This window comes from Haliscomenobacter sp. (genome assembly GCF_041740695.1).
GTDB lineage: Bacteria > Bacteroidota > Bacteroidia > Chitinophagales > Saprospiraceae > Haliscomenobacter.
In genome coordinates, this window is sequence record NZ_JBGSLK010000058.1 from 1 (window position 1) to 57,522 (window position 57,522).

Annotated in this window: 52 protein-coding genes and 1 pseudogene (1 of these 53 only partly in view); 21 read left to right on the forward strand and 32 right to left on the reverse strand. The window is 48.4% G+C overall.

All coding sequences use genetic code 11. The annotated features are described in order from the left end of the window. Nucleotides 1-126: 126 nt before the first annotated feature. Entirely contained in the window at nt 127-2,040 is a 1,914-nt protein-coding gene (locus ACEW9O_RS12565) for a DNA topoisomerase IV subunit B (protein WP_373550515.1), read from the reverse strand. Between the two features lie 139 nt (nt 2,041-2,179). Here ACEW9O_RS12565 and ACEW9O_RS12570 point away from each other — a divergent pair, with 139 nt between their 5' ends. Then, nucleotides 2,180-2,722, forward strand: coding sequence for a hypothetical protein (locus tag ACEW9O_RS12570; RefSeq protein WP_373550516.1), 543 nt, complete (start codon nt 2,180-2,182; stop codon nt 2,720-2,722). Here ACEW9O_RS12570 and ACEW9O_RS12575 read toward each other — a convergent pair. Together ACEW9O_RS12575 and ACEW9O_RS12580 are read right to left on the reverse strand one after the other, a co-directional pair. After that, entirely contained in the window at nt 2,712-3,239 is a 528-nt protein-coding gene (locus tag ACEW9O_RS12575) for a hypothetical protein (RefSeq protein WP_373550517.1), read from the reverse strand. The genes ACEW9O_RS12570 and ACEW9O_RS12575 overlap by 11 nt on opposite strands. Before the next feature lie 52 nt (nt 3,240-3,291). Further along, nucleotides 3,292-3,882 (reverse strand): NfeD family protein, encoded by a 591-nt coding sequence (locus ACEW9O_RS12580; RefSeq protein WP_373550518.1) that lies wholly within the window; start codon nt 3,880-3,882, stop codon nt 3,292-3,294. A gap of 261 nt (nt 3,883-4,143) precedes the next feature. On the opposite strand from ACEW9O_RS12580, the gene ACEW9O_RS12585 reads away from it, so the two are divergent. The 4 genes from ACEW9O_RS12585 to ACEW9O_RS12600 all read left to right on the forward strand — a co-directional run bounded on the left by ACEW9O_RS12585 (nt 4,144) and on the right by ACEW9O_RS12600 (nt 7,469). After that, a complete protein-coding gene (locus ACEW9O_RS12585; RefSeq protein ID WP_373550519.1) occupies nt 4,144-4,788 on the forward strand; it encodes a pyridoxamine 5'-phosphate oxidase family protein in 645 nt (214 codons plus the stop codon). A gap of 159 nt (nt 4,789-4,947) precedes the next feature. Beyond that, the gene (locus ACEW9O_RS12590) at nt 4,948-5,592 is read left to right on the forward strand and encodes a hypothetical protein (RefSeq protein ID WP_373550520.1); all 645 of its coding nucleotides are present in this window, start codon (nt 4,948-4,950) and stop codon (nt 5,590-5,592) included. Between the two features lie 2 nt (nt 5,593-5,594). Continuing rightward, on the forward strand, nt 5,595-6,212 hold the full coding sequence (locus ACEW9O_RS12595; RefSeq protein WP_373550521.1) for a hypothetical protein: 618 nt from the start codon (nt 5,595-5,597) through the stop codon (nt 6,210-6,212). A 30-nt stretch (nt 6,213-6,242) separates the two neighbouring features. Further along, complete coding sequence (locus ACEW9O_RS12600; protein WP_373550522.1) at nt 6,243-7,469, forward strand: cytochrome-c peroxidase; 1,227 nt, start codon at nt 6,243-6,245, stop codon at nt 7,467-7,469. Here ACEW9O_RS12600 and ACEW9O_RS12605 read toward each other — a convergent pair. The 7 genes and pseudogenes from ACEW9O_RS12605 to ACEW9O_RS12635 all read right to left on the reverse strand — a co-directional run bounded on the left by ACEW9O_RS12605 (nt 7,462) and on the right by ACEW9O_RS12635 (nt 13,185). After that, nucleotides 7,462-8,220: a hypothetical protein gene (locus ACEW9O_RS12605; protein ID WP_373550523.1), complete on the reverse strand. Its 759-nt coding sequence runs from the start codon at nt 8,218-8,220 to the stop codon at nt 7,462-7,464. The two genes, ACEW9O_RS12600 and ACEW9O_RS12605, sit on opposite strands and share 8 nt — an antisense overlap. Continuing rightward, nucleotides 8,217-8,912, reverse strand: coding sequence for an ion channel (locus ACEW9O_RS12610; protein ID WP_373550524.1), 696 nt, complete (start codon nt 8,910-8,912; stop codon nt 8,217-8,219). The genes ACEW9O_RS12605 and ACEW9O_RS12610 overlap by 4 nt, the downstream gene beginning before the upstream one ends. Before the next feature lie 133 nt (nt 8,913-9,045). Beyond that, nucleotides 9,046-9,249 (reverse strand): annotated as a pseudogene (locus ACEW9O_RS12615) (DUF6855 family protein); the annotation flags it as partial. Further along, nucleotides 9,250-9,708: an SRPBCC domain-containing protein gene (locus ACEW9O_RS12620; protein WP_373550525.1), complete on the reverse strand. Its 459-nt coding sequence runs from the start codon at nt 9,706-9,708 to the stop codon at nt 9,250-9,252. Between the two features lie 201 nt (nt 9,709-9,909). Further along, nucleotides 9,910-10,713: an RNA polymerase sigma factor gene (locus ACEW9O_RS12625; protein ID WP_373550526.1), complete on the reverse strand. Its 804-nt coding sequence runs from the start codon at nt 10,711-10,713 to the stop codon at nt 9,910-9,912. A gap of 74 nt (nt 10,714-10,787) precedes the next feature. Then, entirely contained in the window at nt 10,788-11,771 is a 984-nt protein-coding gene (locus tag ACEW9O_RS12630; protein WP_373550527.1) for a Gfo/Idh/MocA family protein, read from the reverse strand. 184 nt (nt 11,772-11,955) lie between these two features. Next, nucleotides 11,956-13,185, reverse strand: coding sequence for an MFS transporter (locus ACEW9O_RS12635; protein ID WP_373550528.1), 1,230 nt, complete (start codon nt 13,183-13,185; stop codon nt 11,956-11,958). 362 nt (nt 13,186-13,547) lie between these two features. On the opposite strand from ACEW9O_RS12635, the gene ACEW9O_RS12640 reads away from it, so the two are divergent. Both ACEW9O_RS12640 and ACEW9O_RS12645 read left to right on the forward strand, forming a co-directional pair. After that, entirely contained in the window at nt 13,548-16,148 is a 2,601-nt protein-coding gene (locus ACEW9O_RS12640; RefSeq protein WP_373550529.1) for an adenosylcobalamin-dependent ribonucleoside-diphosphate reductase, read from the forward strand. Between the two features lie 79 nt (nt 16,149-16,227). Then, a complete protein-coding gene (locus tag ACEW9O_RS12645) occupies nt 16,228-16,713 on the forward strand; it encodes a hypothetical protein (RefSeq protein WP_373550530.1) in 486 nt (161 codons plus the stop codon). A gap of 1,096 nt (nt 16,714-17,809) precedes the next feature. Here the strand turns inward: ACEW9O_RS12645 and tnpA are convergent. After that, nucleotides 17,810-18,256, reverse strand: coding sequence for an IS200/IS605 family transposase (tnpA, locus tag ACEW9O_RS12650; protein ID WP_373550531.1), 447 nt, complete (start codon nt 18,254-18,256; stop codon nt 17,810-17,812). A 393-nt stretch (nt 18,257-18,649) separates the two neighbouring features. Here tnpA and ACEW9O_RS12655 point away from each other — a divergent pair, with 393 nt between their 5' ends. From ACEW9O_RS12655 to moaC, 4 genes are all read left to right on the forward strand, one after another. Beyond that, nucleotides 18,650-20,395: an alpha/beta hydrolase-fold protein gene (locus ACEW9O_RS12655; protein WP_373550532.1), complete on the forward strand. Its 1,746-nt coding sequence runs from the start codon at nt 18,650-18,652 to the stop codon at nt 20,393-20,395. Between the two features lie 3 nt (nt 20,396-20,398). Then, on the forward strand, nt 20,399-21,388 hold the full coding sequence (gene moaA / locus ACEW9O_RS12660) for a GTP 3',8-cyclase MoaA (protein WP_373550533.1): 990 nt from the start codon (nt 20,399-20,401) through the stop codon (nt 21,386-21,388). A gap of 45 nt (nt 21,389-21,433) precedes the next feature. Continuing rightward, the gene (locus tag ACEW9O_RS12665; RefSeq protein ID WP_373550534.1) at nt 21,434-23,836 is read left to right on the forward strand and encodes an FdhF/YdeP family oxidoreductase; all 2,403 of its coding nucleotides are present in this window, start codon (nt 21,434-21,436) and stop codon (nt 23,834-23,836) included. A 123-nt stretch (nt 23,837-23,959) separates the two neighbouring features. Continuing rightward, nucleotides 23,960-24,436, forward strand: a complete 477-nt coding sequence (gene moaC, locus ACEW9O_RS12670) for a cyclic pyranopterin monophosphate synthase MoaC (protein ID WP_373550535.1) — start codon at nt 23,960-23,962, stop codon at nt 24,434-24,436. Nucleotides 24,437-24,537: 101 nt separating this feature from the next. Here moaC and ACEW9O_RS12675 read toward each other — a convergent pair whose 3' ends face one another. From ACEW9O_RS12675 to ACEW9O_RS12685, 3 genes are all read right to left on the reverse strand, one after another. Continuing rightward, entirely contained in the window at nt 24,538-25,875 is a 1,338-nt protein-coding gene (locus ACEW9O_RS12675) for an Nramp family divalent metal transporter (RefSeq protein ID WP_373550536.1), read from the reverse strand. 103 nt (nt 25,876-25,978) lie between these two features. Next, the gene (locus ACEW9O_RS12680) at nt 25,979-26,917 is read right to left on the reverse strand and encodes a glycosyltransferase family 2 protein (RefSeq protein WP_373550537.1); all 939 of its coding nucleotides are present in this window, start codon (nt 26,915-26,917) and stop codon (nt 25,979-25,981) included. A 16-nt stretch (nt 26,918-26,933) separates the two neighbouring features. After that, entirely contained in the window at nt 26,934-28,517 is a 1,584-nt protein-coding gene (locus tag ACEW9O_RS12685; RefSeq protein ID WP_373550538.1) for an ArnT family glycosyltransferase, read from the reverse strand. Between the two features lie 64 nt (nt 28,518-28,581). On the opposite strand from ACEW9O_RS12685, the gene ACEW9O_RS12690 reads away from it, so the two are divergent. Next, complete coding sequence (locus ACEW9O_RS12690) at nt 28,582-29,214, forward strand: M15 family metallopeptidase (protein ID WP_373550539.1); 633 nt, start codon at nt 28,582-28,584, stop codon at nt 29,212-29,214. Between the two features lie 341 nt (nt 29,215-29,555). Here the strand turns inward: ACEW9O_RS12690 and ACEW9O_RS12695 are convergent, their stop codons facing one another. Beyond that, on the reverse strand, nt 29,556-30,050 hold the full coding sequence (locus tag ACEW9O_RS12695) for a Uma2 family endonuclease (protein ID WP_373550540.1): 495 nt from the start codon (nt 30,048-30,050) through the stop codon (nt 29,556-29,558). Nucleotides 30,051-30,090: 40 nt separating this feature from the next. Further along, nucleotides 30,091-30,897 (reverse strand): tetratricopeptide repeat protein, encoded by an 807-nt coding sequence (locus ACEW9O_RS12700; protein ID WP_373550541.1) that lies wholly within the window; start codon nt 30,895-30,897, stop codon nt 30,091-30,093. A 136-nt stretch (nt 30,898-31,033) separates the two neighbouring features. On the opposite strand from ACEW9O_RS12700, the gene ACEW9O_RS12705 reads away from it, so the two are divergent. The 3 genes from ACEW9O_RS12705 to ACEW9O_RS12715 all read left to right on the forward strand — a co-directional run bounded on the left by ACEW9O_RS12705 (nt 31,034) and on the right by ACEW9O_RS12715 (nt 33,835). Further along, complete coding sequence (locus ACEW9O_RS12705; RefSeq protein ID WP_373550542.1) at nt 31,034-31,582, forward strand: CopD family protein; 549 nt, start codon at nt 31,034-31,036, stop codon at nt 31,580-31,582. A 67-nt stretch (nt 31,583-31,649) separates the two neighbouring features. After that, complete coding sequence (locus ACEW9O_RS12710) at nt 31,650-32,486, forward strand: alpha/beta hydrolase (RefSeq protein WP_373550543.1); 837 nt, start codon at nt 31,650-31,652, stop codon at nt 32,484-32,486. Between the two features lie 47 nt (nt 32,487-32,533). Next, on the forward strand, nt 32,534-33,835 hold the full coding sequence (locus tag ACEW9O_RS12715) for a F390 synthetase-related protein (protein ID WP_373550544.1): 1,302 nt from the start codon (nt 32,534-32,536) through the stop codon (nt 33,833-33,835). On the opposite strand, the gene ACEW9O_RS12720 is transcribed toward ACEW9O_RS12715, so the two are convergent. Next, on the reverse strand, nt 33,822-34,271 hold the full coding sequence (locus tag ACEW9O_RS12720) for a hypothetical protein (protein ID WP_373550545.1): 450 nt from the start codon (nt 34,269-34,271) through the stop codon (nt 33,822-33,824). The two genes, ACEW9O_RS12715 and ACEW9O_RS12720, sit on opposite strands and share 14 nt — an antisense overlap. A gap of 294 nt (nt 34,272-34,565) precedes the next feature. On the opposite strand from ACEW9O_RS12720, the gene ACEW9O_RS12725 reads away from it, so the two are divergent. The 3 genes from ACEW9O_RS12725 (at nt 34,566) to ACEW9O_RS12735 (ending at nt 37,084) form a co-directional block, all read left to right on the forward strand. Next, a complete protein-coding gene (locus ACEW9O_RS12725; RefSeq protein ID WP_373550546.1) occupies nt 34,566-35,264 on the forward strand; it encodes a hypothetical protein in 699 nt (232 codons plus the stop codon). 213 nt (nt 35,265-35,477) lie between these two features. After that, a complete protein-coding gene (locus ACEW9O_RS12730) occupies nt 35,478-36,617 on the forward strand; it encodes a helix-turn-helix domain-containing protein (protein WP_373550547.1) in 1,140 nt (379 codons plus the stop codon). A gap of 77 nt (nt 36,618-36,694) precedes the next feature. Continuing rightward, nucleotides 36,695-37,084 (forward strand): VOC family protein, encoded by a 390-nt coding sequence (locus ACEW9O_RS12735; protein WP_373550548.1) that lies wholly within the window; start codon nt 36,695-36,697, stop codon nt 37,082-37,084. 59 nt (nt 37,085-37,143) lie between these two features. Here ACEW9O_RS12735 and ACEW9O_RS12740 read toward each other — a convergent pair whose 3' ends face one another. The 4 genes from ACEW9O_RS12740 to ACEW9O_RS12755 form a co-directional block, all read right to left on the reverse strand. Next, nucleotides 37,144-37,893, reverse strand: a complete 750-nt coding sequence (locus ACEW9O_RS12740) for a DUF4097 family beta strand repeat-containing protein (RefSeq protein ID WP_373550549.1) — start codon at nt 37,891-37,893, stop codon at nt 37,144-37,146. Nucleotides 37,894-37,925: 32 nt separating this feature from the next. Beyond that, on the reverse strand, nt 37,926-38,705 hold the full coding sequence (locus ACEW9O_RS12745) for a DUF4097 family beta strand repeat-containing protein (RefSeq protein WP_373550550.1): 780 nt from the start codon (nt 38,703-38,705) through the stop codon (nt 37,926-37,928). A 152-nt stretch (nt 38,706-38,857) separates the two neighbouring features. Continuing rightward, on the reverse strand, nt 38,858-39,655 hold the full coding sequence (locus tag ACEW9O_RS12750; RefSeq protein WP_373550551.1) for a HEAT repeat domain-containing protein: 798 nt from the start codon (nt 39,653-39,655) through the stop codon (nt 38,858-38,860). Beyond that, nucleotides 39,652-40,203 carry an RNA polymerase sigma factor gene (locus tag ACEW9O_RS12755; protein WP_373550552.1) on the reverse strand — a complete coding sequence of 184 codons (552 nt, stop codon included), beginning with the start codon at nt 40,201-40,203 and terminating at the stop codon, nt 39,652-39,654. Before ACEW9O_RS12755 ends, ACEW9O_RS12750 begins: the two co-directional genes overlap by 4 nt. Before the next feature lie 158 nt (nt 40,204-40,361). Here ACEW9O_RS12755 and ACEW9O_RS12760 point away from each other — a divergent pair, with 158 nt between their 5' ends. After that, a complete protein-coding gene (locus ACEW9O_RS12760; RefSeq protein ID WP_373550553.1) occupies nt 40,362-41,363 on the forward strand; it encodes an RNA ligase (ATP) in 1,002 nt (333 codons plus the stop codon). A gap of 137 nt (nt 41,364-41,500) precedes the next feature. Here ACEW9O_RS12760 and ACEW9O_RS12765 read toward each other — a convergent pair whose 3' ends face one another. The 8 genes from ACEW9O_RS12765 to hemN form a co-directional block, all read right to left on the reverse strand. Further along, the gene (locus ACEW9O_RS12765) at nt 41,501-43,249 is read right to left on the reverse strand and encodes an MBOAT family protein (RefSeq protein ID WP_373550554.1); all 1,749 of its coding nucleotides are present in this window, start codon (nt 43,247-43,249) and stop codon (nt 41,501-41,503) included. Continuing rightward, nucleotides 43,236-44,834: a GDSL-type esterase/lipase family protein gene (locus ACEW9O_RS12770; RefSeq protein ID WP_373550555.1), complete on the reverse strand. Its 1,599-nt coding sequence runs from the start codon at nt 44,832-44,834 to the stop codon at nt 43,236-43,238. The genes ACEW9O_RS12765 and ACEW9O_RS12770 overlap by 14 nt, the downstream gene beginning before the upstream one ends. Before the next feature lie 232 nt (nt 44,835-45,066). After that, on the reverse strand, nt 45,067-45,204 hold the full coding sequence (locus ACEW9O_RS12775) for a hypothetical protein (protein WP_373550556.1): 138 nt from the start codon (nt 45,202-45,204) through the stop codon (nt 45,067-45,069). A gap of 93 nt (nt 45,205-45,297) precedes the next feature. Continuing rightward, the gene (locus ACEW9O_RS12780; protein WP_373550557.1) at nt 45,298-46,086 is read right to left on the reverse strand and encodes a DUF1963 domain-containing protein; all 789 of its coding nucleotides are present in this window, start codon (nt 46,084-46,086) and stop codon (nt 45,298-45,300) included. Between the two features lie 32 nt (nt 46,087-46,118). Beyond that, on the reverse strand, nt 46,119-47,915 hold the full coding sequence (locus ACEW9O_RS12785; protein ID WP_373550558.1) for a family 10 glycosylhydrolase: 1,797 nt from the start codon (nt 47,913-47,915) through the stop codon (nt 46,119-46,121). A gap of 190 nt (nt 47,916-48,105) precedes the next feature. Next, nucleotides 48,106-48,522 (reverse strand): Rrf2 family transcriptional regulator, encoded by a 417-nt coding sequence (locus tag ACEW9O_RS12790; protein ID WP_373550559.1) that lies wholly within the window; start codon nt 48,520-48,522, stop codon nt 48,106-48,108. Then, nucleotides 48,522-49,226, reverse strand: a complete 705-nt coding sequence (locus ACEW9O_RS12795; protein WP_373550560.1) for a methyltransferase domain-containing protein — start codon at nt 49,224-49,226, stop codon at nt 48,522-48,524. Before ACEW9O_RS12795 ends, ACEW9O_RS12790 begins: the two co-directional genes overlap by 1 nt. 100 nt (nt 49,227-49,326) lie before the next feature. Next, nucleotides 49,327-50,682 (reverse strand): oxygen-independent coproporphyrinogen III oxidase, encoded by a 1,356-nt coding sequence (gene hemN, locus ACEW9O_RS12800; RefSeq protein WP_373550561.1) that lies wholly within the window; start codon nt 50,680-50,682, stop codon nt 49,327-49,329. Between the two features lie 226 nt (nt 50,683-50,908). Here hemN and ACEW9O_RS12805 point away from each other — a divergent pair, with 226 nt between their 5' ends. Continuing rightward, nucleotides 50,909-51,415, forward strand: coding sequence for a hypothetical protein (locus ACEW9O_RS12805; RefSeq protein WP_373550562.1), 507 nt, complete (start codon nt 50,909-50,911; stop codon nt 51,413-51,415). Between the two features lie 53 nt (nt 51,416-51,468). Here the strand turns inward: ACEW9O_RS12805 and smpB are convergent, their stop codons facing one another. From smpB to ACEW9O_RS12820, 3 genes are all read right to left on the reverse strand, one after another. Continuing rightward, nucleotides 51,469-51,930, reverse strand: coding sequence for an SsrA-binding protein SmpB (gene smpB, locus ACEW9O_RS12810; RefSeq protein ID WP_373550563.1), 462 nt, complete (start codon nt 51,928-51,930; stop codon nt 51,469-51,471). Nucleotides 51,931-52,034: 104 nt separating this feature from the next. After that, the gene (locus tag ACEW9O_RS12815) at nt 52,035-54,311 is read right to left on the reverse strand and encodes a S9 family peptidase (RefSeq protein WP_373550564.1); all 2,277 of its coding nucleotides are present in this window, start codon (nt 54,309-54,311) and stop codon (nt 52,035-52,037) included. A gap of 47 nt (nt 54,312-54,358) precedes the next feature. After that, nucleotides 54,359-55,846, reverse strand: a complete 1,488-nt coding sequence (locus ACEW9O_RS12820; protein ID WP_373550565.1) for a helix-turn-helix domain-containing protein — start codon at nt 55,844-55,846, stop codon at nt 54,359-54,361. A gap of 40 nt (nt 55,847-55,886) precedes the next feature. Between ACEW9O_RS12820 and ACEW9O_RS12825 the strand changes: the two genes are divergently transcribed. Further along, nucleotides 55,887-57,522 carry the 5' portion of a hypothetical protein gene (locus ACEW9O_RS12825; protein ID WP_373550566.1) on the forward strand. It continues 155 nt past the right edge of the window, so 1,636 of the gene's 1,791 nt are visible here — the first part of the coding sequence; it begins with the start codon at nt 55,887-55,889; its stop codon lies beyond the right edge, outside the window.

Below are 57,522 nucleotides of genomic sequence, written 5' to 3' on the forward strand. Positions count from 1 at the left end.
GTGAATCCTTAGGTGTCTTAGGTTCCTTAGGTGGTGAAAGAATGTTTTTTTTACCACCTAAGGAACCTAAGACACCTAAGGATTCACCTCAGCAGTTAAGGCACGAAGGCTATCAATAATAAAGCTTTAATCCTCCACATCCGCCGTTTCCAGCGCCGGAGCATCCACCGCCTCTGTCTCGATCTCATTCAACTCCACCCGCAAATTGCCAATGATAAAATCCTGGCGTTCCGGCGTGTTTTTGCCCATGTAGTAAGACAATACATCATCGATGTCGGTATTTTCGGTGATGATGACGGGTTCAAGGCGAATATCGGTGCCAATGAAGGCCGAAAACTCGTCTGGAGAAATTTCACCTAAGCCCTTAAAGCGGGTGATCTCCGGCTTTCCCCGCAGTTTTTTGATGGCAGCCTGCTTTTCCGACTCAGAGTAGCAATAAAAACGCTGCTGCTTGTCGCGCACCCTGAAAAGTGGCGTCTCTAGGATGTACAAGTGATTGCCACGTACCAGTTCAGGGAAAAATTGCAGGAAAAAAGTCAACATCAAGAGGCGGATGTGCATGCCATCCACGTCGGCATCGGTGGCAATGACCACGCGGTTGTAACGCAGGTCGTCCATGCCATCTTCGATGCTTAAGGCATGCTGAAGGAGGTTAAATTCTTCGTTTTCGTAGACCGTTTTTTTGGTCAAACCATAACAGTTGAGCGGTTTTCCCCGCAAACTAAACACCGCTTGCGTTTGTACATCTCGCGCTTTGGTGATGGACCCACTGGCCGAGTCCCCCTCGGTGATGAACAAGGTGGTGGCCAGGCGCATGTCTTCCGCGACTTTTTTGGTCGAATCGCTGAAATGCAGGCGGCAATCGCGCAGCTTTTTGTTGTGCAGATTGGCCTTTTTGGCGCGTTGGTTGGCCAGTTTTTTGATGTCGGCAATCTCCTTCCGTTCCCGTTCCGATTGCAGGATGCGTTTTTTCAGGGCATCCGCTATTTCGGGGTGTTTGCGCAGGTGATTGTCGAGGTGTTCTTTGATGAAATTGCCGACGAAGGTGCGGATGCTTTGTCCTCCTTCTGGGGCAGTATTGACCGAACCCAGTTTGGTTTTGGTTTGGGATTCAAACACTGGTTCTTCGATCCGAACGCTCACTGCTGCTACAATGGACCCCAGAATATCGGTGCGATCGTAGTTGGCATTGTAAAATTTCTTCACGGTTTCTACCACTGCTTCCTTGAAGGCATTGAGGTGACTGCCACCTTGGGTGGTATTTTGACCATTGACAAAGGAGTAGTACTGCTCGCCGTAATGGTTGCCGTGGCTCATGGCCACTTCCATGTCTTCGCCCTTGAGGTGGATCAAGGGGTAACGCAGGTCTTCGTTTTTGGTTTTGCGCCCCAGGAGGTCAAAGAGGCCATTTTTGGAAACGATGATCTGCCCGTTGTAGTTGAGTTTTAAACCTGCATTGAGGTAAGCGTAATTCCACAACTGGTTTTCGAGGTGATCGCGATGAAAACGGTAATTGCGGAAAATACCACTGTCGGGTTTGAAAGAAACCAAAGTCCCGTTGGGTTCGTTGGTTTTTGCGACCTGGTGTTCTTTGAGCAGTTCACCTTGTTGAAACTCGGCGACTTTCATCTGCCCTTCGCGCACAGCTTTGACCAGAAAATAATCTGAAAGGGCGTTGACAGCTTTGGTACCTACCCCGTTAAGGCCTACCGATTTTTTAAATGCTTTGGAATCGTATTTGCCACCAGTATTGATTTTGGACACGCAGTCGATGACCTTGCCCAAGGGAATACCCCGCCCGTAGTCGCGGACTTCGGCGGAGTTTTCCTCTATCTTAATTTGGATCTCCTTACCGTGTCCCATGACGTATTCGTCGATACAGTTGTCCAACACTTCTTTGAGCAAAATGTAGATGCCATCATCCGAAGAAGCCCCGTCACCCAGCTTGCCAATGTACATCCCCGGACGTAACCGGATGTGCTCTTTCCAGTCTAAAGAACGGATGTTATCCTCGTTGTAACTCACTTGCTGTTCTGCCATGTGCTCCGATGTTAAAAAAATATTAAAAACTACTGCAAATCAGTTCAAAAGAACGAAAAGAGTGGTATTTTTGCGTTAAATATACAGCAAAAAAACTTTTTCTAGCAACAATTTGTTGTTTATTTTTAATTTCACTAGCTTGAACCGAGAAAATTTATACCGTCACCCTGCCATGCGCAACCTGCGCAATGCCATCCTTCGGGAGCTGCGATTGCAGTTCGCCATGAGTTTGGTCTTGCTGGCTTTTGGTTCGGGATTGTGCGTGTTGACCTTTAAAATCAGCATTGTTTTTTCCATTATTGGTTTAGGCTTAAGTATGGTGGGCGGCAAATTGGTCGTAGATACCACCACTAACCTACGCATCGACAACCACCTTTTGCTCAATTACCTCCGCTATCAGCCCCAACATATTGTGTGGGTTTATTCCGTCATTACCGAAGGTGCGCCCTTTGGCATTCACCTGTTCCGCAAGGGCACCTTGCACTTCAAGCTAGCTGATGGAAGTGATTATACGGTTGGCATGCAAGCTAGCAAATTAAAACTGGTTAGCAAATTCCTCATGCGCCTGCTGCCCCATGCTACTTTTGGTTACACTGTAGATCGGGATTACACATTCCGGGTGAGCCCCGAGCGCCTCCGCAAGGAAGAGAGCAAAGAGGATGACAGTGATTTTAATTTCTAGTTCTTGAATACCCTCTTCCAAAAAACTGGCGATAACCAAAACTCAACGCCAGCAGCAATCCAGCAAAAATCAAGACCACCACTGAAAAGGGCATGCTGATGATGGCAAAGATTCGGGTGCGATCTACCAACCACATCAAACCTATTGTAGCGGCAATCAGCATGAGCAAGCCCGACAATTTGTCAAATCCGGGGATATAGCTCAAATCCACATTGCGCCGCACGATGCTCAAGGTTAAAATCATGGATACGATGGGCAAAACCTGGGTATAGATGTCCATGTTTAAAATGCTGCTGCGTTCGAACAAAAATATATACACATTTAGGGACAGCGCAAAAATACCTGGTACTGCACTCAAATAAATGAGGGCAGAATACAGGAATTTCCAGGGGGCATCGCGGCCTTCCACTCCGGCTATCCAAGCCAAGAGCAAAGCCGCCACAGGCAAAATAGCAAAGTACAATACTACTGATTCGGGATGATTGCTCAGGTACGTAAGCAGGTCATTCAAGGTCATGTTGCAATGATTTTGATCTGGAATAAACCCAAAGATATAAAATAGGCGATAATTAAAATGGGGACTGCGGCCCGATGTGTTGTAAAGGCTCTACAACCAAGATGTGGTTGTCAACAATATCGACTACCCGCACCGAGTCGCCCGGGCGAATTTCGACTCCAATGGAAATGGCATCGAGGGCATAAGGTGCTTTGCGCAAGTTGAGGTGCACGCGTCCCAGTCCCTCTTGATGGGGCGGAATGTATTGCAAGACTTCACCAGTACTCGTAAGGGCTTCCAGGTAATTGAATTTGGGTCGATTGGAGGGAACGATCTTCTTTACGGGCTTGCGCAAACGCAGAATTAAGTAAGGAAACAGTGCAGCAAGAATACCAAAAGGCAGCCCGTCCAATAAAGAGATCAACAAGCCAGGTTCCCAGATGTGGGCCAACAAACTCGTCCAGGCCCAAAAGGTGAAAAAAGTCAGGATAAAACGGGCTCCAGTAATTTTAGGGCGGATATCGCCGTGATCAGGTTCATCGTTGAAAAACTGCATGATCAAAAAAATACTCAGCAGGATCGTAAATACCACCGCAGCCACCCACAGCAGTTGCTCTGCCCAGGTGAGTTGAAGGAATGCGGGAATAAATAACCAAATCTGCATAGTCTTCTCAATCTTAAAGCACGTGCACAAATTTTTTCCTTGCTTTTCGACAAAAGTAGATTACTTATGCCATATCGCTCCCTTAGTATCGACCAATGGGCAAGGATTTTCGCTAAAATGGAGTTCTTGTACCTTTTTCAACCGATTCAAGTTTTTTAACAACGTTGAGTCAAGGTGTGTTATATCTGGTCTATCTTTTTTCTCAAAACTGGCTGTTTCCACTAGTCCTTATTGTCGGTAGTTTTGTAGAAAAATAAACACATGAAGCCGAAAACCTCCCGCATTGAACCCAGTCGTTTAGCCAAGCGGATGCGCAACGACGAAGGGACCATTCATACGATTCTGGATGAGTCGCTAGTCTGCCATGTATCCTATGTATTGGATAGACAGCCATTCATCATCCCAACGTCCTATTGCCGAGTAGACAACATCATTTATTTGCATGGCTCCGTAGGCAGTCATTTTTTCATGCAAATGGCCAAGGGCATTCCTGTTTGTATTGCGGTTACTTTGATCGATGCATTGGTGTTGGCGCGTTCCGTTTTTCACCATTCGCTCAATTATCGCTCCGTAGTCGCTTTTGGAACCACCCGCTTGGTGGCTGATCCGGCGGAAAGATGGATGGCCGCCGAACGTTTCACCGAACACGTCATCCCGGGGCGTTGGAACGATGCCCGACAACCTTCGGAGAGTGAATTCAAAAAAACGATGTTCATTGCCGTTGAAATGGAGGAAGTTTCGGCCAAAGTACGCGACATGGGCGTTGGGGACGATCCCGAAGACATGGAAGCCCCGGTTTGGGCTGGTTTGTTGCCTTTAAAGCTAAGTGTTGGTATCCCACAACAAGACGAGCAACAGCAGCCTAACATCCCGGTGCCCGACTACATTAGTCAATACACACGTTGAAAAAACACCAACGCTTTTCCCATTGCCACCGTCTTGTGTTAAAGTAACTTCCTATTCCCACTTTACCTTGTTTAAATGCTTGGTATTATAGCGAATTGCGGTATTTTTACCTTAAAGTACCAGATTACCATTATATGGTGCTTATTACAACTACACAGGATGTTGCGACAGGTGTTTTTACTGCTGATAGTGACGATGGTATGGGGAAAGCTCTCTGCTCAAGATACCCTATTGTATTGGCCAAGGGTGGAATTGGGCATGAACATTACTCAAACCCTCTCAGGTTTTTTTAATTCTGGAGGCCAGGGCTTGCCCACCGATCCATATCTATTCAGCATCAAATTTCCTGGCGCACGGAGCACTTTCCGCACGGGTTTTAATGCCCGTTTGCGCAATCGGGAAGAAGCCTCCAATACAGGCCAACGCCTGATCAATGAGCGGGATTTTCACCTACGTGCAGGACTGGAATGGCGCAGGACTTTGACTAAAAAATTCAGCTTTTACTACGGCCTTGATGCCATCATGCGCTATCAACAGGAAGATGTTGATTTCAATACCAACGGCGGAACGATTGAATTGGGCAGCAACAGCACAGGTTTTGGCGGAGGCCCTTTGATGGGTTTGATGTTTCACCTGACATCCAAAATAATGCTGAGTACCGAAAGTAGTTTGTATGGAATGGCAAGTTCGGGGAAAGAAAGGGATCAAAACGATCCCAATGTTCCTCCGACCGAGCAGAAGATCCGGCAGTTTGAAATCCTGCCTTCGATACCGAATTCTTTGTACGTGTTTTTCCGCTTTTGACCATGCGCTACCTGACGATACTTACCGCAAGCCTGTTCATTGGCCTACTGATGGCAAATGTGTTGAGTGCTCAAAACGAGCAAGATCGCTTTTTGCCCGCTGGAGGGTACAAGGTAATGGGATTCAACACCACCCCCTTATTGGTGCAGCTGATTCCCTTTAACCGTTCTGATCCACGAGTAGTGGGGCCTTATCATGTGAACTGGCGCAGTTATGTGGAGCAAAAAGGGAAGCTCAAGGGTTTTAAAATAAGCCTAGGCGTTGATCTTTCTGATGCTAACGAAGAGGCAATTCAGGCTTTTTTCAATTTTCGCCTGGGTTTTGAGGGGTATCGTCGCCTCAGTCCACGTTGGGGGTATACCCGAGGCTTTAATGGCTTTTTTAGTGCTGGTGATTTTAATACGCCTGGGACCAAACAAGGGGATGAAGTTTTTTTGGGCATCGGGCCACATTGGGGAGTCGATTTTTTCGTTTCTCCTAAAGTGAGTATTTCACTGGAAACTGCACTGGTATTTGGAACCACTGATTTTGGCCCCAAATTCGAGTTCATTCCACCAGTAGCATTAAACCTCAATTTTTGGTCGCCGAAAAAAGAGCGACGCATCATTTCAAATGAATAATTCTTTTATAGCTCAATAACCACCTGTCTTATGAAGAAAATTACGCTACTCTCTTTACTCACCATTGGCTTGCTCATCGGCCTGACTGCGTGTTACGAAGAAATGGAATTTGAGGACGCCTTGGGGGAGCCTAATTTGCCTGAGCAGGCCATGGATTATGCTTCGCTGCAATTGCCCGAGCATATGAAGAATACCTTCTTGAGCTTTAGCAACAACATTTTTGGTCAGCCTGGGGTAAAACCCAATCCAGGGCTCATGAACAGTCCCAATTTTATCGATCCTAATCTGATCAACAATACCAATATCACTTTGGGCCCTGCCAACCCGGTCGTCAGCAACCACGGTGCGACCTTGGGTCGGGTACTGTTTTACGATACCCGTTTGTCCATCAACAATTCGATCTCTTGCGCTTCTTGTCACAAGCAGGAGTTGGCGTTTTCGGACAATGCCCAATTCAGTAAAGGTTTTGGGGGTAAAACCACCCCACGCAACTCGATGGCCATCATCAATTCAGGTTTGAATCACAACCTGTTTTGGGATTCCCGGGTACATTCCGTGACCCAACTGGCGCTGGAGCCCGTGCAGAACCACATCGAAATGGGCATGGAATCGATGGAGGTGTTGCAGAAAAAACTAGCAGCAACCAACTTTTATCCCGAGCTTTTTGCCAAAGCGTATGGCAAATCAGAAATCAATAGCCAGAAAATTGCCGATGCCATGGCGCAGTTTGTCTGTTCCATCATTTCCAGCAACTCCAAATTCGACAAAGGGGTAGCCAGCAATTTTAGCAATTACACCGAATTGGAAAAAATGGGCCGCGCCCTGTTCTTTGGTTCCAAAGCCAAATGTTCCGAATGCCACGCGGGCAGCAATTTTTCTGCGCCCGACAATCCTCATTCCAATGATCCTTACGGTTCTCCTGAAATTGGTGGGACTGCGGTGATTGGTCTGGAGCTTTCGGCCAAAGACAAAGGCAAGAACAATGGGAGTTTCCGCATTCCCAGCTTGCGCAACGTGGGCCTAACCGGGCCTTACATGCACGATGGTCGTTTTGTTAGCTTGGATCAAGTAGTAGATCACTACAACAGTGGCATTCAGGCTCATCCTGAGCTCGACCCCAAATTCATCGACAAGGATGGTAAGCCGCTGAAAATGAACCTGAATGCGATTGAAAAGAAGGCCTTGGTGGCTTTTCTCAAGACATTGACCGACGAATCGATCACTAAAGATCCTCGGTACGCCAATCCTTTCAATTGATCAGGTTTGGCTTCATTAGATGGAGTAAACTCTGGCGTTCGTTCGTTTTTAGATTGATGACATCAAACTTGCGGGCACAGTTGAACGAGCCCATATCCGAGTCACTGTTGATCAGAATAGCGCCCATCAAAATAACGTAGCGGCAATTGTAATGGGTTGCCGCTACCAATTCTTCTATCCGACGGTCGATGGCTTCATAAATGACCTCGGTAGCCTCCTTCAGCGGGATCGCTGCGCCCAGAACTCGCTCGTTTTCTTCCCACAAAATCTGCTCAATGGTATTCATCTGGTAGTCCATGTCGGTTACATTCCCGGCAGTGATCTGGCCATTGATCAGTTTATTCAACGCACCTTTGGCCGCGCCACAACATCCAGAGTTTTTGCTTTGTCCCATGCGATGGATTTCCCCAAAGGCACCATTTTTGGATACCCCCACATGGGGTCCGTAGTACACAAATACCGCACCATCATCGGGTACATGGCTGGCAAAAGCGCCCATTCCGGTAAGTCCGGTGAAGGGAAATCCATCCAGGCCACCCATTTTAAACGGGCCCAAAAACTCGTAGGCGCGGGCAGGGTACTGAATGCTATTGACATCGTCGCTACAAATGCTATCGGCCAGCATGACTTGCCCTGGCTCCAGATCTAATTTTTCCTCCACAAAATCGATCAAGCGGTTGACCCCATCAATGGTGGTGATGGCATCGTGGTAGTATTGGCGGATGATGGCCAGTTTTTCGCGTTTTTTCATAATTGGCGTTTATGGTCAGTTACGGATGAAAATTTGCTAATCAAAATCCCCATCAACACGACGAGGTAAAACTGTCCGGCGATGCCAAACAAGGCAGTGATCAGTTTGGTATGATGGGTGTTGGGGGTAATGTCTCCAAAACCAATACTGGTCAAAGTGATGCTGCAAAAATAAACCAGATCCATGTACGTAGCAGCAGTGCCGTCGGTACTTATCCCTTTGAACGATGCTGGGTTGGCGTAGACAAAAATTTGCAAAAGAAATACTGCCAATTCAATGAGTAGCAAATAGCCACAGGCGGAGGCAGAAATAACGTCCACATTGATGTAACTAGGGCGGATCAAAAACTTGATGATTTCCCAAAATATAAAGGCAAAATAAATCACATAGGTCACATTCAGGGCAAGCATAAAATTGGGAATCCCAGAGGCAAAAGTCAGCGCAATGGGAAAACCAAACACCAGAATGAACAGGAAATTCCGCACCACATTTTTCCATTTGCCTTTTTCAACAAAAACGCCCACACTGGCAACGCCCAGGATCAACATGTTGATGGGCCAAATGACCTGGGTATACATGGGTAGATTTTGTAAAAAAACACCAATAAAAAGGTGTTGAAGCAGCGCAAAGAGCAGCAGCTCGTATTTGCGGGCCTGTAGGAAGTGGGTGAAATTAGACCTGGTGTTGAGCATTGAGAGAAATTTTTCGGGGATCTAGCCGCAAGATAATCATCTTAGAATTTTCTTACCCAATCAAAGTCGACTGCTCCACATTGATCATCTGCCCGTACAAAATCTATCAATTTTCAATTGCCGCTCCGTTGGCTTAAATCGCCCGCATTTTGTTTCCTTTCGCATCATGCGTAACTTCAGCCAGTCCCAGTGCCTCCATCAGCGGCGGGATATACATACCAAAGCGGCCTCGGTAGCCTTTTTTTAAACCATACCAACCTCCTACGGGGTTATTTTCGGCGCGACCCCAGGCTTCTACGGTACCTTCTTTGGCGGGCTTTTGCTCACCGGCAGATCCTTACATGATGCTTTCGGCTTCCTTTTTCAGATCAGCGGCAAACTGTTCAAAAGAGGCATCAAAAGGAGGAATAAAGCGAGCGAAAAGTGGGAACATCAGACCACCAATTTTTTCCGCCATGGAAAAAACAGTATGGCCCTGGTCATTTTTGCTCAGGCTGTATACTCGATTGCCCATTGCATCGCCCCAAACCAATCTTTTATCCGTCTCAAATTCCTTTACTTTTAGTTTGAAGGTTCTTTTGGGGTCAAGGGTGGAGATGAGTTGGATGGTTTCACCCAGGGCTATATTTCCGTTAATGGAAATCACAGTTGAGTTCCAACGTGAGAAATCACTGGCAGTGGTCAACAAAGACCAGATGATGGAGGCGTCAGCCTGGATTGCGATGCTCACTGCGGTTTCGCGGCTGAAAGTGGTTTTGGTTGTTGCGGCTTTTCCGTTTGATGTTGTAGCACTCATGATGGCTGTTTTTTGATACAAAGTTTGTTTGTAAGGGGCGACAAAAAATAAATGCTCATTTTGCCAGAGGACTAGATAAGTAAACGTTTCATTTCAAGTGTCTTATCTAATCCTCTGGCTCAGGAAAAATGAGCACTTATTTTTGCCCCACTACTAATGCTTGTTTGCGTTTCTGACGAACGAGCGAATTAAAACGATAGGCTAAACTTCATTTTTTTTCAAAAAACTTTCCATCACTTTTCTATTGTGCTCTAAATGATGCAATTGCAACTCCGAAGCGCCAGAAGTAAAAGGATCAATGCCTTGTAAAATTTGCATACGGAGGTCAAAAAGATGCTCTTTATCCCCTTTTTCGGCTGCTTTGATCATGTCAATTTTAACCGCCTCTTCCTGAAATTTTTGTTGGGGATTAAAAACTGTGTTCAACTCCGAACACTGATGGCAGGTACCTTCCTTGTTGATCAATGCACAACGCCCTTCAAATATGCTGACCATTTTGGCCCTGGCAGTATGCAGGTAATATTTGACCATGGCCTCGCTGGTGTCCACAATTTGCAGGATTTCGGCGACCTTAAAATCGTACACTTCCTTGAGTAAAAGGCAGATTTGCTGCTCTAGCGGGAGTGATTTGGCGATACAGGTAAAACAAAACGCGATGTGTTCTTTGATTTCAAAAGCTCCATGAGTGGAGGCGTGGCGAATCTGCATGGCTTCCTGGAAAAATTGAGGGTTGGACAGTGCAGCCGATTTACAAACATCGGTTACATCTTCCGTCCAGCGCTTTTTTGCCCTCAGGTTGTCTTTGGCCAGATTGGAGGCAATCGAAAATATCCAGGTTTTGAGCGAAGACTCTCCACGAAAGCTTTCAATTTTTTCAGCAGCCTTGAGGTAGGTGTCCTGGACAATGTCTTCAGCATCGGCCACACTGGCCGTGATCCGGAGGATAAAGGATTTGAGTTGACCCTGAATTTGTTCAAATTCGGTGTTTAAATGGGCGGTGGACATTAGGTGTGTCGGTTTTTAGCAAAATATAGAATAAGCTTGGAAATGATTCACTAAAAAGCAGATTTAATCCATTGTTAACCTACAATCTGATCCAGCCACCAATTCGCCCTAGCACCACTGATGCCAGCACTTGGACAAGTCCCCTCCCCTCGCAACTCCCGCACGATGCTTTCAATCAAAGGTTGTTGTACATGCTCCGGGTACGGAATCGGGTATTCCACCAAACCCTCCGCCGTTTCTACCCGAATCGGTGAATCGTTGAAAAAAGCAAAGCTAATTTTGCCTTTCGAGCCGATGATTTGGGTTTCATCGGTGCGTTGTTCAGGGTTGACGGTGAAGCACCAGGTGCCCGAGCCCAATATCCCCGAAGCAAACTCAAAATTGGCCACCACCATATCGTCCGCTGTATAAAGTCCACCCTGATTGCGTGCCATCCCCTGTACCTGATGAATATCGCCTAACAAATACTCCAAGAAGTCGACTTGGTGAGAAGCCAGATCGTGAAAATGTCCACCGCCAGAAATGTCGGGATTGACCCGCCAGCGAGGTTGAGGGTTTTCAGCAATTTCCTCCGCTTGAGGAGGATTGTGAACACGCAGGTGCACAAAACGGACATCACCAATGACCCCAGATTGTACCAATTCCTGGATTTTCATGAAATTCGGCAAAGAACGGCGATAGTAGGCGACAAAAAGCGGCATGCCCGTTTCCTGACTAACCTGATTCATTACCGCACACTCGGCGCTGTTCATGGCCATGGGTTTTTCGACGTACACCGCCTTGCCCGCGCGCATGGCCCGAATGGCGAAATCAGCGTGTACATTGGGAGGAGTAGCGATATAGATGGCGTTGACTTCCGGGTCTTGCAGCAGGGCATTCACATCGTCGTACCAACGGGGTACCTGATGCCGCTGCGCGTAATCGGCGGCTTTAGCGCCATCGCGGGCCATCACGGCTACCAGTGTAGAATGAGGCGTTTTGCTGAATGCCGGGCCGCTTTTTTTCTCGGTTACGTTGCCGCAGCCGATCATGCCCCAATAGACGTGGGATAAAGACATGGTAATTGTGAAGGCGCAACCCTTTGTGGTTGCCCACCGCTAAAATAGCAAAGATTTATCGTAGGGGCAACCCTTCGTGGTTGCCCAACAGTAGCTGCAACCCTTCGTGGTTGCCCAACAGTAGGTGCAACCCTTGGTGGTTGCCCATCACCAAAATCGTAGGGGCAACCACCAAGGGTTGCACCTACGATTTAACCACCGCCAGTTTCCCTTTTTCCAAATAGCGGAAATTGGTGTAACCCAAATATACACAAATCAAAAGTGTCACGATGCTCATGTACCCTACCCAGTTGTAGTGGACCAATTTACCAGAGTCCGGGTCTTTGGTTACAATAAACCCGGCCACCAAAGCCGCCAGACCACTGCCCAACTGCTGCAAGCTGCTGTTGAAACTCTGAAAACTCCCCCTTTGCTCCGGATTGACTACACTGGTGATCATCGCACTGGAAGTTACGCCCCGGCCAGTTGCCACCGAAAACCAGAGCCCAAACAGAATCAAAACCGGAATATACGCCTGTAAGGGTGGCAAGTTGGTGATGACAAAAACCATGGGCAGTGCCGAAAAGGTGCAAATCATAAAAATGAGCACCTTTCCATGTACATCCGAAAGCCTGCCCAAAATGTTCGAAGCAAAAAAGGCCGCAACTCCTCCGACGAGATATATTAAAGGTGTGAAGTTTTTGGAAAAACCAACATTAAACTCCATGTAGGGATTGATAAACGGAATGATGGAAAAATGTCCAAACATGATCAATCCACTAAAAAGCAATGCAGTGTATTGGCGACGATCCGCAAAAACGCTGGTGATGACGTTCCATTTGCTCTGCGGTATTGCACCTTCCGGTTGAATGTGCCCCGTCATACTTGGCAAGTAACGGATCAGCAATGGAATCAACACAATCCCCAAGGTGCCCACCAACAAAAATGGCGCATGCCAGGAAATCAAATTGGCCAAATACAAGGCAAAAGGCACCCCAAAAGTAGAAGCCAGCGCAAAAGCCGACATGATGGCTCCCATCGCCGCACCCCGCCGCTCGTAAGGGAAACTATCCGCGACAATGGACAAAACCTGCGCCCCAATCAGACCGCCAAACAACCCGGCAAGGGTCCGGGCAATAAACAAGGTCATAAATGTAGGGGCGAGGCCACAAGCAATGGTGCCAACCAAAAAGCCAATGTAGGCGTAAATCAATACTTTTTTGCGGTCGTAATGATCAACAAAAAAAGCAGCACCAAAGCCCGACACCGCGGCGCTAATGGTGTAAGCCGAAACCAGAATGGAAAATTGCTTGGGTGACAAGTCAAAATAAGGCATCAGGTAGTTCCCCAAGGGCATCAAGATCATAAAATCAAGGATGTGGGTAAAGTTTAAGGCAGCTAAAAGGATCAGCATAATCCGCTCTTTCCAGTTCATAATGTAGTAGTTGTGTTCGGGTATGAAAAATCAGATAAGGATAGGAACACGAAAAATCCAGCTTGGGTTTCATAAGGGGCGATAAAAAATAAATGTTCATTTTGTCAAATGATTAGATGAGTCAACGGTTCATTTCAAGTGTCTTATCTAATCCTTTGACTTAAAAAAAATGAACATTTATTTTTGCCCCACTGCTAAGAACTTAAGTCTTTACTTTTTTCCATCTTTTCTTACACTTTTTTTTGAATCAGTCAAATATTTTTTATCAGAGTGTGGAAAAGATGTTAGTCTTTTCCACAGTTTTGTTTTGGTTTAGTGTGAAAAAAGAAGGAAATTGGACTCCTGATTAAACCAAAAGTTTTATGATAGTTAAAGACCAAGAGCACATCGCGCAACTACAAACCTATTCTTTCGAAGAGGCAGTTACGGCAAGCACCGAGTATTTTAAAGGCGACAACCTCGCCGCCAACGTATGGGTAAACAAGTATGCCTTAAAGGATTCCTTTGGCAATATTTATGAAAGAACCCCAGAGGACATGCACCGTCGCATCGCTAGTGAAATCGCGCGCATCGAGTCCAAGTACCCCAACCCACTGAGTGAAGAAGCAGCCTACGATTTGTTGAAAGATTTTGCCTACATCGTGCCCCAGGGCAGTCCGATGGCTGGCATTGGCAATAACCTACAGGTATCCTCGCTTTCCAACTGTTTTGTAATTGGCAACTTTGCCGATTCTTACGGCGGAATCATCCGTACCGATGAAGAACAGGTACAACTCATGAAACGCCGCGGTGGAGTAGGGCATGACTTGTCCCACATTCGCCCCAAAGGTAGTCCGGTAATGAACTCTGCCCTGAGTTCCACGGGTATCGTTCCCTTCATGGAGCGCTACTCCAACTCCACCCGCGAGGTAGCCCAGGATGGCCGCCGGGGGGCACTGATGCTCAGTGTATCGAGCAAACACCCCGATGCCGAAGCTTTCATCGACGCCAAGCTGGAGCAAGGCAAAGTAACCGGTGCCAACGTATCCGTCCGCATCGACGACGAATTTATGCGTGCAGCCATGGGTGGCACACCTTACAAGCAGCAGTTCCCGGTCGATTCGGACAATCCAAAAATGACCAAGGAAATTGATGCTTCAGCCCTTTGGGACAAAATCATCTACAACGCCTGGAAATCGGCAGAGCCTGGGGTATTGTTCTGGGATACCGTGATTCGGGAATCCGTGCCAGATTGTTACGCTGACTTGGGTTACCGCACCAGTTCTACCAACCCTTGTGGCGAAATTCCCCTTTCGCCTTACGACAGCTGTCGCCTCTTGGCGCTGAATATGTACAGCTACGTTGAAAAGCCCTTTACACCTGAAGCGTACTTCAACTTTGAAAAATTTGCGGAACATGCACAATTGGCCCAGCGCATCATGGACGACATCATCGACATGGAGATGGAAAAAATTGACCGCATCATCGAAAAAATTGAAAAAGACCCGGAAGCCCGCGACCTGAAAGAGGTGGAATACGAGCTTTGGAATAAAGTACGCACTGCCTGTATTGGTGGTCGCCGCACCGGGGTGGGCATCACCGCCGAAGGTGACACCCTCGCCGCTCTGGGTTTGCGCTACGGCAGCGACGAAGGCATTGAAATGTCTGTAAAAATCCACCAATGCCTGGCCATCAATGCCTACCGCGCTTCGGTAGACATGGCACGTGATCGGGGCGCTTTCCCCATCTACGATAGCCGCCGGGAAGAGAACAATCCATTCATCCAGCGTTTGGCGGCTGCCGACCCACAGTTGTACGCCGATATGCAGCGCTACGGTCGCCGCAACATCGCCCTGCTGACCATCGCACCTACAGGCACCACCAGCTTGATGACCCAAACGACTTCGGGGATCGAACCCGTATTTATGGTGAGCTACAAGCGCCGCCGCAAGGTGAACCCCAACGACAAAGATGTCAAAGTGGCTTTCATCGATGAGGTGGGCGACCACTGGGAAGAATACAACGTGTTCCACCACAAATTCCTCGATTGGCTCCAGCAAAACGGCTACCAGGTAGACGAGGTGACCAAAATGAACGCCGAGGAACTGCAACCAATCATCGAAAAATCGCCTTACCACAAAGCCAGTGCCAACGACGTAGACTGGGTGCAAAAGGTAAAAATGCAGGGCGCCATCCAAAAATGGGTGGATCACTCCATCAGCGTAACGGTCAACGTCCCCGAAGATACTTCGGTGGACATGGTCAAACGCATCTACCAAACGGCCTGGGAAGAAGGCTGCAAGGGTTGTACCATTTACCGCGATGGCTCCCGCTCTGGCGTCTTGATTTCTGCGGAGAAAAAAGACAAAAAAGGCAAAAAAGGTGCCAACGGCCAATCTTCCAATGGCAACGGCCACGCCAAGTTTGGAGAAGCCTTCTACCCCGAGCGCCCCGACCGTCTGGAAGCCAAAATTGTGCGCTTCATGAACAACGACAAGCAGTGGATCGCCGTCATTGGTCTGCTGGAAGGTCGTCCTTATGAGGTCTTCACTGGCGCCGCCATCGATACCTTCAAACTGCCACCCTACGTGGAAACAGGCTGGGTGAACAAAGCCAGAGGTGAAGAAGATGGCCGCAACCGCTACGACTTCCAGTTCATGGACAGAGATGGCTACCGCGTGACCATCGAAGGCCTCAGCCGCAGCTTCAACAAGGAATATTGGAACTACGCCAAACTGATCTCCGGCGTCCTGCGCCTGGGGATGCCCATCCAAAAAGTGGTCGACCTCGTCGAAGGCCTCAACGCCGACGAGGATTACATCAACACCTGGAAAAATGGAGTGGTGCGTGCGCTAAAAACGCTAGTACCCGATGGGACGAAGGCTGGGAAGGCAGAGTGCCCTTCGTGCGGAGATGCGCATGGATTGGTGTATAAGGAGGGATGTTTGAGTTGTGTGAGTTGTGGGTATTCGAAGTGTAATTGATTGAATATCATAAAGAAGGCCGGGTTACTCAGGAGAGTGATCCGGCTTTTCTGCATTTTAGACCTGAAGTAAATATCAAATGTTGCCATTAAATTATAGTCTTCAATTCAATGATTTTTTGTTGGGTAAAATTCCTCCAAAGGAGTTTGAGGGGTGGCTTTTCCAAGAACCTGAGCTTGAAGAAGTTCTTGGGAATAATTTGTACCTCGCCCTAATATCGCTTCGATTTTCTAGTCCAGATATTCGTATAGAAGTTCAAAATCTAATAAATGGCTGGATAGATTTCGATCATATCCAGAAGATGGAAATCATAAAATTATTGGAAGCTTGTAGAAATAAGTCGAAAGCTCCTCTTGAGCTTATTGAGAAGTTATATGATCATACATTGAAAGGCCATTTGCACTTAGGAAGTCATGATTTAATCGGAAATTTTAACGAAACGGGGAAATCAGCAAGGATGTTCTTGGTAGGATTAAATGCTATAGCGCAATGGGCCAAAATAGAAGAGGTTGCTCCAGATTTTAAGCATTGGGTGGAAAAAATCATTCTAGAGATCAATGTATAATGTCTTTGAGATTTGTGGTGTGAGTAGTGGTTGAGCCATCCCATTCCCAGCGCCAAAACACAACAAAATTTTCAATGTCCAATGGAGATTCAAGCACCCTGAAAATCAATTCAACCGCTCCCGCGGTTGCCACCCACCCCCAACCATTCCTTGTCCCCGGACGACCGGGGCTATTCTAAATTCAACCGCTACCGCGGTTTGTAGTGGCATAAAAATCAATGACCTAGGCGTCATATCTGCTTGATGTCATACACTAAAAACGAGCATAAACCACTCACTTTCAGACCTCCCACCAATCGCGGAGCGATTCAATTCTGAATAGCCCCGGTCGTCCGGGGTAAAATGTCCGGTCAATGTTTCGCAACCGCGGATGCGGTTGAATTTCTTGGGCTCACTATTTCAAAAGCGTATTGAAGGTTTTTAATTTTCAATGGAGGTGAAAGAAACTCGGAAATCAGTTCAACCGCTCCCGCGGTTGCCACACATCCCCAACCATCCTTGTCCCCGGACGACCGGGGCTACGGTAAATTCAACCGCTCCCGCGGTTTGTAGCGACTAAAATTCGAAGGTATGGGCATTATATTTAGGAGAGGCTCACTTACTCAATTCGAGCATAAACCACTTACCATCAAGCCTCCCACCAATCGCGGTAGCGATTCAATTCACCATAGCCCCGGTCGTCCGGGGTAAAACGTTCGGTCAATGTTTCACAACCGCGGCAGCGGTTGAATTTCTTGGGCTCACTATTTCAAAAGCGTATTGAAGGTTTTTAATTTTCAATGGAGGTGAAAGAAACTCGGAAATCAGTTCAACCGCTCCCGCGGTTGCCGCACATCCCCAACCATCCTTGTCCCAGGACGACCGGGGCTACGGTAAATTCAACCGCTCCCGCGGTTAGTAGCGGCAAAAAAACCGACGGTAGCGGCATCATATCTGGTGGCGATCATGCACGAAAATTCGAGCATAAACCACTTACCATCAGACCTCCCACCAATCGCGGAGCGATTCAATTCACCGTAGCCCCGGTCGTCCGGGGTAAAACGTTCGGTCAATGTTTCACAACCGCGGTAGCGGTTGAACTCATCGTCACCCCCGTTCAATCCAGGTATTTTTCATCAAAATCAATCCCATGTTCGGTCAATAACTCAATTAATTCCTCCCGATACGTCTTGTGCCTATGGTGCTCCTCTTGGTCTTTGATGTATTGCACCAAATCGGCTTTTCCATGGATAGAGAGGGTAAATGCCCCATACCCATCTTGCCAACGTTCGAAACCCGGGAACAAATTTTTCTCCTTGATAAAATCGCTGCTCGCTAATTTGATGTCTTTTACCAGATTGGAAAGTGCAATTGTCGGGTGAAGATCTAATGCCAAGTGGATATGGTCTTCCACCCCATTGACGCGGTACAGGTAGCATTTTTTCTTCTTCAAAATCCCATAGATGTAATTGAATAACTCCTGCCGATTTTCCTTGATTAAAACGGCTTCGCGGTATTTGGTGCCAAATACGATGTGGTACAAAATTTGAGTGTAGGTACGCATGCCTGAAAAATTTGGATTGAGTAATAATGGATTGATTTTGCCCCAATAGACTAGGGCATGCTGCGATTGCAGCCTGAAAGGTGAGTAAAGAATAATTTTTATGCAGGCAAAAATGAGACTCAAATATAAACGATTCTGGGGGATTTCCAAAACCAAAAGAGGAATTGTTCAACCGCTCCCGCGGTTGCCGCACATCACATGGAATCTTTGTCCCCGGACGACCGGGGCTACGGTAAATTCAACCGCTCCCGCGGTTATAAACCCAGCATGATTCCATCTTTTGGGCACCTGCTAACCTATAATTATCCCTCCCCTCCATTTCATTTTTGCCAAACCACAAATCCTCCTTATCTTATCCCACTTAGACAAGCGCTTACCCAAAATACCCTCACAATGACCAACAAAACCAATGCCTGGGCGCTCCTTTTGCCCCTCCTCTTCCTGAGCCAATGGACTTTTGCCCAAAGCCCTAAACCCGCCCCTACACCCGCCCAATTCCTGGTGCGTTTCCCGGCTAGCAAAGGCGCTCAATTCGATGGCCGATTATTGTTGATGCTCTCCAAAAACGACAAAGCCGAGCCTCGCTTCCAGATCGCCGATGGCCCCGAAACCCAACTCGCTTTTGGTATCGACGTAGAAGATTGGAAAGCCGAACAACTCAAAGCTTTCAACCACAGCGCCTTTGGTTACCCCATCGAAAGCCTCAAAAACATACCTGCCGGGGAATACACCGTACAAGTCCTACTCGACAAATACCAAACCTACAACCGTTCCGACGGCAAGGTGGTCAAACTCGGTTGGGATCGCGGCGAAGGTCGCCAATGGAACCAGGCCCCCGGCAACCTCTACTCCAAACCCATCAAAATTAAATTTGACCCAAAATCCACCAAACCCATTATCCTTGACCTCGATCAGGAAATCCCACCCATCCCCGAACCCGCCGACACCAAATACGTCAAACACATCAAAATCAAAAGTGAGCGGCTGTCCAAGTTTTGGGGTCGCGACATTTACCTCGGTGCCCACGTTTTACTTCCAGAGGGCTTCGACGCTCACCCCGAAGCCCGCTACCCCTTAGCCATTTTTCACGGCCATTTCCCCGATGATTTTAGCGGCTGGCGCACGACTCCACCTGATACCACCGTCCCCTGCACTTACAGCGCCCGCTTCAAACTCGATTGTTACAACCGCATCGAACAACAGGAAGCTTATGACTTTTACAAAATGTGGACAGGACCGAATTTCCCCCGCATGATCGCCATCGAAATCCAGCACGCCACCCCCTTTTACGACGATTCCTACGCCGTCAACTCCCAAAACATCGGGCCATATGGCGACGCCATCACCTACGAGTTGATCCCCTACATCGAAAAGCAGTTCCGGGGGATCGGCCAGGGTTGGGCGCGTTTCATGTACGGCGGCTCTACCGGGGGTTGGGAAGCACTGGCGGCTCAGTTGTTTTACCCCAATGAATACAATGGTTGTTATGCCGCCTGCCCCGACCCGATTGACTTTCGGGCATACACCGTCGTAGACATTTACAAGGACAAAAACGCCTACTGGCTGGATAGCGAGTTCAAAAAAACACCCCGCCCCGGCATGCGCGACTACCTGGGGCACGTATCTGCCACCTTACGGGAGGCCAATATGCGGGAACTGGTGCTCGGCACCAAAAGCCGCTCCGGCCAGCAATGGGACATTTGGGAGGCTGTCTACTCACCGGTAGGTGCCGACGGCTATCCGCAGCCCATCTGGGACAAATACACGGGAGAAATAAACCCCAAGGTTGCCGAGTTTTGGAAAGAAAATTACGACCTTGCTTACATCCTCAAGCGCGACTGGCCCAAAATAGGCACCAGCCTGCGGGGGAAAATCCACATTTATTGTGGGGACATGGACAACTACTACCTCAATAATGCGGTTTACCTGATGGAAGACATCCTGAAAGAAACGACCAACCCTGCTTACGACGGCGAGGTAGACTACGGCGACCGGGCTGAACATTGCTGGAACGGGGATCACACCCAACCCAATGCCATCTCCCGCCTGCGTTACCACCGCATGTTCATCCCCAAGTGGGCGAAGGAAGTGGAAAGTCGGGCACCCGCTGGCGCGGATCTTAAATCTTGGAAGTACTAAAACATGCTCTACGACAATCACGGTCGCCAAATCAATTACGTTCGCCTGGCGGTTACCGACCGCTGCAACCTGCGCTGCTTCTATTGCATGCCGGAGGAAGGCATCACCTATATAGACAAACACGAGCTCTTATCGTACGAGGAAATGATCCGTTTGGTGCATTTGCTGGTCGACATGGGCATCGACAAGGTGCGCATTACGGGCGGTGAGCCCTTTGTGCGCCGGGACATGATGGACTTTTTGCGCCACATCGGCCAAATTCCGGGTTTGCGGCAAATCAACATCACCACCAACGGAACCACCACTGCTCCCCTGGTACCTGAACTGAAAGCCATCGGCATCAAATCGGTCAACCTCAGCATGGATACCCTCGACCCCGATCGTTTTTTTGCCATTACCCGTCGAAACGTGTTCAAAGAAGTGATGAACACCTTCCACGCCTTGTTGGAACACGGCATCAAAACCAAAATCAACGCCGTGGTGATGGATGGAAAAAATACCGACGACCTGATCCCCATGGCCGAACTCACCAAAGATTACCCCGTGAGTGTGCGTTTCATCGAAGAAATGCCTTTTAATGGGGAAGGAAGCTATTACCCCATTTTGGAGTGGAACCATCGCCGGATTTTGGAGCACCTGCGCGGCGCTTTTCCCAATTTGGAAAAACTACCCGATCCGCCCAATTCGACCTCCAGCAATTACAAGGTTCCCGGTTTCAAAGGGGACATTGGCATCATTGCCGCCTACAGTCGCACCTTTTGTGGTACCTGCAACCGCATTCGGGTGACCCCACAGGGTGGTTTGAAGACCTGTTTGTACGACACTGGTGTGTTCAACGTCCGCGATCTGATGCGCGAGGGCGCCACCGACGCCCAGATCCGCGATACTTTTTTAGTTGCTTTAGGGAACCGAGCCAAAGATGGTTGGGAAGCTGAAAAAAATCGTAATTTTGGCCTGCCTGTTTCGGAGTCGATGTCGACGATTGGCGGGTAACTGTTGGTGTTTATATAGACCAGGCGTTTCATCGCCATTTGGAACATGGAGGAAAAAACCAAAAAGAGCCGTAACAAGAAGCCTAAAACGAGTGTCATTGATTCCCCCGCTGTTGAAAGCAAAGGAAACGAAATCATCGTAGTCACTTCTACCGAAAATACCGGAGCGCAGCCGCCTGAATCCTTTACGGGCATGCGCAAGCGCAAAGCACAAACCAAGGCTGGTGGTCTGGTGGCGGTGAGTACAGCGCTCAAGCATGCCCGCAAATACATGCGCGTAGCTGACGCGAAAAAAACCATGTTCAGCCTCAACCAAAAGGGTGGCATCGACTGCCCCGGTTGTGCCTGGCCCGACCCCGACGACGACCGCTCCCGCCTCGGTGAATACTGCGAAAACGGCATCAAAGCCATCGCCGAAGAGGCCCAGCGCAACAGCATCGGCGCTGATTTTTTTGCGCAGCACAGCATCAGCGACTTACAAGCACTATCCGATTTCGAATTGGGAAAAAAAGGGCGTCTGGCCGAGCCAATGATCCTGCGCTCAGGTTCCGACCGCTACGCCCCCATCCCTTGGAATGAAGCTTTTCAGTTGATCGGAAAAGAACTCAACGCCCTGCAATCGCCCGATGAGGCGGTTTTTTATACCTCGGGCCGCACCAGCAACGAAGCGGCGTTTTTGTACCAGCTCTTCGTCCGCGAATACGGTACCAACAACCTGCCCGATTGCTCCAACATGTGCCACGAATCTTCGGGTAAAGCCCTGAATAGCACCTTGGGCATGGGCAAAGGTTCGGTCACGCTGGAAGATTTTGACCACGCTGATCTGGTGATTATTTTGGGGCAAAACCCAGGTACCAACCATCCACGGATGCTTTCTGCCCTGGAGCGTTGCAAAGAAAGAGGTGGCAAAATCCTGGCCATCAATCCCCTCAAAGAAGCCGGTTTGACCAATTTTGTCAATCCGCAGCGCCCCATGAAAATCCTGCGCGGCGGCACTCAATTGGCCGATTTGTACCTGCAAGTCAAAATCAATGGCGATGTAGCCCTGCTCAAAGCCATCATGTCCATGTTGTTGTTTCAGGAAAAACAGGAACTGGGCGATATTTTTGACATGGAATTCATCACCTCGCGCACCGAGGGTTATGAGGATTTTGCCATGCACTTGCAACAGTTCGATTTCCGGGCCTTAGAAGAAGACTGTGGTATTTCCCGTGGCCAAATCCGTAAGGCGGCGCGGATGATCAAAAAATCCAAACGCATCATTGCCTGCTGGGCAATGGGCCTGACCCAACATGAAAATGGGGTGGACAACATCAGAGAAGTTGTGAACTTGCTCTTGCTCAAGGGTAGCATCGGCATCCAGGGCGGCGGCACTTGCCCCGTACGCGGGCACAGTAACGTGCAAGGCGACCGCACCATGGGCATTTGGGAAGCCCCCAAAGCGGAATTCCTGGATAAACTGGAAGAAGTAATCGGCATCAAAGCGCCGCGCAAACACGGTTTTTCTACTGTCGATGCCATTCAGGCCATGTACAAGCGCCAAGCCAAGGTCTTTTTTGCACTGGGCGGCAATTTTATCTCCGCTACCCCCGATACCGAAATCACCGCTCAGGCCTTGCGCAATTGCAACCTTAGCGTCCACGTGTCTACTAAACTCAACCGCAGCCACCTCGTACACGGCAAACAAGCACTCATCTTACCTTGTTTGGGTCGCACCGACGCGGATGAACAGGAAAGTGGCGAGCAGTTTGTCACAACTGAGAACTCGATGGGGGTGGTGCAAATGTCGAAAGGGATTCTGAATCCTTGTTCCGAGGCCCTTTTGAGCGAACCCGCGATTGTGGCTGGACTGGCCAAAGCAACGCTGGGCAACAAGTCCAAAGTAGACTGGGATCAACTCATCAGCAATTACGACCACATCCGCGACTTGATTGAAAAAGTCATTCCCGGATTTGAACAATACAACGAGCGGGTCCGTGAACCAGGTGGTTTTTACCTGCCTAACCCTAACCGCAATCAGGAGTTCAGCACCGCCGATGGCAAGGCCCATTTTACCTGCACCCCCTTGCCGAGCCATCGCCTGGAACCCGATCAGTACCTGATGATGACCATCCGTACCCACGATCAGTTCAACACCACCATCTACGGACTGGACGATCGCTACCGGGGCATTTACAACGAACGCAGGGTAATCCTGATGAACCCCGAGGACCTGGAAGCCGAACAACTCAAATCCGGTGATGTGCTGGATTTGATCAGTGAATACGATGGCCAGCAACGCATTGCCCGTAAGTTCATCGCCGTTGCTTACGATATTCCGTCCAAATGTGTAGCCACTTATTTTCCCGAAGCCAACGTTTTGATCCCCGTGAACCATTACGCCCGGGAGAGCAAAACGCCGATTTCAAAGTCGGTGGTGATTAAAGTAAAAAAAGTTGAGGAAGGTTGAGGAGGTTGAGGAAGGTTTAGGCTACCGCAGCGACTTAGACAAGGCCATTGTCAAAATCGCTGCGGTAGCCTAAACTTTCCTCAACCATCTCAACTTTCCTCAACCTTTCTCAACCTTACCCTCATGTCTTCATTCACCCATCTCGACGCATCCGGCAATCCCTCCATGGTAGATGTAGGCGAAAAAGCCGCTACCAAACGCCTGGCCCGTGCTCGTGCCATCATGGTGTTGGGTGAAGAGATCATGGATCGTTTGGAAAAAGAAGAAATCCACACCAAAAAAGGTCCGGTATTCCAAACTGCGATCATTGCCGGGGTTATGGCTGCCAAAAAAACGGGCGAACTCATCCCACTGTGCCACCCGGTGGGCATGGAAAATTGCCAGATTCACATTCAGGTGAATGAACAGCGAGAGGTAATCATCGATTGTACAGCCTCCGTTACGGCCAAAACAGGTATAGAAATGGAGGCGCTGACTGGCGCTAGCATCGCCGCCCTGACCGTCTACGACATGTGCAAAGCTTTTTCCCACGACATCCTCATCAAGGAAATCAAGTTGATGGAAAAAACGGGCGGGAAAAAAGATTTTAAACGCGAGTAACCCACAAAACGCCCAATGCAAAACCATTGTCAACGTCTAACTTTGTGTCCTCCGTGTTCCTCCATTTTTTCTTTGTGCTAAAAAAAATGCCGCTTTGGCTGTTAAATCCCCAGTGTTTCAGCTCCCCTTTTCCCCAAAACCCTCACTCCCAAGTACACCAAAACAAGCAACGTCACCCCCGCCATCGCCCAAATCGGCTCCATGGCCTCTTTTTCCAAAAACTGCCCGACCTCATTGATCGCCCGCCAAATGTTGTTCAGCCCCAAAAAGCAAGTCACCCCCACAATGAACAGCGTGAAAAAGTTGGACCAAAATCCATTCGCATAAGCTGCACCCAGCAGCACTTTATCATTGGCCGCAAAAAGCAGCGCAATCGTCACGACCGGTAACAAAACCCCATTGATGGCCTGCGCCAAAATGATCGCCGGAATTGGCCGAATCCCAATGATGCTAAAAATGGTACCCACCAGCAACACCGCTCCCCAAACCAGTTTAAAGTTGGATGACTTAGCCGACCAATCCCGCCCCTTGCCTTCACCACTAAACATACTTTGGGCCGTAATAGCCGCCGCAAGTGGGGCAGTAATGGCGGAACTAAAACCCGCAGCAAACAACCCAAGGCCAAACAACAGCACCCCCATTCCACCCAGTTTTCCACTCAAGGCATTCGCCAGCGCCTCGTAGGAATAGGCCCCAGTAACCAACATTCCCGCCGCCAGAATTGCAATCGAAATGAGCCCACCAATCGTCACCGCGATGCCAATGCCCCAGCGCATTTCCGACAAACTTTGGTTTTGTCCGATGCTGGAACCCAAAAACAGGTTGTAAGGCACAATCGTCGTCCCGATCAACCCAATGATCAACAACCCCGAGCCATCGGGCACACTGGGCCAAACCAGGTTTTGTGCCCACTCCCCTATACTTGCCGGAATCTGAACAGCCACGTATACAAACGCGATCCCCATCACGGCCACCAGAATACCCAATGCACGCGATAAAATCTGGAAGTTGTTGACCCACAAAAGGGCTGCACAACCCACCGCCAAAATCAGGGTGAGTACTTCGCGGGATAAACCAGGGATGAACAACAAAGCGCCCGAAATGGCCCCCAACAAATTCCCGGTTTGGTAAGCTGCACAACCAAAGGCGACGGCAATAAACAAGGCCCATTTGATGTTGCGTCCACGGTTTCCGCTGTATTTCAGTGCAATGATCTGCCCCAGGTTTTTGCCAGAGGCAATTGTCATCCGTGCCGCAGTTTCTTGTAAAATGATGGCGGCAATGGTGGAAAAAACCAGCGCCCATAACAATTGCAGGCGATAAGCTGCCCCAGCTTGTGAACAAGTAGTGACCGTGCCCGGCCCAATGAATGCGGCGGAAAGTACCGACCAGAGCAGGACGGAGGAAAAGCCTTGACTGAACGTAATTCTTTTTGACATGAGGGTAGAAGGTTCCAAGGTTCGGAGGTTCCAGGGTTATGTCCGGTCACTGAGCGAAGCCGAAGTGCCGGACATAACCCTGGAACCTCCGAACCTTGGAACCTTAAAAACCCTTCACCCTCCGAACCTTGTATGGTTTTTTCTGTTGCGACTCAAAATACGTTCGCATTTGGATTTCTACTACAATTCCGATGGTAATAAATTGAATGCCGCCAAAAAGCAGCATCATGCCCAGGATGATGAGCGGGCGCCCCCAGATGTCTTCCCCCATCAGTTTGAGGACTAGCAGGTACAAATTGATCAATAAACCACTCGCGAACAAAATCACCCCGGCATTGCCAAAAAGGTGCATGGGTTTTTGCATGTATTTTTTAAAAAAGAGCATCAGCAGCAAATCGCTGATGACTTTGAAGGTGCGGCTAAGGCCGTATTTGGATTTGCCAAACTGCCGGGCGTGGTGTTTCACATCCACCTGGGTGAGCCGTGCACCTTCGAGGTGAGCGAGAACGGGTACAAAGCGGTGCAACTCGCCGTAGAGCCCCAGGTCCTTGGCCAAATCGGCCTTCAACACCTTCAAGGCGCAACCATAATCCTTGAGGTGTACATCGGTCGTGCTGCGGATGATGTAGTTGGCAATGCGGCTGGGGATTTTGCGCAAAACCATGCCATCCTGGCGGTTGGCGCGGTTGCCTGCCACCATATCAAAACCTTCTTCTTCGGCAATTTTGAGCATGCGGGGTAGATCGCTGGGGTCATTTTGCAAGTCGCCGTCCATGGTGGCGATGTATTCACCTTGGGCATAGTCGATCCCCGCCATCAGGGCCAAACTCTGGCCATAATTTTTTTTCAGCTCCACCACCCTCAGCCGAGGGTGCTCCACGCTATACAATTCTTTGAGGGTATTGTCTTTTGAGCCATCATCCACAAAGACCATTTCATACTCATATCCCTCCAGCGCTTCAGCAATGCGCTGAATCTGTGGCTTGATGTTTTCTTCTTCGTTGTAGACACAAACGACAACTGATAGTTTGATTGTTGACATGATCCGTAATTGAATGCTAGCGTTTAGCTTTTAAAGTCCCAATGATAAAATGCCGGCGACCATGGCGCACTTTGAGTTCCGATACCGAATCGACTGCATTAAAATAGCGCGCTGGGTCCACGATGTATAGGGCTTTGGGGTCCATTTTTTCCATTTTTACCGGGATGATTTTGCCCCGAGTATTGGTCAGGTAGATGGAGTTCGTCCATTGCATCCCCGTTTTGCGGTAAATGTACAAGTCTTGATTGCGGAAACGTTCGCCTGCTTCAATCGAGGACTTGCGGCAAGCATCGCCGTAATCGTTCGCATTGCGATTGGGCAACACAAACCAGTTGAAGGCAATCCGCCCGACTAGCAAGAGCATTGCGATGATCAACAAACGCTGCGGCTGCCAGTAGCGATACAGATAAGCGAGACCTCCTGCCAGGAGCAACAAAACACCTGACTTAAGATACAAATAAGGGGTGCTTTGGGTTTGAGGTAAAAACAGAGGAATGGTCAACGTCAAAACCATCAGCACCACTGATATTGCCATAAATCCATTCACCACCTTGGCTGCCCAGGGTTGCTGTACCGCTGCGTTTTGGTGCAAATGCAAAAAAATGCCAAACAGCAGCGGACAAAACATCAGCAAGTAGCGTGGATACACCTCCACCGAAGCCCAATACACCCAGATATTGGCCAAAAAGATCAGTGCGCAGTAGACCATAAAATTATCCTGCTGCAAAACCTTCCAAAGGTCCCGCCGCAGCAAATACAGGATCATGATCGACCAGGGGATGAAGTGGTACACCATTTCAAAAGGGAAAGTAAAGAGGTGCAGGAAGGTTCTCCACCAGCCAAATTGCACGGCAGTCCGTTTGGATGATTCAGTAAAGAGGGTTTGAAATACCGTATCCAAACCATTGTACTGTACATACACGGCATAATAAGCGCCCACTACGAGTACAAAAACCATTCCCCCCAGGAAATGCTGCCAATAAAACAGGCGTTTGAATTCTTTCTGGTAAATGAAATAGGCGAGTAAAGTAAAACCTTGGAAAACCACCGCAGGCAAACCCTTAAGCATAAACCCCAAGGCCGTACACAGATAAGACAAGGCAAACAACCACAACCAATTGCGCCGCTGAAATTGCTGGTAAATGACCATAAACTGCACAAAAACCAGCCAGGAGAAAGTAATGTCGATCAAACCCAACAAGGAGTCCCAAAACAAAATTCGCCCACAAGTGATCAGGGTCATGGCCAGCACAAAGGCCGTGTAAGTGCCGTACTTTTTGCGGAAGCAATAAAAAACCGTGGCCGCAAAACCCAACAAACTCACCAGGGTTGGAATGCGTGTATTAAATTCGTTAATTTGCCCCAGCAGCTTGAAATAACCCAACAATATCCAGTTGAACAAGGGCGGTTTGTTGTAATAAAACTCGCCGTGGAGGGTTGGAGTAATGTAGTTGCCAGAGAGTTTCATTTCCAGGGCCACCAGGGTGCGGATACCCTCATCGTCGATGAAGGTCATCAGGCCCAGGTTGATCAGCAAGGCTGGAAACAACAATAAAATACTCAGGATGTACAGCAGCTTATTGCGTTGTTGGTCGTTCATTCAGTGCGCGGTAAATTGAAGGCGCAAAAATAAGCTAAATTCAATGAATTCTAAAATTTTGATAATGAGGAAGCTACAATTTTTGTTTGTCCTACTTGGCTTTTTTGCTAGCCCATCAGTATCAACACTTTCAGCTCAAACCCCGAATCCCGATGCCGATTGGGTCGACATCCTCAGCGTGGCTCCTGATGTGGTGCTCGACATCCGTTATGCCACCACCAATAATTTTATGTCCGAAAAAATCTACGACTGCGGAGAATGTTACCTGCGCAAGGAAGTAGTAGATGCCATCTCGCGGGTACACAAGCGGCTCAAAGCCCAGGGTTACGGCGGCCTCAAAATGTTCGACTGCTACCGCCCCCATTCCGCTCAGTGGAAACTGTGGAAAAAAGTACCCAACCCCCAGTACGTCGCCGACCCACGCAAAGGTTCCATGCACAATCGCGGCTCCGCCGTGGATTTAACTGTGGTAGACAAAAACGGGAAAGAATTGGATATGGGGACGGGGTTTGATGTTTTTGACAAAAAAGCGTACATCGACTATACGGGACATCCTGCCAACATCAATAACAACCGCAAAACACTTCAGGAGGCAATGATCGCCGAGGGATTTCGGACGACCCGGACGGAGTGGTGGCATTTTTCTTACACGAAAAAATCGTATCCGATTTCGGATTACAGATGGAAATGTGAATAGCTCATCACACTACTGGACATTTTTGTTTATTGGAAACGAAGGACATGAATTGCCTCCAGCTTCAGCTGGTGGATAAGCAGTGAACCTTAGTTTTGGGGCTTATGAAGTTTTTTGAAATCACCGTTCTCAATTCTTAGACTCGGAGCGTATGAATTGCCTCCAGCTTTAGCTGGTGGAGAAGCAGCGACCTCTAGTTTTTGGGCTTTAGCCCCATTTACAAAACTGAGGTTTGGGCTAAAGCCCATTCAAGGTTTGGCCTTTTATCCACCAGCTAAAGCTGGAGGCAATTCATGTCCTCCGAGCAAAATGACCAAGAGTGTGGTAGCTGAATTAACATGAACCTATTCGGCAAATACTTCGGACAAGGGTAGCTCAACCCCTGTTACTGGATCAACAAGCGTCATATCTGCTGAGAAAAATTGATACTTACCCTTTTCAGAATAAACGGAAATAGCTTGGAGACTTGGCATTACAAACCAACACGATTTTACCCCAACTTTAAAATACCGATTGATTTTTTTAACAATAAAACTATCTGACTGTGAGGGTGAGCTTATTTCGATAGCGGTCAAAGGCATTTCTTCCATGGCCAGTTGATCTTCGAAATAGTCAATCTTTATTTTTGGGTAAATGGCTAAATCTGGAATTGCATCTGGTTTTTCTGGCATGACCAGGCTAATCTCAGATAAAATGGTGTATTTTTTACGAAAGTGATAATTCAGATAAGTTGCTAGATTTGTCTGAATAGCAGAGTGGTTGAGGCTGGGCATAGGTTTGTTGCGTTCAATCTCGTACGAGGTCAATTCTTCTTGATTGCTTCCGCTTATTGATGGCATGCTTCAACTGGTTTTATACAAAGCTAATCATTTTGATGGACTAATACAACGCCATATCGAACCGCTTCCTATACTTCACCGTCAACGGATTTTGCGTCCCCCAAGTACGGAACAGCGCAATGGCCGTTTTACGGGGTTGATCGTTGTTGAACGTTTTGTCAATCATTACCGCTTCGATGATTTTTTTGATCGCCCCTTCGTAATCAACGGCCAGCGCCAGTTCCTGCGCTTCGCCCATGGCTACTGCGGCTGGGGAAACATCAGAGGGAACACTTTGAATCCAGTCGGCGATGGTGCGGATATCCGCAGCGGTTTCGGCCAATTCGTGATCGAGGGTAATGTCGTGAACCAGTTGGCGGGCAGTAGCTGGGTCTGGAATTGCCAGTTGTTTGGCCAGGGTGATGCGGGCAATCAGGATTTCCGGATTTTCTTCCACCACTTCAATCAAGGCTTCGAGTGCGCCGGGGTAACCTGCTTCCACTGCTTCGATGAGTGCGCTCAGGTCATCCTGTCCTTCCTCCACCTCTTCGGCTTCGGCGATTTGGGGTAGGTGGGTATCCAGCCATGTTTGGATTTGTGCGCGGGGAAGGGCTCCTGAAAACTCGGCGATGATTTTGCCTTCAAAAACCATTTTAACGGCGGGAATACCTTTGATGCCAAAGGCTTGTGCCATTTCGGGATATTCCTCGGTATCTATTTTGATCAGCGCCCAGCGATCCGTCTGCTCCGCAGCCATTTCTTCAATGACTGGGCCTAGAACCCGGCAAGGGCCACACCATTCGGCCCAAAAATCAATGACTACGGGGATGCTGTAGCTGCGTTCGATTACGTCTTTTTGAAAGTCCATCGGGAGTGTATGATTATTTGCTGGCAATTTAGATCAAAATATGGTTGCATAATGTATCACAAATCACTAATTTTCGTGAAATTCATCATGCTTGTCCCTGGGCATTGGCTCAAGACAGGTTTTTACACCCTTTTCCATGTTGTTTTTGTTCAAATCCTTACACATTGTCGGTTTTGTAGCCTGGTTTACGGGGTTGTTCTACCTCGTACGGATGTTCGTGTACCACCGCGAAGCCCACGATGAAGTCCAGCCCAAACGCGACATCCTCACCCAGCAATTTAACCTCATGGAGCAGCGGGTGTACAAGATCATTTGTAACCCGGCGATGATGCTGACCTGGATTTGTGGTCTGGCGATGTTGTTCCTTTACGGTTGGGAGTGGTTCAAAGTCAATCCCTGGATGCACATCAAACTCGTGTTGCTCTTGGGCCTGACTTATTACCACCTTTGGTGCAAAAAAATGATTGTCAAACTGGAAAAAGGTGACTTCAAAATGAGTTCCCACCGTTGGCGGCTTCTCAATGAGGTGCCAACTGTTTTTTTGCTGGCGATTGTGCTCCTGGCCGTTTACCGCAATGCACTGGATTTTGCCTATGCCCTGGCGGGGATCATGGGCTTCATGATTTTGTTGATGATGGGGGTACGGGCGTATCGGAAGGCGCGGGAGCGGAATCCGAATATATAACCAACATAATGGGCTAAACTTGGGGCTTGCCATAGGGCACCCACGGAGGGATGCCCCTACAATGCATATGCTGTTGTCACCATTTTTTTGGGCGAATGTTTTGTTTTGGCCTGCCGTGATCTACGGGGGGCTGTGCTTGTTTTTTTATTTTTTCCAGGACTATTTTTTCTTTCGTCCTGAGATGTTGCCCAAAAACTTTGAATACCGCTATCCCTTCCCTTTCACCGAACATACTTTTGAGATGGAAGACGGTGGGGTGATCAATGCCCTCCAGTTTAAGGTGCCCAATTCGCAGGGTGTCGTTTTTTACCTCAAAGGCAATTCGCGCAGCCTTAAAGGTTGGGGCAAATTCGCCAAGGATTTCGTTAGCAAGGGCTACGATTTTTTCATGATTGACTACCGCGGATTTGGCAAAAGTAAGGGCCGACGTACGGAGAGTATCCTGCTGAACGATGCCCAAACAGTGTACAAATGGCTGAGCAAAGAGTATCCCGAAGAACAGATCATTGTGTATGGTCGCTCCCTCGGCAGTGGTATTGGTGCCCGACTGGCCTCCTGGAATGATCCAAGGATGCTGATTCTGGATTCACCATATTTCAGTTTTTACCATCAAATTCGCAGGTACGGCTGGTGGCTGCCTCTGCGCTATTTGTTGCGCTACCATTTGCGCACCGACCAATTCCTCAAAAAAGTAACCTGCCCGATTTACATCATCCACGGGAGTAAGGATCGCCTGATTTCTTACGCCCAGGGCAAACGCCTGCACGAAATCAGCGCCGACCGCAGCACCCTCATCACCATCGAAGGCGGCGGGCACAACAACTTGCCCGATTTTCCAGAATACCACGAGCACTTGTACGATATTCTTAATGAGCAGGAGGCCCTGGTTATGTACACCAAGTAAAGTTGAAAAGTTGAAGAGTTGAAGAGTTTAGGGTTGAAAAATTAAAGATGTTCAAACTCAAAATCATTTACTTCCTGTTGCAGTACACCCTACGCGGCACCTTTCGGCAGCGGGAGGTTTTAGCGCGTTTTCAGCAACGCAAATGGCAGCGTTTTAGGAAAAAAGTGCTGAGCAATTCCCCTTTTTACCAAGAATTGGCTCAACGAGAAGCGGATTTGGAAGATTTTCCTTTGATGAACAAAACGGCCTTCATGGCCAATTTTGACCAAATCAATACCCTGGGCATCACACGGGAGGAAGCCATGCAAGTGGCCCTGCACGCGGAAGTTGAACGCGACTTCAGCCCCGAGCTCAAGGGGGCAACGGTAGGTTTGTCCACGGGAACCAGCGGCACTCGAGGGCTGTTTTTGGTCTCAGCTACGGAAAGAGCGCAATGGACGGCCATGGTCCTACGCAGGGTGGTGCCCATCAAGTTATTCAAGCGCCAAAAAGTGGCTTTTTTCCTGCGGGCCAACAGCAACTTGTACAGCTCGGTGCAATCAGCCAGTCTGGAGTTTCGCTTCTTTGACATTTTTCAACCCATCGAAAAGCTGCTCCGGGAGTTAGCAGATTTTCAGCCCCATATTTTGGCCGCACAACCTTCAATATTGAGTGCCATCGCCGAAGGGCAAGTGGCGGGTAGCATCAAAATTCAGCCAAAATTGCTCATTTCATTTGCCGAGGTGCTGAATGACGCGGATAAACAGTTTATCCAAAAAACCTATGCCGTTCCCCTATGTGAAGTCTACCAGTGTACCGAAGGTTTTTTGGCCGTTACCTGCGCACACGGCACCATGCACCTGAATGAAGACATCGCCATTTTTGAAAAAAAATACCTGGACGAGTCGCGTTTCATCCCCATCATTACGGATTTTACCCGCAGCTCGCAGCCGATTGTTCGGTATGAATTGAACGATGTATTGGTGGAAAAAAAAGAACCTTGCCCTTGTGGGTCGTGTTTCACCGCGCTGGAGCGAATTGAAGGGCGAGAGGATGATATTTTGGTTTTTACGGGAGCCGATGGGGAAATGATCAAGATTTTTCCAGACCTGATTTGTCGGGTGATTGCGCGGAGTACGGAGGGTTTTCGGGCTTATCGTTTGCGGCAGGTGGGGGCATTGGAATTGCAGTTGGAATTGGAAAGTGAGGATTTTCAAGTCGTTTCTGCCAAGATCAGTGCTGCGCTACACGTTTTTTTGCAAGAAAAAGGAGTGAATAATCTGAGTATAACCTGCAAACAAGGGATCGAACGGAGAACTGGGGAAAAGCTGCGCCGGGTGGAAAGGAAAATCCCCGCTATTGATAACTGACTCGAATCAAAGGGAATAAATTGTCCAGATCTGTACACCCAAAAAATGATATAAAATTTAAAGCAAGGCCTTTACTTATTCCCTGCGGTGCACAAGTTATTACCGTCATTAAGCTTTGTTTCGCCATTTGATTGGCCTCGCTGCGGTAAAAATAAATGCGGACTTCGCGGTCGGTCAGGTTTTGGATCGTCAAAACACTACGGCAACTCCAGGCACCCTTAGCACTGGTTTTACAAAAAGAATAATTGTATTTCATCTGGATGTTTTCCTCATCAAACACCAAGGTTTTTTGGCCTTTAAACGCAGTGGAGTCACTGGTTTCGATATAGTCTTTGCTGGCTCTGCTGACTTCCTGGATGTAATCGCATTCCTGGTTTTTGCAGCTTGGAATGAAAAGTGACAGGATAATTACCAAGTATATCAAATGGTGTTTCATAGATACTAGATTTTGGTAAATATCTTACTTTATTCAACTAAATTCTTCGTTAGAATATTCATTTGTCAAGCATCAAACTAAAATTAATGCGTCTCAAATCTTGATTTGCAGCATTCAGACCAATCCAGCGTCGAATCTTTGTCCCATTGATTCATATTAGACTTTATGAACAGAAGCTCACTTGGCTAGAACCGCGCTGCTACGCACTCAAAAATGAGCCTCGATCAGGCCAAAAATCCCTCGGTTCTACCTCAAGCAGCTTCTGTTCATAAAGTCTATCAAAAACGCTGCACCATGTACAAGATTTTTGCGCATTGCGCCCTGCTTTTTTTCAGCCTTCAACTTGCTGCTCAAAGTACCAGCAACCCGGTTCGGGTCAGTTTCACACTGGCAAACCCGGGGCTGAGCACCAAGGTCATCGATATCTGCTACTTCGATTACGCCCAATCCAAAGCCAGCGGCTACGGCTATCACCTGGGCGGGCTCAGTAGCCATGCCGTGAACATGCCAGCAGGTACGCGCATTTATGAAAAACGAAAAACCAGGTGGCAACTTATCCGGGTAATCACTGCCGCCGATGCAGGCCAAAAAATCAACCTTGGCAAAACTTATGAGATCAGTCATCAACAATGGCTGGATGCGGCCTGGGCTGAAAAGTATGAAGAAATTTACCGCCTGGAAAAAATCAAGGAACAACCTGAAGTGGAAACCTTTGCACAAAAAGCAGGTTTAGACATGGTTACCTTCAAAGTAGCGGGTAAATCGATGATCGGCAAACAGGTGTACGTCCGCGCTGAAATCCCCGGCGATGAACAAAATTTCAATGTAGGTTTTAGCCGGAAGCTGAACTGGAGTAGTGTTTATCGAGTGAGCTATCCAGTCGGCACCAAGCTGTACCTTTGTGAGGCGCCCTATTGGGAAGGCAAACGGGTCAAAGAATCCTTAATCCTGACCGTAGACAAAGAAAAGAACCTTTATTTGATTCGGATATAAGCAGGAGCATCCCGAATTTTCAGAATAATTCCAAAGCGACATAATTTTCACAAAGAAAGCACAAAGAAACACAAAGGACACAGAGTTAGACGTAGACGACGCTTCGCTTTGTGTCCTTTGTGTCCTCTTTTTTTCCTTTGTGATAAAGAAATGTCGCTTTTGTAGTGTTTATGAAAAATTCGGGATGACGAACTGTTTCATCAAGCTACGTAGATGCAATTCAACTTCAACCTGTATTCCACCCCCTTGCTTTTTGCCTTTATCCAGGGCTGGATTTACGCTGGCATGTTTTGGCTGAGAGCCTCGCGGCATGGACGCTGGTCCGATGGGCTGTTTGGCGTTTTGATCGCCGCATTCACCTTCGAGATTTGGGAATACATGCTGGGCTTTGCCGGGATTGAAATCTTGTGGACTACATTGGAGTTTTTTCCCCGGAACTTTAATTTGCTAATCCCCGCCTTGACCTGGTTTTACCTAAAAAGCCAGTTCAACACACACCTGCAATTTCGTTGGCAGGATTTGTGGCATGCGGCACCATTCAGCCTTTACCTTGGCTATCATTTGCTGGTGTTTTTCCAGGGGCCTGATTTTGTGGATTGGTGGAAAACTGAGGTGCACTTTCCCTGGGGAATCCAATACGTTGAAGGCATTTTGTCTTTCACGCTGACTGCCTTGTATTTTTACTGGGCCTACCAGTTGTACCGTCAATACCGATCCTGGTCACCCACCCAATTCTCCAACCCGGAGTTGTTGAGTTTTGACTGGTTCCGCAATTTTTTGCTGGCCTATTTTTTGTCTAGCGTCATTGGTTGGAGCATGACCTTGATCGACCTCTGGCTGAATTTGGATTTTTGGCACGACTGGTGGGATGAACTGTTCAATGCCGGATTGATTTATTACCTCAGCATTGCAGGGTATGCCCAAACCCAACCTCGTCAACTGGTTTTTGAGCCATCTGCCCAAAAGGCTCCGAATCTAGAGGTGGCCAAAACGGATAAGCTCAGCGAAGCAGAAATGCAACACTGGCAAGAACAATTGACCCGTTTGATGGAAACTGAAAAAATGTACCTGGAACCGGAGCTGGCACTCGCCGATTTGGCGCGTCGACTGGGCACCAATTCCTCGGTTCTCTCAGCTGTCATCAATCGGGTTTTTGAAAAAAACTTCAACGATTATGTCAATGCCTACCGGGTGGAAGCGGTGAAAAGCCTGATGGCTGATCCTGCCTTGGCACACCTTTCGCTGTTGGGGATTGGACTGGAAAGCGGCTTTAACTCTAAGGCAACTTTCAATCGGGCGTTTAAAAAAGCGACTGGGGTTTCGCCCCGGGAGTATGTCGCTCAAACTTTGTGAAACCACAAAAACCCGGTCTGAGTGGGGCATTTCCAGTTTTATTGGCCATTGCTATTATATTTACCTCAAAAACAAACATGAACCAACGCATCGCCCACATCGCCATGGTGGTTGACGATTACGATGAAGCCATCAGTTTTTACACCCAAAAACTGGGATTTCAGCTCCTGGAAGACACGCCATTAAGTGACACCAAACGTTGGGTGATGGTTGCCCCACAAGGACAAGGCGAATGTTGCCTCTTGCTGGCCAAAGGAGTGGGTGATGAACAACGGAGCCGCATTGGCAACCAAACCGGGGGTCGGGTCTTTTTATTCCTGTATACTGATGATTTTTGGCGGGATTATCGGCATTATCAAAGTGAGGGCATTCGCTTTGTGCGGGAACCAGTTGAGGAAGGGTATGGTACAGTGGCAGTGTTTGAGGATTTGTACGGGAATTTGTGGGATTTGATTGAGCCGAAATAGCGAGCCATTTACCCTGATATTTCAAAATTCATTTTTGGAATACCAGGGTAAACAGGGTTTTATTTCCCTCGCTTGCGGAAATAAATGTCTCCACTCACCGATTCAGCCCGTACACTGCTGCCGCCACCATTGATGCTGGTCACCACTTTTTTGCTGTACGCCGAGCTGTTTCCATTCAAGTCGATGTCGAAATCGGTGTAAATTTCACCGGTGACACTTTTAAAATCCAGGGTTGCTGCCGTGTTGGCGGTACGATCTATATCCACAAATCCGCTGATGGTTTTGGCGCGCAATGGGCCATTGTGATCGCGTATTTCAATGTCGCCCGAAATCGTTTCCAGGGCCAGGGAAGTGCCTGCCGGTAGGGTGATTACGTAATCGATGCGTAGGCAATAACAGGCTATATTGCTAACACCTGCGTTCAATAAGGAATCACAATCTCTGCACCAAAAAGAGCGATCCTTGTTCCAGTCTTTATCACGGAAAAAATCCTTCTGGAAATCGGTCTTGATGTTGAGCTCCTCCTGGCCATCCACCGCTTCCATGGTATGAATTTTTTTGTATTCCTCACGCGTGGTTTTGAGGATAGTCGTGAGTTTCAATTCGGCTTTGTCCCAGGTTTTTACCGTGATGGTGCGGGCAAAAGGCAATTTCAAGACCGCTTTTTTGCCACTGGGCATGGAGTAAGTAAAATCTGTTTCATCCCCCGCGCTCTTGCTTGTTGCTTGGGCTGACACAGCAGGTGAGTTTTGGGCATGACCCGTACAGCCCGACAAGAGAATCAGGCACAAAAAGATCAAATTTTTCATGATAGGATGGAATTAGAGGTGAGGAGGATGGATTACTTTTTGCGCAGGTACAAATCCCCGTTAATGGATTTGATGGTCAGTTCTACCCCACCGCCGTTGATATTGGCACCTGAAATGTTGCGACGCAGTGGGTTAAGCCCTTTGCTTTTTTCATCCGAAGCAAATTTGATGTCCAAATCCGAATAAATTTCGCCGTGGATGGTCGACATTGCCAATTTTGCCTTGGTATCGGCGGGCATGGTTACATCCACATAACCATTGATGGTGCTGATGTGGCAAGGTTTGCTTTGATTGACTTTGGTAAAAATCACCTCAGTGTTGCCATTTACAGTGTTGGATACAATCGGGCCAGTTACGTTGGTCAGCTTAATATCCGAACTTTTGCCCACAATTTCCAGCTCGCCGCTGATGTCTTTGATGTCCAGATCACTCTTGTGCCAATCCATCACTTCTACTTTGACATCCGCGTTGTTGGGCACCTTGATTTTGTACTTGGATTCTGCATAGCTGGCTTTTTTGACGGTCATCACGCCGCCGGCTTCTTTGATTTCGAGCCCAATGCCCGTGTTATCTTCGGCATTGTTGTACAAAGGTTTGAGTCCTTTGGCGCGCTCGGGGGGGCCTGGGAACGTGCCTTCGGCTTCAATTTGAATTTCATTGCCACTGTAACCGCTGATTTCAATCTCCGCTCTTTCAATGACAATACTCACTTTAGGCGAAGAGCCGGTAAAGGCTTTTTTGAATGTTTTTTGGGCAAATGTAGCCGGTGTGAGCAACAGCAGCGCTGCGCCCAGTGCAAATAGATACTTCATGCTGGTGATATTTTGAAAAGGTAAAAAATGTCGAATGTTGGTTGAGGAAGGTTGAGAAAGTTTAGGGAGGTTTAGGCTACCGCAGCTGCTTAGACAAGGGCATTATTAAAATCGCTGCGGTAGCCTAAACCTTCTCAACCTCCCTCAACCTTTTATAAGAGTCTTTCCACTCCATTAGCAGCTTGTTCTCGTACAAAATCCATCAACTTATGGTCTTCGGAAACCGAGCGCAAGGTAGGCACTGCTCGCTTATCGCCCAATGCGACCAGAATTTCAATGATGGTGATTTGTACTTCGGGACTTTGTTCAGTTGACAAACTGTTGATCAGTGCTTTACGTGCCAGCTGATCTTCATTGAATGTACTCAGGGCCTGCGCCGCTTTCATGCGCACATTCACCATGTCATCGAAGTTCAGGGTATGGATCAACGCTTTGATTACCTCTGGGTCGGCCTTTTGTTGTTGCTCCAATACGTTCACAGCCTGGATGCGGTCGCTGGCGCTGGGTTCGTCCAACATGGCCAGCACCAGCATTTTTTGGGTGCTGTGCATCTCATCGCGCAAAGCCATGATTTCAGCTTGTTGCCGCTGATTGATGCGCCAAAACCAGCCAAACCCAAGCCCAACCAACACCAAGGCCACCGCTGCCGCCGCCTGCAACTCGATGCGCGGAAGCGCGTGGAAGGAAAAAATCCTCCCACGCCAGTTGGGTGATTGCGCTTTGTTTTTTTCTGCTCGTAAAAAATCATTAAAGTCCTGGTCCAACGCCGCAGAAGGTTGTTGCTCCGGCAATTGTTCCATTTGAGTCCATACCAGTTGTAATTCTTCCAGGCTTTTGCGCAGTTCTGCGTCTTGGGCCAGTTGTATTTCCAGTTCCTGACGCGCCTCCGGGGACAAAGTGCCCTCGAGGTATTCCATCAGGACTAAGGCAGTTTTATCGTGCATCATCATAGTTGTTCGAGTTTAAAATAAAGGCTGCGCAATTGTTGCAGGGCGCGGAACACTTTTAGTTTCACAGCCCCTTCCGAGCAGCCAATCAATTCACCCACCTCGGCGTACTTCATGCGTTGATAGCGGGTCAGCAACAATATTTCCAGTTGCTCTGGCGGCAATTGTTGCATGGCTTTTTCCATCAACACCAGGTTTTCCTCCCGCCCCAGACCTACGTCGTTCAGCTCGGGCCGGTTTTCGTACTGGCTGATGTCTTCCTGGATCATTTTGCCACCTTTCCTTTGCCAATCGGATTGTACATTGCGCGCAATTTGGTACAACCAGGCGCGAAAGGCCATTCCTTTGCGGTAACTTTGTCGGTACTTGATAACCCGTTCGAAGAGGTTTTGCACCAAATCTTCACTGGCATCGCGGGCAATGCCCTGGCGCAGAAAGAAGTTGAACAAATTGACCTTGTAGCGCTGAAACAACACGGCTGCCGCATCGAGCTTGCCCTCGGCAAGTTGTACCATCAGTGCTTCGTCAGTAGGATGTGGTGTGCGCTGCATTTTTTCCGTGTGCTTTCTATTTCAGGTTACTTTACTAAAGGGAAAAGGTTACGCGAAAAATGATTATTTTTTTCATCGAGAACTTGTTTAAGGAACGTATTGCGGACAAACACCGTTAGCTATTTGTTTTCCAACACCACTAAAAGTAACACATTTTCATGATTCGAAAATTGGCCAGCATACGTCAATGCACTGAATTACAAGCCATTCCTGGTGCCGATGCCATTCAGGTAGCCGTTGTGGACGGTTGGACTTGTGTGGTTAAAATTGGGGATATTCAAGCTGGGCAAAAGGGAGTTTATTTTGAAATCGATTCTTTTTTACCCGTCGATGATCCTCGTTTTGAATTTCTGCGCAAATCTTCGCTGCGCAAAATGGGCGATACTGAGGGGTTTCGGCTGCGCACCATCCGTTTGCGGGGACAATTGTCGCAGGGTTTGTTTATGCCACTGCACTTGTTTCCCGAGGTGGATCCGGCAGAGCCAGTGGGTACCGACCTGACTGAGCGTTTGCGCGTAGACAAATACGAGCCGCCCATCCCAGCCGATTTGACTGGGAAGGTGATCGGGCCTTTTCCGGGCTTTATCCCCAAAACGGATGAGGAGCGGGTGCAAAACTTGCTGGAAGAATTTGCCACTTGGCAGGGTTTGTCATTTGTGGTCAGCGAAAAACTGGATGGAACCTCCTTTACGGCCTACCAGCGCAATGGCCATTTTGGGATCTGTTCGCGCAACTGGGAATTGTCGGACGAAGATCCCAATTCGTACTGGAAAGTAGCTGCCGAAACGCAGTTGCTGCAAAAACTGGGCAGGCAAAATTTGGCCATCCAGGGCGAAATGATCGGGGAAGGCATCCAAAAAAACATGTATAAATTGCGGGGGCAACACTTGTTTGTTTTCCATGTGTTTGACATTGACCAGCACCGTTTTTACTCGTATAGCGAAACGCTGGATTTTTGCCGCAACAACGATTTGCAGATTGTGCCGCTGGTCAGCGCCGATTTTCAGTTGCCTGTTAAAGTGGAGGATTTGCTGCGCATGGCGGATGGGCCGTCAATTCTGAATGAAAAGGCTGGGCGGGAAGGTTTGGTGCTGCGCAGCGCGGATCGGAAGATTTCGTTTAAGGCGATTTCGAATGCCTTTTTGGAGGCAGAGGATTGACCCGCTCTGAGGTGAATCTTAGGTGTCTTCGGTTTCTTAGGTGGTGAAGATTTGTTCTTTTTCACCACCTAAGAAACCTAAGACACTTAAGGAATCACCTCAGGTATGACGCTGGAAGGGTTGATTTCGCCAACAGTTTAGAACTGGAAATAAATGAACGGCACCACCTCCGCACTCGCCGTCTGAATCACCAGCCAAACCACGAAGGCCAATACCAATGACTTGACGGGTGCCGGGCTGCGTTCAAACAAGCCATCCCAGAAACTGTACCAGCGCGTGGGTAAGAAGTGCAACAAGTAGCCAAGGCCAATCAGCAACAAAACCTGCTTGTAGCCATCCCACAACTGCCCACACAATTCCGGGTGCAGCGAAGAACCAATTTGAGTCAGCACCGCCGCTGTGGTGTCCAAAGGAGGATTAGGATTGTTCAAAGCCCCCGCGCGGAACAAAATCCAGCAGAAAGTAACAAAATGGAAAGTCAAAAAAGTACCTACCCAGGGGCCGATGATCAGCCGATTGCTCATTACATCCACCGCAGTAGCCAATAAGGTGAGCAAAAGCGATAAGCTGAAAAAGACGAGGTTAGCCCAGCTCAAACTCGACAGCTGCTCGTCCGTAATTCCCCCGCTGGAAGATAGGGTGTACAGGATAAACTGCAAAGTCCCCTGCACCATGACCACAATGATGAAAGCACGCATAGCTGGGTTGCCCCAAAAACGGCTTTTGCCTGACATGGCCCGATCAATTGCCAGCGCGATGCCGTGCAGCGCACCCCAGGCAATGAATACCCAACTGGCACCGTGCCACAAACCGCCCAATACCATGGTGATCATCAGGTTGAAATAGGTAAAAAACTTCCCCCTGCGGTTGCCGCCCAGGGAAATGTACAGATAGTCACGCAGCCAACTGGACAGCGAAATGTGCCAGCGGCGCCAGAACTCCTGGATGCTGCTCGAACGATACGGCGTGTGAAAGTTGTCCGGCAACGTAAAGCCCAACAACAAGGCCAAACCAATGGCCATATCTGAATACCCGGAAAAATCGCAATAAATCTGGATGGCGTAACCATAGGTCGCCATCAGGTTTTCCAGCCCGGAATACAAGGATGGATTTTCAAAAACCCGGTCTACAAAATTGATGCTGATGTAATCGGAAATGATCGTTTTTTTCAACAACCCGCCCATGATCAGGATCAGCGCCCGACTCATTTGTTCATTGCTCAGGATCGGCTTGCGGCGGATTTGGGGTATAAAATCGTGGGCGCGGACAATCGGCCCGGCCAGCAATTGGGGAAAAAAAGTCACAAAAAAACCGAAGTCCAAAAAGCTGCGCAAAAAAGAGCGAAAGTCTTTCATTTCGGAGCTGACTGGTTTGATCAGCCCCCGATACACATCCAAACTATAACTCAAAGTTTGGAACACAAAAAATGAAATTCCGGCGGGCAAATAGATGTTTTGCAGCGCCCAATCGGTCTGAAAAGAGCTATTGATGATGTCGATGAAAAAGTTGGTGTACTTGAAATAAACCAGCATGCCCAGGTTAAAAACCAGGCTGAGGATCAGGAAAAACAATTTACCGCCCTTACCATTTGCCTTATAAATGAAGTGGCCCAGGAAAAAGTCGACCACCGTAGAAAACACCAGCAGCATGAAGGGGTAGGTGTACAATACCCACAGATTCACTGGCCCTCCGGTGCATTTGTAGTAAAAAAACAGGGAAAAAATCGTGGTGAGCAGCAAGCGCAGGTTGAAACTGCGCAGCAATAACAAGTACAAGGTGTAAAAAATAAAAAACAGAATGAAGAACTCCAGGTTGCTAAACAGCAGGGGTCTGGATGCTACATAAGTCCACAATCCTGAAAAGTCGGTCCAGTTAATTGGCGGCATAGGCTTTTTTCAGCGCATCGTACAGCAATTGCGCCTTCACTAAATATCCTCGTTCGGTAAAATGAATTCCGTCCGCTTGCGCAAGATTCTCGGAACGCCAGCGGCGCATCGAGCCCAGTCCACCCATGATTTGGTGCAAATCCCACGTGGCTACATTGTGTTCTTGCGTTTGCCTGCGCAATATATCGCGAACCTGCAAACCTATGGTATTATCCACCGATTTATTTTTTAATGCATCGGGGTTAATGGTCACTAAAATAGGCACTTGGGGCATTTTGGCTTTCAATTTGGTCAAAAAAGCGTCCACTTCCCGCTCTACCTCGGCCATCTTGCTAGCTGGCAAAAAAGATTCGTTGGTGCCCAAGGTGATGATGATCAGATCGGGGTACAACATGGCAGCCTGATCTACAAAGTATTCGGCGTGGTTGTAGTGGTAATAAGTCACCCCATTGGCCCCGGCCGCGTTGTACAATACGCCGGAACGGGTGTTGTTTTCCAGCACAAATCCAAACAGGGTCGTCCGCTCCTGCCGGGGCTGTCGTTTCAGTCCCTTCAAGCGCAACAAATTTGTGAGGGTATCCAGGTGGACAATGCTGTGGAAGGGTTGATTGACATCGGCAGCTCCTGCAACCACCTTAGAACCCGCCGTGATAAAAGTAGTGAGGTCGGGTACCGGGCTTGGGGTGGGCGCTGGCGTGACCAGTTTGGAGGCAGGTATGGTCAGGTTTCGGCCGGGATGGATCAGGTTGCTGTTCAGGTTATTGAGTTTGCGCAGCTCCACGATGTTGCAGTGGTACTTGCGCGAAATGCTGTACAAGGACTCCCCGGGGCGTACTTTATGAATCGTCGTTGAGGACGGAATGATCGGTTTGCTGTTCACACTGGCAGCTATGACTTTGGTACCCGTGGGTTTGGGTGGGCTGGCTTGGGGGGTATTGCCCGTTTCGAGCAACATGTCAAATATTTCCGGGCCTTTTTCGTGAAAAATGGTTACCGAGTTGAAGCGCTGATCCAGGCCGTAACGATCTTGAGGGAAAAGGTCGAGCTCAAAGTTTTCGGAATAGGTGCGTACGCCCATTCCGCTTAGGCCAATGGGCACTTCGGTGTGTTGGAAGGTGCTTTTGCGCCCCAGCCAGCTGCCAGTAGCGCTGCTTTTGACGTCGCGGGCATTGTAACTTCCCGCCTGGCGGTAGGGGAAAACCAAACCGCGCCCGGCGGCACCGTACTCGTACTGGAAAAATGCCCGCATCCAACCGGTGAAATAATCGCCCTGGATGTGAGAATCGCCAATGTGCAAAATGCGCACCTGGTTGGACTTACCTGCACGTAGGTCGTCCAAACGCTTGAAAAAGGGTTCCAAACTTTCTTTGCGCTCAATAACGTTGGCGCCAAAATCGATGTAGGGGTATTGGGCCGGGTCCAATTCCGCTGGCCTAGGGATGGTGTCTTTTGGGGCGGGGGTGATGGGCTTAACCACCACTACCTTGGCTGCTACGGCGGTAGCCTTGGGTTTTTCGGCCGCAGGGGCACAACCCAGGGATGCCAATACCAGGCTCAGGCAAATCTTAAGGGGGACTTGTAACATGACCTGAATGTGATAAGGTTTCGAGGATGTAGGGGCGTTTCAGGTTCATGGGTGGCTGGAAAGAATACAAGGCTCTTAGGATGGGGTAAAGGTAGGAAAAATTTATGATTGGGGGGGAATTTTCAGGTTGGTTATAAGATGCTATCTGGCAGGAAAAGCAGTTGAGCGTATTTGCTCGATTGTTCGGGGTTTGTTCTGCCAAATGCCAAAAAGTGCTTTTGGGTCTAATTTTTTATTTCCTTTGGTGATGAAGGGTTTTAGGGGTTGCAGGTGATTCTTTGATTTTTATACTTTTAATATTCAATGATTTGAGCAGTTGAAGCAGTTGCTCAACTTCTTGAATGTCTGAAGTTTCGATGGTGACGATCATGCTGAATCTTTTGTGTAAATTAGAGTGATTTCATTGGCTTGTCAAAATATGTTTTGGGGTTGGTTGCTCTTGCCTTTCATAAGTCTCTTTTATTTAATCTGGTGCATATTTAACAATCATTTTATCAAACCTTTTAGCAATTAGATCTTCTTTCATAATAAAGAATTCGACTCTTCCCATATCTCCCCAAACCATTCCTATTTCATAATTAGTCGGAATACTTAAAAGACAAATCAGTTCCTGGTATTTCTCTTCGTGATATTTTTTATCTCTATCGAATTGGATGATTTTATCTTTCCATTCCTCCCATGACAATTTCCCCAACTGGAAACATTCTTCCTTTGACTTAATCAAATCTTCAACTTTACAAACTCCGCTATTCCTACCAAAAAAATCGACCTTATAATTATTCTTATAATCAAACAAGATATTTGTCTCAAGTTCCCCAAACCCCATGATTTTCAGGTAAACAGGGTCTTTGTAGCTCCAAGATTCCGAAATCAAAAAAAGGTCATTGTAATTATTTTTTTCATTAGATCTTTCAAATTTTCCTGATTTGGTTTGTGTGAAATCTGTATCTCCAAGGAAGGGAGTATTGCTAGATACCTCTTTTTTCTCTAAATCATCTGGCGGTTCTGGGTAAAAAATGCATTCATATTCGTTCTGAGAAATTGCCCCTATAAACAAACTTAGAATTCCTTTCTTGGGTATAATTTCCGATTCAACATTTAATTCTTCGAAATTTAATTGAGCAACAAATTCGAAGAAGCCTCTTTCATTTGTAGGATATTCTTCTTCCCTTCTCAGATGAGGAAGCCCGCCAATTTTTGATTGACCTATCTGTACTTCTTCGTTTAATATTTGAAAGTGAATTGATTCCATTTTTTCTTTTGCTTATTAAATTTTCCCCCCCCTCACGGCGCCTTCACCACCTTATGCACCATCTTCTGCCGATCCACCTCCAGCACACAGATGTACAGCCCCGTCTTCGCGCTAGCCTCCGGCACCCATACCGCCTCATAATCCCCTGCACTTTTCCGCTCCTCATCCACCAGGGTAACCATTTCCTGCCCAAGCGCATTGTAAATCCGCAAGGAAAGTGTACCCGGTGCCCCAATCGAATAGCGAATGTGCAATTGCTGGTTGAATGGATTGGGAAAAACCTCCCGGATGCCAAAATCTTCACGCACCACCCGAGTTTTGGTGCTCAGCGGAGCAAAGGAACTCGGCAAACTTTCAATCGAATTACCACTTACCGCTGTAACCGCGTACCAATATTGCTGGCCATCGATGATGCTGCGATCCTGGTATTGGGTGCTACCCGTTACGGCCAATAAGTTTTTAGGATCCTGGATGGCGTCCAACCAAAAAGGTTCTTTGGCCGCGTGTACCCGATAGATGGCGTACATACGCGCCTTGGCTTGCCGTCCGTTGGCTTCGGGAGCGCTCCAACTCAGGTTGATCGAGTTGGTGGCGGGTACCAGGTGCAGGTTTTTGGCTACGCTGGGAGCTTCCAGCGGTTTCCAGGACATGATCGGGGTCAGGGCGGGATTGCTGTAAATGCGGTTGCACAAGGAATCCGCCAAGCCCTGGGAGTTGAGCCGAGAAAGGTTGGCTGCCCGGAACATGATCACTCCGGGGATGTTTTTTTGTCGCGTAAAATAAATCTGGTTGGGAATTTCGGAAGGAGGGTACAAGGCTGCCGTGCCCGCTGTGCTGGGATCGGCGCGGTAAATGGCGATGCCGGGGTAGAGGTGTCGCCCATTCATTTGGGTTTTCCACCAGTTGGCCAGTTTTTCAAAGTCCTGATTGCCGCCAAAACGCCAGTACAATTGGGGCGCCAGGTAGTCGATCCATTGTTTTTCCAGCCATACCACCGCGTTGCCGTAGGTCACGTCCGCGCCAGAAAGGCCAGAAATTCCCGGTGGCACGCCGCTGCGCCAAATGCCAAAGGGGCTCACGCCGTATTTGACCAGGGGCTTGAGGGCATAAGTGGCCGCGCCCAGTTCTTGCACGAAGCGATTGATGTTGTCTTCGCGCCAGGCATTGAGGGTCAGGCCGTTGCCATATTTAGCAAAACTGGCGGTATCCTGGCTGCCAATGCCTTCGTAGGGATAAAAATAATCGTCGTAATGCAGGCCATCCACGTCGTAACGTTTGACGATATCGGTGGCCACATCGATGATGTATTGGCGGGCTGCGGGGATGCCAGGATCGAGCAGGAGGATGTTTCGGATGTTCATCATCCATTCGGGGTGGCGAATGGATACGTGCAGGGAGTCTTTGGGGTAAGTGGAATTGGTGCTGCGAATGACCCGGAAAGGGTTGAACCAGGCGTGCAACTCCATGCCGCGTTTGTGGGCTTCCTGGATGGCAAATTGGAGGGGGTCCCAAAAAGGATTGGGGCTTTGGCCTTGTTTGCCGGTGAGGTAATAAGACCAAGGTTCGAGTGCAGACTGGTAAAAAGCGTCACTTTCAGAGCGCAATTGAAAAAAAACGGCATTGACTCCCGCCTTTTTCAAGTCGTCGAAAATGCGCAGCAGTTCGGTCTGTTGCTGCTGTGGCGAAGCACCCCGGGTGGGCCAATCCAGGTTGATCACCGTAGAAATCCAGGCGCCGCGAAATTCGTACTTGGGTGCAGCCACGGGCTGCGCCAAACCCCAGAGGGCAAAACACAAACAAACAGGGAGGAGGACGCAACGGATGGTCATTTGGTGTTTATTTGAATATAATACCCCCGAATTTAGGATAAAGCTTGCAAATAAACGCGGTAGTAGTGGGGCAAAAATAAATATTCATTTTTCCTGAGTCAAAGGATTAGATAAGACACTTAAAATGAACCGTTTACTTATCTAATCCTTTGACAAAATGAAATACTTATTTTTTTATTGCCCTGCAATTTCAATTTTCCATCGTCAACATTTTAATAGTGGTTTTTTCCAAGGCGCTCAAGGTTTGGTCCCGAACCTGAATTAAGCTACTGCGAATCAAACAAGTAGCTTCATTCGGACAATCTTGGCAAGGCTCGTAAAAACGCAGGGAAGCACAAGGCAAAAGGGCAATGGCGCCATCAAAAAGTCGGTAAATGTCGGCCAAGTTGATGTCGTCTGCGTCCTTCAATAGGTAGTAGCCGCCACCGATGCCTTGTTTGCTACTGACCAGTGAAGCCCGTTTGAGATCGATCAAAATCAATTCCAAAAATTTCTTGGGGATGCTGGACTTGGAGGCGACTTCGGCGGTTTTGATCAAAGCTCCCTTTTCCTGTTTGGCGAGATAAATCAGCGCTTTGATGGCATATTTAGCTTTCTGTGAGAGCATTACGATTTCTTTTGGGCAACAACCATGTATTGGTGAATCAGCGAAGTATCGTCGCTGCTGAGCAATTGAAAACCGGCTTGTTCCAGTTCTTCTTCGACCAGGTGTTGTGGTACACGAATAGATTGGGGGGGCAAAAATTCACCTTGGGGCAAACGTTGGCGTTTCACATCCACGATGATGATTCTTCCTCCCGGGGCAATCCCCTTTTTCAGGTTTTTGAGGTATGCTACCCGATCGCCCAGGTATAAATAGGTGTTCACCAAGAGTACCACGTCCGCCTCGTTATCGCTCAGATGTGCATCATCGGGGTCGGCTAAACGGGTTTCCAACTTGTTTTGATCGGCATCGGATAATTCAACCGTGCGGATACTATCGATGACGTTGATCAGGTTTTGATTGATGTCGATGGCAATGACTTTTTTGGCCATGGGGGTCAGGCGAAAAGCAAAAAAGCCCGTGCCTGCTCCAATATCGGCTACCACCTTATTTTGGATGTCACCCATTCGGTCCAGCACCAATTCCGGCTTTTGCCAAATCATTCGATTGGTATTGCTGTAGTCATCGCTCATCCCGGGTTGGCCATCGGAATCAATCTGGTTGGGGTCTTCCGTGTATTCTCTGGTGGGGTCTGGGCCGGAGTTCCAACATCCGGCCAATGACAAACACAGTAAGGCAATGGCAAAAAGGACAGGGTATTTTTTCATATCATTAAAAAGCAGTTAGAAACAAGTCCAAAGTTACGAATTCAGTTGATTTGAGCACTAGCCCTCCAACAGCATTTACAATGAAATGAAAAAATTAGTTCTATATTGCCTGACTAAATAACTTTCCGCCGGGTTGTTTTTGCCAATAGCGGGCATCGAAGGCCAAACAAATGTTGCGCAGAAAGGGTCTGCCGCGTTCGGTCACCTTCAAATGCTGGCCATTTACCTCAATCAATCCATCTGCTTCCAGTTCCTCCAGACGAGCTGGAATGTCTTCAAAAGTTTCACATTGCAGCGCAGGATCGCTCCAGTCCGTTTCATAACGGCACATGAGGTTCAGAATATGGGTGCGGATGATCTGGTCTTCTTCCGACAACAAATGCCCTTTGCTGATCGGGAACCGCCCCGCTTCAACGGCTTTTTGATAATCTTCGATGACCTTCTCATTTTGCATAAATCCATCCCAACTGTCACTGATGGAGGATGCACCCAAGGCGATGCTTAGGCGGGTATAATGGGGAGTGTAACCCATGAAATTGCGGTGCAGGGTGCCCCGCTGCATGGATTTAGACAATTGATCGTTGGGCAGCGCAAAGTGATCCATGCCAATTTCCAGGTAGCCCATTTCTTCCAACAGGTCACGGCCCAGCTCGTACAATGCCCTTTTGGCTTCACCCAAGGGCAGGTCTGCTTCCGAATAAGCGCGTTGGCTGGGTTTGATCCAGGGCACGTGGGCATAACTGTAAAAGGCGATGCGGTCGGGGCGCAGGGTTTCCAGTTTGCGCATGGTCGTCCGAACGTGCTCGGGCGTTTGTAGGGGCAAGCCATATATCAGGTCGTAATTGACGCTGGTGTAGCCGATTTCGCGGGCCCATTGGGTAACCTGTTGTACCTCCAGCTCGGTTTGTTGGCGATTGATGATTTCCAGGATTTCGGGTGCAAAATCCTGTACGCCTACACTGATGCGGCGGAAGCCCAGGTTGTATAGCGTTACCAAGTGTTCGCGGGTGGTGCTGAAAGGATGGGCTTCAAAGCCAAAATCTACCTCTGGAGCAATGTCTGCGTGTTCAAAAATTCCTCTAATGAGCGCGTCTAACTGATCAGGATGAAAAAAAGTAGGCGTTCCGCCACCCAGGTGCAATTCTTTGATGAGGGGTCTGCCGGGTAAATTTTTGATGTACAAGGCCCATTCTTTCAGAATAGTGGCCACATAGGGTTCTTCTACCCCATGGTTTTTGGTGATGCGTTTGTTGCAGCCGCAATAGGTGCAGAGTTTTTCACAATAGGGCAGGTGGATGTACAAACTGATGCCCCCGTCTTGGGCAAAAGCCGTGCGGATGTGTTGAATCCACTGTTTTTCAAGGATGGGTTTTTCCTCCCAATAAGGTACGGTAGGGTAACTGGTGTAGCGAGGAACGGGTGTGTTGTACTTTTGTAACAATAGGGAATTTGACATGGCGATCGGGCATTTTTGTGAGCCAGCTAATGTGTAATTTGCCAACAAATGTAGAATTGGCTGATTTTACAGGAAATGACCATCGTCAGTGCAGAGGGTGAAGATTGTCACCTATTTGGAGTACACCTACAACAGATTAAAAAAAGGCTAATTACTTTTCGAGTTTAAAAAAATATTAATCTTGCAGTCAGAACTAAATTTAATAACCACCTAATTCACAAATTTCATGGAAAACACTGAAATCCTGGACGAGTTTCAAAACCCTAGCTCCAACGAAGAAAGCACTTTGCATATCCATAAAGATATGTATGGGTATCTAAACACTGCCGCCAGATGGGGGAATATTTTGGCGATTATTGGCTTTGTTCTGACTGGAATTGGTGCCTTATTCGGCTTGTTGGGTTTGGTCGCAATCGGGGCAGCGGCCAGTTCCGCTGAATTGGCAATGCTTAAAGGTCTTCCTACCTTGATGTGGGTTGCGCTCTTGGCCTATTTTGCCATTCTGGGTTTGTATATCCTGCCCTTGCTTTATTTGAGCCGCTTTGCGTCCAATTTGAAAACGGCATTGTATGCAGACAATCAGGATAACTTGGCCATTTCTTTTGAAAACCTAGGCAAGCTGTTCAAGTTTTTGGGCATCCTGACTTTGGTTGTCATTGGTGTGCACATTATTTTGTATGGGGTTATGATGTCCATTACTTTGTCCGCAGTTAATTCTTTACAAAATTTCTAACAACACGTCTTCCTACTTCCTGATTTAGTGCTTGGCCCTAGATCAGGAAGTATTTACAACTTCATCTTATTCAAGCGGTCCAATTCTCGCTTGTTGTCTTTTTCCCGAATGGAATCCCGTTTGTCATAGGTTTTTTTACCCTGTGCCAGGGCAATTTCCACTTTTACAAAACCTCTTTCGCTCAAATACACGCGGTAAGGCACAATGGTGAAGCCTTTTTCACTGGATTTGCGTTCCAGTTTGCGCAATTCGGCGCGGCGCAGGAGCAGTTTGCGCAAGCGACGGGGGATGTGGTTGGAATAAGTGCCGTTTTCGTACTCGGCAATGTATAAATTGTGGATGTACAACTCTCCTTTATCAAACACGCAGTAGGCATCACTCAGGTTGAGGTGCCCGGCCCGATAGGATTTGATTTCCGTGCCCATCAAGGCGATGCCCGCCTCGTAGCGGCTGTCAAAATGGTATTCAAAGGTTGCCCGGCGATTCACAATTTCCGGAGCGGCTTTCTTTTTCATTGTTCTCCAAACTTTTGGGTCAGCGATGCATTCAGCATAGTTCTGAATGCATCGCTGGCTGCAAATATAACCTATCAGGTGCTGGAAAGTTCCATTTTCCTGGATTATTGTTTGATTTGCGGCGGTTGCTGCTGGGTTATTTTGGGCTTAATTGGTTGCTGGCGAAACTTGGTCACATCCCGGTCCAGCGCCTCACGAGCAGATGCGCCGCTCGGTTTTTGCTCTGGCCCTTTTAGTTTGTCATCCAGGAATTGGGTCATTTTGGTGTACAAATGAAAGCGGGTATTGCCCCCATAAATGCCGTGGTTGCGGTTGGGATAAAAATAGGTGTCGTACTGTTTGTCCGCATCCACGAGGGCGTTGACCAGTTCGGCGGTGTGTTGAAAGTGGACATTGTCGTCGCCCATGCCGTGTACGAGGAGGTATTCACCATTCAATTGATCCACAAAGTTGATCGGTGAGTTGTCTTGATAACCACTAGGGTTTTCTTGCACGGTGCGCATGTAACGCTCGGTGTAGATGTTGTCGTACCATTTCCAGTTGCTCACTGGTGCCACCGCGATGGCGGCTTTGAAGGTACCTGCACCTTTGAACAAACAGAGCGAGGACATATAACCTCCGTAGCTCCAGCCAAAGATGCCAATCCGCGCCTGATCCACGTAGCGCAAATTGCCCAGGTATTTGGCGGCTTCGATTTGGTCTTCGGTTTCGTATTTGCCCAATTGCAGGTAGGTCATTTTTTTGAACTCTTCGCCGCGCCCCCCCGTGCCGCGGTTGTCGACACAAGCGACGATGTAGCCTTTTTGGGCCAGCATCTGGAACCACCAATAATTCTGCCCACGCCAACTGTCCTTCACCTCCTGGCTGCCGGGGCCGCCGTAGAGGAACATGAAGACGGGATGTTTTTTGGTGGGGTCAAAATTGGCGGGTTTGATCATCCAGCCATTGAGGTCTACTCCTGCGCGGGATTTGAAGGCAAAAAACTCCACGGGTTGTACATTGTATTCCTTTTGCAGGTTTTTGACAAAAATATTGTCTTCGATGACCCGAACTTTGCTGCCTTTTTGATCAAAAACGGTATAAGTACTCGGCGCATTGGCCGTAGAATGATCGATCACATAGTAAGAAAAAGTGGGGCTGAATTGGGCGTTGGCCCAGCCCTTCTCAGCAAACAGTGCCATTTTGTTTTTGCCGTCCAGCCCAATTTGGTATACCTGCCGCTCCAGTGCTGAATTTTCAGCTGCCTGGTAATACAGGGTTCCCGTTTTTTCATCCACCCCATAATAATTGCTCACTTCCCACTTTCCAGTGGTGATTTGGCGCAACATATTGCCACTCAGATCGTAGAGGTAAAGGTGGTTCCAGCCGTCCATTTCGCTGGTCCAGATGAAGTGTTTGCCATCCTGCAAAAAGCTGAGGTTGTCGTGGATGTCCACGTAGTATTTGCTGTCTTCTTGCAGGATGAGCTGGGTTTTGCCCGTGGTCGCGTCAGCCAATACCAAATCCAGTTGGTTTTGGTGGCGGTTCAGCAGAAAGATGCTGAGTTTGCTGGGGTCGTTGGTCCATTTGATGCGGGGAATGTATTCGGCAGCAGGGTCGGTTTCGGTTTTTACGGTCCGGCCCGAGCTCAGGTTGTAGATGTGGATGCCAACTTTGGAGTTTTTCTCCCCAACTTTAGGGTACTTAAAAGTCACGTAATCGGGATACATGCCCGCTTCGAAATTGGTCAGCGTAAATTGGGGCACCGCCTGCTCGTCGAAGCGAAAAAAAGCAATGCTGCTGCCATCGGGCGACCAGGCAAAACCTTTGTCCATCGAAAATTCTTCCTCGTATACCCAGTCCGTAGCACCATTGATGATGGCATTGAGCGCACCATCGTTGGTGATTTGGGTGGTTTTGCCAGAAGTCAAGTCCTTGTAATACAGGTTGTTTTTGTACACAAAAGCGACTTTGTCCGCTTTTGGAGAAAAACTCGCGTACATCACTTTGCCTTCGGCAAACAAAGGAGTCAATTGTTTCTGGCTCCGGTCGTACACATAAAAGGTGGCCCGACTGGAATGCCGATAAATCGGTTCAATGCCCGAAGCCAGCAGGATTTTGCTTTCATCGGCGCTGAACTGGTATTCTTCAATTTGTACATTATTGCTCAGGGTCGCCGGGTCGAGGATGGTAGCCGTAGCAGCTCCGGTAGTCAGGTCGGATTGGACAATTTTGTTGCGGTCGAGTTTGGTGTAATGGCGACCGTCATTTTGAAACGTAAAACCTGGCACAGTACGAGGAGAAAAGGTGTACTTTTTCCAAACATCTTCCAGGGTAATGGCCTTTTGAGCCTGTAGTGTGAGTATGGACAAACAGCTCAGGGTGACAAAAAGTAAACGCATGAACATTTTTTTTGTGTTTTGTTGTAATAAACGCTAATCCCGTAGAACTAACCCAATAGTTTATTCAAACGCTCCTGGATTTGATGAAATTGCTGCTTTTTCTGGACAATTGAGGGTTCTGCCGCGCGTTCGACACAATTTTCGATGGGACAACGCTCACAAGTGGTGTGTACTTCGCGAGCAGGAATGGCCGGGTCGTTCAAAAATTGCACTTTTGAGCGCAATTCATCATCGATCAGCAGACCGATGGTCACACTCACATTTTTGTTCGGAGAGGGATAGGATGGGCGTGCAACGGTAATGCACAGGTATTTGTCTGCCGTGTTGAGGTAGTGGGAAATCTGGGGCCGGATCAACAACTCACTTGGATTGCCAGCTGATTTGAGCTGCGCCAGTTCTTGCAAGAGTGCAATGGATACCCAACGCCGGCAATAGTGCTCATAAATGCCATTGCCATGCGGATGGTGCTTGTGGTTGAGGTGTAACTCTTTGTCTACGTCGAAGCTATTTTGAATGGGGTCGTGTACAAAACGCAGGAAAAACAACTTGCGGATGCCAAAAAAGCCTGGCAAAATGTTGGTCAGGCGGTGGTAAAACATCTCTGGCGTAGCATCGTACTTGCGCATGATGTCCTGGAATGCTTCACCATCCCAGGTTTTGCGTTGGAAAAACAACTCCAGATCCTGCACAATTGCCTTGAGTGGCAGGTGGAGGGCTACGGAAAAATAAATGGCCTGCGAATGGTTCAAAACCTCCTCGAAGGTGCGTCCCCGCAAAATGGAAGAAGTATAGGCGCGCTCCTTGATGTTGAGAAATTGAAAGCCCAATTCTTTGCCGTATTCAAAGGCTCGTTGAATGGGTGAAAGTTTGCTACTCAAGAGCAATTCCTTGCGCTTGGGGATGAACAGGGAGCGCAAATGCTGCAACTCGGGATAACGGTCCAGGCCGTTTTCATGCACGATGTAGTCGTATTTTTCTTCCAGGATATTGCGCAATTGTTCGCCAGCCAAAGGGCGTTTAACCGAGATTTGGAACTCCACATTGAATTGATCGGCCGCTTTTTCGAGGCCATCAAAGTAGTTGTTGTTCAGTTCCAAATAAGAGCGGAGGGCACTGAAATAAAAATGCTCCTGCCGCAAGGCGTAATTGCGCGACAGTTCCAATAAGGTGGAAATAAACGCACCAACCCGCGAGGGGGCCCCGGCGATGATTTCGACTACCTTGGCCAGGTCGATGCCAAAACGCTCCAAAGGCAGTTCGTTGAGAAAATTGGATTGCAGCAAGTCGTGCACAGGTGCTAAACTTTCATCCATCTCCAGGGAAGTCAAATCCAGGGGCGCCACGTTTAAGGCTTTGGCCAGGGTTTGAATTTTTTCCCCTTTGGGGTATTTTTTCCCCTTTTCAATTTCGTTGAGGTATGACACCGACATCCCTGCCTTTTCCGATAAATCTGCGAAAGATAGGTTCAATTGCTGTCGAAGTTGTTTTACCTTCAAGCCGAAAAGAATCCGTTCATTTTGTGCTTTTGTACTCATACCGGGTTAAAAATAGTTTTTTCCAGCGAATATTCGCAATATGAATTATCAGGAACGAGAGAATCACTTTCGGCAAGTGGCCGATCAGTTGAAAAAACGCTACAATTTGCTCTCCTTGGGGCGCTTGTTGTACTTCGTGGTGGCAGTGGCTTTGATCATTTTTTTAGCCCAGCAGCACTGGAGTTTGGCCCTGGGTTGGGCGATTCTGGCCATTGCGTTTTTTTTGTGGCTGATCCTGCGGCACCGCAAGGTGCAGGAAGCCGAGCAACACCATCGTCGACTGGCTGAAGTCAATCGGCAAGAACAGGCCGCCCTGGATTACCATTTTACAGAATTCCCCAGTGGTGAACAATACGTTGATCCACTGCATCCGTATTCCGGCGACCTCGATTTGTTCGGTCCGTATTCGATTTTCCAGTTTTGCAACCGGACGGTCACTGCAGCGGGCAGCAATCAATTGGCGGAGTGGCTACAGGTGGCGGCAACACCCGAGGTGGTACGTGCCCGCCAGCAAGCAGTGCAGGAATTGGGTCCTCAGTTGGACTGGCGGCAACATTTTCGGGCCCACGGTCTGGCACAACCCGATGAGCAAGCCTACCAACTGGCTTTGCAAAAATGGATGGACGAGCCTTTTTTTGTGTACGGCAAAAAATGGATGCGCTGGGCACTGTGGCTATTGCCCATCTGGGGGATCGCGGCCTTGATCGTCATTGTACCCAATTATCCGCTGATCCTGGTTTTGCTTGCGGTATTGCCTGCGGCCCTTTTGCTCCGCCAAACGCTCCAGCAAGTCAATCGTACTCTGGAATACACCGCTAAAGCCGAGAGCTGGTTGCTACGCTACGGGATTCTGATTCAACAAATTGAAAAACTAGCGGTTAAAACACCTTTATTACAATACCTACAAGGGCATTTTCGTAATATGGAAGCCCAGTTTGGCGCATCCCAGGCCATCCGTCAATTGTCCTATTTTCTGGCACAACTGAATGTACGCAACAACCCCTTTGCCATTTTCCTCAACCTGATTGGAGTTTGGGATTTACAATGGGTGTATCAATTGGAAAAATGGAAAGCCCAACACCGGGAGGATCTGCCCCATTGGTTTGCAGCCCTGGGCGAAATGGACGCCCTGAGCAGTTTGGCGAACTTGCATTACAACCAGCCAGATTGGGTTTTTCCGGTATTGCATCCAGAGGCGAGTTTGTCGGCCACACAATTGGGCCATCCTTTGATCCCGGGTAATCGCCGCGTTGGCAACGACTTACAGATGCCTACCCATCAACACTTAAAACTACTAACGGGCTCAAACATGGCCGGAAAAAGTACCTGGCTGCGTAGCCTGGGGGTCAATCTGGTGCTTGCCCAAGCAGGAGCGCCCGTGTGTGCACAAGCATTAAATATGCCGCCTTTGTTGGTGTTTACGGGAATGCGCACGCAGGACGACCTCTCGGCCAGTGCCTCTTCTTTTTATGCGGAGTTGCGCCGCTTGCGGGCCATGCTCGATGCGGTAATTGCGCAGCAAGGACAGAGCACCGGGGTGTTTTTCCTGCTAGATGAAATTTTGAAAGGCACCAACTCACGTGATCGCCACCAAGGCTCCCGCGCATTGATGCTGCAATTGTTGCGCCATGGCAGTGCGGGTTTCATTGCCACCCATGACCTGGAACTGACGGCGA

Bases quoted from the DNA above. Each gene is read 5' to 3' on its own strand.
- ACEW9O_RS12760 (WP_373550553.1), top strand. From the start codon at position 40,362: ATGATTCGAAAATTGGCCAGCATACGTCAATGCACTGAATTACAAGCC.
- ACEW9O_RS12675 (WP_373550536.1), bottom strand. From the start codon at position 25,875: ATGTCAAAAAGAATTACGTTCAGTCAAGGCTTTTCCTCCGTCCTGCTC.
- ACEW9O_RS12775 (WP_373550556.1), bottom strand. From the start codon at position 45,204: ATGATCGTCACCATCGAAACTTCAGACATTCAAGAAGTTGAGCAACTG.
- tnpA (WP_373550531.1), bottom strand. From the start codon at position 18,256: ATGCGTACCTACACTCAAATTTTGTACCACATCGTATTTGGCACCAAA.
- ACEW9O_RS12600 (WP_373550522.1), top strand. From the start codon at position 6,243: ATGAAGAAAATTACGCTACTCTCTTTACTCACCATTGGCTTGCTCATC.
- ACEW9O_RS12710 (WP_373550543.1), top strand. From the start codon at position 31,650: ATGCTGTTGTCACCATTTTTTTGGGCGAATGTTTTGTTTTGGCCTGCC.
- ACEW9O_RS12635 (WP_373550528.1), bottom strand. From the start codon at position 13,185: ATGAACTGGAAAGAGCGGATTATGCTGATCCTTTTAGCTGCCTTAAAC.
- ACEW9O_RS12780 (WP_373550557.1), bottom strand. From the start codon at position 46,086: ATGGAATCAATTCACTTTCAAATATTAAACGAAGAAGTACAGATAGGT.
- ACEW9O_RS12805 (WP_373550562.1), top strand. From the start codon at position 50,909: ATGGAAAACACTGAAATCCTGGACGAGTTTCAAAACCCTAGCTCCAAC.
- ACEW9O_RS12575 (WP_373550517.1), bottom strand. From the start codon at position 3,239: ATGACCTTGAATGACCTGCTTACGTACCTGAGCAATCATCCCGAATCA.
- ACEW9O_RS12685 (WP_373550538.1), bottom strand. From the start codon at position 28,517: ATGAACGACCAACAACGCAATAAGCTGCTGTACATCCTGAGTATTTTA.
- ACEW9O_RS12755 (WP_373550552.1), bottom strand. From the start codon at position 40,203: ATGCAGCGCACACCACATCCTACTGACGAAGCACTGATGGTACAACTT.
- ACEW9O_RS12820 (WP_373550565.1), bottom strand. From the start codon at position 55,846: ATGAGTACAAAAGCACAAAATGAACGGATTCTTTTCGGCTTGAAGGTA.
- ACEW9O_RS12590 (WP_373550520.1), top strand. From the start codon at position 4,948: ATGTTGCGACAGGTGTTTTTACTGCTGATAGTGACGATGGTATGGGGA.
- ACEW9O_RS12580 (WP_373550518.1), bottom strand. From the start codon at position 3,882: ATGCAGATTTGGTTATTTATTCCCGCATTCCTTCAACTCACCTGGGCA.
- ACEW9O_RS12690 (WP_373550539.1), top strand. From the start codon at position 28,582: ATGAGGAAGCTACAATTTTTGTTTGTCCTACTTGGCTTTTTTGCTAGC.
- ACEW9O_RS12665 (WP_373550534.1), top strand. From the start codon at position 21,434: ATGGAGGAAAAAACCAAAAAGAGCCGTAACAAGAAGCCTAAAACGAGT.
- ACEW9O_RS12815 (WP_373550564.1), bottom strand. From the start codon at position 54,311: ATGCGTTTACTTTTTGTCACCCTGAGCTGTTTGTCCATACTCACACTA.
- ACEW9O_RS12705 (WP_373550542.1), top strand. From the start codon at position 31,034: ATGTTGTTTTTGTTCAAATCCTTACACATTGTCGGTTTTGTAGCCTGG.
- ACEW9O_RS12695 (WP_373550540.1), bottom strand. From the start codon at position 30,050: ATGCCATCAATAAGCGGAAGCAATCAAGAAGAATTGACCTCGTACGAG.
- ACEW9O_RS12620 (WP_373550525.1), bottom strand. From the start codon at position 9,708: ATGAGTGCTACAACATCAAACGGAAAAGCCGCAACAACCAAAACCACT.
- ACEW9O_RS12750 (WP_373550551.1), bottom strand. From the start codon at position 39,655: ATGATGATGCACGATAAAACTGCCTTAGTCCTGATGGAATACCTCGAG.
- ACEW9O_RS12630 (WP_373550527.1), bottom strand. From the start codon at position 11,771: ATGTCTTTATCCCACGTCTATTGGGGCATGATCGGCTGCGGCAACGTA.
- ACEW9O_RS12790 (WP_373550559.1), bottom strand. From the start codon at position 48,522: ATGCTCTCACAGAAAGCTAAATATGCCATCAAAGCGCTGATTTATCTC.
- ACEW9O_RS12605 (WP_373550523.1), bottom strand. From the start codon at position 8,220: ATGAAAAAACGCGAAAAACTGGCCATCATCCGCCAATACTACCACGAT.
- ACEW9O_RS12715 (WP_373550544.1), top strand. From the start codon at position 32,534: ATGTTCAAACTCAAAATCATTTACTTCCTGTTGCAGTACACCCTACGC.
- ACEW9O_RS12595 (WP_373550521.1), top strand. From the start codon at position 5,595: ATGCGCTACCTGACGATACTTACCGCAAGCCTGTTCATTGGCCTACTG.
- ACEW9O_RS12740 (WP_373550549.1), bottom strand. From the start codon at position 37,893: ATGAAAAATTTGATCTTTTTGTGCCTGATTCTCTTGTCGGGCTGTACG.
- ACEW9O_RS12725 (WP_373550546.1), top strand. From the start codon at position 34,566: ATGTACAAGATTTTTGCGCATTGCGCCCTGCTTTTTTTCAGCCTTCAA.
- ACEW9O_RS12645 (WP_373550530.1), top strand. From the start codon at position 16,228: ATGTTGCCATTAAATTATAGTCTTCAATTCAATGATTTTTTGTTGGGT.
- ACEW9O_RS12655 (WP_373550532.1), top strand. From the start codon at position 18,650: ATGACCAACAAAACCAATGCCTGGGCGCTCCTTTTGCCCCTCCTCTTC.
- moaA (WP_373550533.1), top strand. From the start codon at position 20,399: ATGCTCTACGACAATCACGGTCGCCAAATCAATTACGTTCGCCTGGCG.
- ACEW9O_RS12735 (WP_373550548.1), top strand. From the start codon at position 36,695: ATGAACCAACGCATCGCCCACATCGCCATGGTGGTTGACGATTACGAT.
- ACEW9O_RS12625 (WP_373550526.1), bottom strand. From the start codon at position 10,713: ATGTCCACCGCCCATTTAAACACCGAATTTGAACAAATTCAGGGTCAA.
- ACEW9O_RS12640 (WP_373550529.1), top strand. From the start codon at position 13,548: ATGATAGTTAAAGACCAAGAGCACATCGCGCAACTACAAACCTATTCT.
- ACEW9O_RS12720 (WP_373550545.1), bottom strand. From the start codon at position 34,271: ATGAAACACCATTTGATATACTTGGTAATTATCCTGTCACTTTTCATT.
- ACEW9O_RS12745 (WP_373550550.1), bottom strand. From the start codon at position 38,705: ATGAAGTATCTATTTGCACTGGGCGCAGCGCTGCTGTTGCTCACACCG.
- hemN (WP_373550561.1), bottom strand. From the start codon at position 50,682: ATGTCAAATTCCCTATTGTTACAAAAGTACAACACACCCGTTCCTCGC.
- ACEW9O_RS12770 (WP_373550555.1), bottom strand. From the start codon at position 44,834: ATGTTACAAGTCCCCCTTAAGATTTGCCTGAGCCTGGTATTGGCATCC.
- moaC (WP_373550535.1), top strand. From the start codon at position 23,960: ATGTCTTCATTCACCCATCTCGACGCATCCGGCAATCCCTCCATGGTA.
- ACEW9O_RS12680 (WP_373550537.1), bottom strand. From the start codon at position 26,917: ATGTCAACAATCAAACTATCAGTTGTCGTTTGTGTCTACAACGAAGAA.
- ACEW9O_RS12610 (WP_373550524.1), bottom strand. From the start codon at position 8,912: ATGCTCAACACCAGGTCTAATTTCACCCACTTCCTACAGGCCCGCAAA.
- ACEW9O_RS12565 (WP_373550515.1), bottom strand. From the start codon at position 2,040: ATGGCAGAACAGCAAGTGAGTTACAACGAGGATAACATCCGTTCTTTA.
- ACEW9O_RS12765 (WP_373550554.1), bottom strand. From the start codon at position 43,249: ATGCCGCCAATTAACTGGACCGACTTTTCAGGATTGTGGACTTATGTA.
- ACEW9O_RS12585 (WP_373550519.1), top strand. From the start codon at position 4,144: ATGAAGCCGAAAACCTCCCGCATTGAACCCAGTCGTTTAGCCAAGCGG.
- ACEW9O_RS12730 (WP_373550547.1), top strand. From the start codon at position 35,478: ATGCAATTCAACTTCAACCTGTATTCCACCCCCTTGCTTTTTGCCTTT.
- ACEW9O_RS12795 (WP_373550560.1), bottom strand. From the start codon at position 49,226: ATGAAAAAATACCCTGTCCTTTTTGCCATTGCCTTACTGTGTTTGTCA.
- ACEW9O_RS12785 (WP_373550558.1), bottom strand. From the start codon at position 47,915: ATGACCATCCGTTGCGTCCTCCTCCCTGTTTGTTTGTGTTTTGCCCTC.
- smpB (WP_373550563.1), bottom strand. From the start codon at position 51,930: ATGAAAAAGAAAGCCGCTCCGGAAATTGTGAATCGCCGGGCAACCTTT.
- ACEW9O_RS12700 (WP_373550541.1), bottom strand. From the start codon at position 30,897: ATGGACTTTCAAAAAGACGTAATCGAACGCAGCTACAGCATCCCCGTA.